Below are 57,249 nucleotides of genomic sequence, written 5' to 3' on the forward strand. Positions count from 1 at the left end.
GTTGCGCACCAGCGTGTCGCGCTTCAAGGTCGACGCGTGACGCGCGTCGAGTCGCACGGCGCCGCGCACGCGCTGTTCCTGATGTTCGAGCTCGACGGCGAGCGCTACGCGCTCGACGCGGCCGACATCGACGAGGTGTTGCCGCTCGCGACCGCCAAGGCCGTGCCCGGCGCGCCCGAATGGATCGCCGGGCTGCTGATGCGCGGCGGCCAGCCGGTGCCCGTGATCGACGTGCCGATGCTCGCGCTCGGACGGCGCGCGCATGCGTTGCGTTCGACGCGGCTGGTGATGGTCCGCTACCGCGCCGGGCAGCTCGACCGCGAGCGCGTGATCGGCCTGATCATCGAGCGCGCGACGCAGACGCTGCGGATCGACCGCACGGCGTTCCGCGCCAGCGGCGTATCGACCGCGCGCACGCGCTGGCTCGGGCGCGTCGCGAACACGCCCGACGGGATCGTGCAGCAGGTCTCGGTGTCCGACCTGATCGACGACGTTGCGCGCCTGTATCTGTTCGACGGCCTGCCGGGCCACGGAGGGGAATCCGCATGAAAGAGTCCGATTCGCGATTTCGCGGCTGGCTGCTGCGCGAGACCGGCATCGACCCCGATTCGCTCGGCAACGATTTTCTGAGCCGCGCGCTGACGGAGCGCGTGCAGGCGCTGCAGGGCGACGGCGAGCGGCTGCCGTCGGCGGCGCGGCCGCCCGTCACGCCGGAAGCGCTCGACGCGTACTGGCAGCACCTCAACGCGTCGGCCGACGAACGGCGCGCGCTGATCGATCTGTTCATCGTGCCGGAGACGTGGTTCTTCCGCGATCGCGAGGCGTTCGCAACGCTCGCGCGGCACGCGGCCGAGCGGCTCGCCGCGACGCCCGGGCGCGTGATCCGCGTGCTGAGCGCGCCGTGCTCGACCGGCGAGGAGCCGTATTCGGCGGCGATGGCGCTGCTCGACGCCGGGCTCGAGCCGGCCAGCTTCACGATCGACGCGCTCGACCTGAGCGCGCGCGCGATCGAACAGGCGCGGCTCGGCTGCTACGGGCGCAATGCGTTTCGCGGCACGGCGACCGAGTTCCGCGGCCGCTACTTCACGCCGGTCGCCGACGGCTGGCTGCTCGACGAGCGCGTGCGCGCGTGCGTGCAGTTTCGCCAGGCGAACCTGGTCGAACCCGGCACCGATACGGGCATCCGCTACGATTTCGTGTTCTGCCGCAACGTGCTGATCTATTTCGACCGCGACGCGCAGGACCGTGTGATCGGTTCGCTCGAAAGCGCGCTCGCCGACGACGGCATGTTGTTCGTCGGGCCGGCCGAAACGGGCGTCGCGATGCGGCACGGGATGCGTTCGGCCCGCGTGCCGCTCGCGTTCGCGTTTCATCGCGGGCGCGATGGCGCCGCGGCGGACGGGTACGCGGCCCGCCATGCGGCACCGCTGCCCGCGGTTGCGCCGTACCGGCGCGCCGAGCGTTTCGCCGTGGCGCCGCCGGCTGCGACGCGCCCGCTGCTGGCCGTCGTCCCGCCGGCGTGGAGCGATGCCGCGCCGTCGCGCGCTGCCTTTGAACCGGCCGGGCGACCGACGGCGTTCGGGCCGCGGGCCGACGCGCGCGTCGACCCGCTGGCCCATACGGCGAACGTGGCCGACACGCCCGCGCCGGCGCCGGCGGCCGCCGACGGCGCCGCGCCGACGCTCGAGGAAGCGCAGGCGCTGGCCAACGCGGGCGCATTCGACGAGGCCGAGCGCGTGCTCGCGCAGTTCTCCGCGCACGCCGGGCCGCACGCCGACGCGTTCTACCTGAACGGGCTGATCGCGGATGCGCGCGGGCGGGTCGCGGAAGCGGGCGATTTCTACCGGAAGGCGCTGTATCTGCGGCCGACGCACCACGAAGCGCTGACGCATCTCGCGACCTTGCTGGACGTCGGCGGCGACGGCGCCGGCGCGCAATGGCTGCTCGAGCGTGCGCGGCGCTCGGCCGGATAACGAGAATACGGGTTGGGAGCCGACATCGGGATGACCGAGGAACGAATGAACCGCGACGCCGTTGCCACTGACGACACGACGATCGGCGTCGACGATTGCTGGAACCGGATCGGCACGCACGGCGACCGCTCGTGCGAGCGGCTGGCCGATTGCCTGCGCTGCCTGAACTGCCCGGTCTACGCGTATCACGCGGCGAAACTGCTCGAACGCCCGCTCGGCGCCGCCGAGCTGGCCGACGCGACGCAGCGGATCAGCGCGTTCGACGCGACCCGCGCGCACGGCGACGACGATACGCATCAGGCGGCACTGGCGTTTCGCGTCGCCGACGAATGGCTCGCGCTGCCGATCGGCGTGCTGCGCGAGATCGCCGGCACGCGTCCGATCCATTCGCTGCCGCACCGTCGCCATTCGGCCGTGCGCGGCGTGGTCAACATTCGCGGCACGCTGCGCATCGCGATCTCGATCGGCGCGCTGCTCGGCCTCGACGCGGGCAAGGGCCGCGAGGGTGGCGCGGACGGCCGTTTCACGCGGCTGCTGGTCGCCGCGCACCAGGGCGAGCCGGTGGTGTTTCCGGTCGACGAAGTCGAGGGCGTGCTGCGCTTCGGCGCATCCGAATGGGTGCCCGTGCCGGCGACGGTCGGGCGCGCGAGCGCCGGCCTGTCGCGCGGCGTGCTGTCGTGGCGCGGCAAGTCGATCGGCTTGCTCGACGACGATCGGCTGTTCGACGCCGTGACACGGAGCATGCGATGAGCGGTGATGACGATCTGAGCCAACTGTCGCTGCTCGAGCTGTATCGCGAGGAGACGCGCACGCAGACCCAGGCGCTGTCCGAGCGCCTGCTCGCGCTCGAATCGGGCGAGCCCGACTCCGTCGCGCTCGAGGCGTGCATGCGCGCCGCACATTCGCTGAAGGGCGCCGCGCGCATCGTCGGCGTGCCGCTCGGCGTCGACATCGCGGGGCGCATGGAAGAATGCTTCGTCGCGGCGCAGGCCGGCACGATCGCGCTGACGGCCACGCATGTCGACGTGCTCCTGGCCGGCGTCGACCTGCTGGTGCGCGTCGCCGATCCGCAGGCGCAGCCCGTGTCGCCGGCGGAGATCGAGGCGTTCGCGCTGGCGCTGACGGGCGCCGACGGCGCGCACGCGATGCCGGCACCGGCTTTCGCGCCGCCGCCGGCGGCCGCGGCGCCGTCCGTCGTGCCGTCTCGCGAGCACGACGGCGCCGCGAACGAGCCCGTGGGGGCCGGCGCCGCGGTGCCGCCGCTCGCGCTGCCGGCGGCCATGCCCGATCCGGTCCAGGCCGGCCGCGCGGCCGGCGCGGGCGCGATGCGCCGCGTGCGGGCCGATACGTTGAACCGGCTGCTGAGCCTGTCCGGCGAGTCGCTCGTCGAATCGCGCTGGCTCAAGCCGTTCGCGGAGTCGATGCTGCGCGTGAAGCGCGCGCAGCGCGACGCGGCCCGTTCGCTCGATCTGTTGTACGAACAGTTTGCCGACGATCTCGACGCGGGCGTGCTCGCGTCGGTGAACGAAGTGCGGCACATGCTCAACGACCTGCAGCGTTCGCTCGCCGAGCGCATGGACGAATTCGACCGCTTCGAGCGGCGCAGCACGCATATCGCCGAACAGCTGTACGACGAGGCGCTGCAGTGCCGGATGCGGCCGTTCGGCGACGCGACGCGCGCGTATCCGCGGATCGTCCGCGATCTCGCGCGCTCGCTCGGCAAGCAGGTGCGCTTCTCGATCGTCGGCGAAGGCACGCAGGTCGACCGCGACATCCTCGACCTGCTCGACGCGCCGCTCGGCCACCTGCTGCGCAACGCGATCGACCACGGCGTCGAAGCGCCCGACGCGCGCCTCGCGCGCGGCAAGCCGGCCGAGGCGAGCGTGACGCTCGAAGCGCGGCATAGCGCCGGCTCGCTGCTCGTCAGCGTGATCGACGACGGGCCGGGCGTCGACATGGATGCGTTGCGCACTGCGGTCGTGCGCCAGCGCCTGACCGACGACGAGACGGCCGCGCGGCTGTCCGATCCCGAACTGCTCGAATTCCTGCTGCTGCCGGGCTTCTCGATGCGCGATGCGGTGACCGACGTGTCGGGGCGCGGCGTCGGCCTCGACGCGGTGCAGGAGATGGTGCGCGGCGTGCGCGGCGCGGTGCGCATCTTCAACGAGCCCGGCGCGGGCATGCGCTTCGTGCTGCAGTTGCCGCTCACGCTGTCGGTGATCCGCAGCCTGCTGGTCGAGGTCGGCGGCGAGCCGTACGCGTTCCCGCTCGCGCACGTGCGCCGCACGCTCGAACTGTCGCACGACGACATCGACGTGCTCGAAGGCCAGCCGCATTTTCCGTTCGACGGCCGGCGCGCGGGCCTCGTCGCCGCGCACCAGCTGCTCGATGCCGGCGAGCCCGGCGTCGCGCGCGCGAGCACGGCGGTCGTGGTCGTCGGCGGCGAGCCCGAGCTCTACGGTGTCGCCGTCGACCGCTTCCTCGGCGAACGGATGCTCGTCGTGCAGCCGCTCGACAGCCGCCTGCACAAGATCCAGAACATCGCCGCCGGCGCGTTGCTCGAGAACGGCGACCCGGTGCTGATCGTCGATGTCGAGGACCTGATCCGCTCCGTCGACAAGCTCGTGCGCGGCGGACAGCTCGCGAAACTCACGCGCGACCGGCAGCTCGCGCTCGCCGACCGGCGCCGCCGCGTGCTCGTCGTCGACGATTCGCTGACGGTGCGCGAGCTCGAGCGCAAGCTGCTGGAAAAGCGCGGCTACGACGTGACCATCGCGGTCGACGGGATGGACGGCTGGAATGCGGTGCGCAGCGACGCGTTCGACCTAGTCGTCACCGACGTCGACATGCCGCGCATGGACGGGATCGAACTCGTCACGCTGATCAAGGGCGATCCGACGCTCAAGCGCGTGCCGGTGATGATCGTGTCGTACAAGGATCGCGACGAGGATCGCCGGCGCGGGCTCGACGCCGGTGCCGACTACTACCTCGCGAAGAGCAGTTTCCACGACGAGGCGCTGCTCGACGCGGTGCACGACCTGATCGGGGACGCACGCGGATGAACATCGGCATCGTCAACGATCTGCCGCTTGCCGTCGAGGCGCTGCGCCGCGTGATCGCGCTGCGCACGGATCACCGCGTGCTGTGGGTGGCGACCGATGGCGACGAGGCAGTGGATTTCTGCGTCGCGCATCCGCCCGATCTCGTGCTGATGGATCTCGTGATGCCGAAGCTCGACGGCGTGGCCGCGACCCGGCAGATCATGGCGCGCGCGCCGTGCGCGATCCTGATCGTGACCGCGAGCGTCAGCGCGAACACGTCGTCGGTCTACGAGGCGATGGGGGCCGGCGCGCTCGACGCGGTCGACACGCCGACGCTCGCGCTCGGCCTGCCGTCGGATGCGGCGCCGCAGCCGCTGCTCGCGAAGATCGACCAGATCGGCCGGCTGCTCGAAAGCCGGACCACGACGCTCGTGCCGCCCGGGCCGGCACCCGCGCGCGGCCAGCCGACGCTGATCGCGATCGGCGCGTCGGCGGGCGGGCCGACCGCGCTCACCGCGCTGTTGCGCGCGCTGCCGGCCGATTTTCCGGCTGCGCTCGTGATCGTCCAGCACGTCGACCAGGCGTTCGCGGTCGGCATGGCGGAGTGGCTCGACGGCTATACGCGGCTGCCCGTGCGCGTCGCGCGGCAGGGCAGCGTGCCGCAGGCGGGCGAGGTGCTGCTCGCGGCGACCAACGATCACCTGTACATCTCGCCGCGCGGCGTGCTCGGCTATACGCGGCATCCGGCCGAGACGCCGTACCGGCCGTCGATCGACGTGTTCTTCAACAGCGTCGCCGACGGCTGGGAGGGCGACGCGCTCGGCGTGCTGCTGACCGGGATGGGGCGCGATGGCGCGCTCGGGCTGAAGGCGATGCGCGCGAAGGGGTGCTACACGATCGCGCAGGACGCGGCGACGAGCGCCGTCTACGGGATGCCGAAGGCGGCCGCGGCAATCGGCGCGGCGTCGGCGATCCTGCCGCTCGACCGGATCGCGCCGCAACTGATTTCACGCGTGACGCGCATGCCGCTCGACTGACGGCGCGCCGCGGCCCCGGCGGGGCCGCATTGCGTGCGCCGTGCGGCGTCGCGTACAATTGCCGCCTGCGGAGATGGCATGCCTCCCTGCGGTCGATCCCGGCGCGTCGCGCGCGGTTCGGCCCTCAACCGCCGGTTTGCCCGGCTGATGATGCCTGCGTGTTCCTGGGTCGTCAGGAGGTCGCAGGCCGTCCATGCGGTATTCTGCCGCCCAGGTTTTGATGTCCCGTCGAATCTGGAAATCATGTTTTTCTCGACTTCTGCCGATTTTTTCGCGACCGTGCGCTACGTGTGCCGCTGGCTCGCGCTCTCTGCGTTGCTCGGCGCGCTGGCCGGCACGGCTTCCGCGTTGTTCCTGATCGCGCTCGACTGGGCGACCGGCACGCGCGTCGCGCATCCCTGGCTGCTGTGGGGGCTGCCGGCCGCCGGTTTGGCGACCGGCTGGGTCTACCACCGGTTCGGCCAGTCGGTCGCGCGCGGCAACAACCTGCTGATCGACGAGATTCACGACCCGAAGGCGCTGGTGCCGAAGCGGATGGCGCCGCTCGTGCTCGTCGCGACCGTCGTCACGCACCTGTTCGGCGGGTCGGCCGGCCGCGAGGGCACGGCCGTGCAGATGGGCGGCGCGCTCGCCGATCGCGTCACGCACCTGTTCCGGCTCGATCGCGAGCATCGGCGCGTGCTGCTGATGGGCGGCATCGCGGCCGGGTTCGCGTCGGTGTTCGGTACGCCGCTCGCGGGCGCCGTGTTCGGGCTCGAGGTGCTCGCGATCGGGCGCGTACGGTACGACGCGCTGCTGACCTGCGTCGCGTCTGCGATCGTCGCGGATGTCGTGTGCCGCGCGTGGGGCGTGCATCACACCGCTTATGCGATTCCCTTCGTGCCGGCCGTGTCGGCGACGAGGCTGGCCGCGACGGTCGTCGCGGGTGTCGCGTTCGGCGTCGTCGGCCGGCTGTTCGCGTTCGCGACGCACGCGCTGACCGCGTGGTTTCGCCGCGTGATCCGCCATGCGCCGCTGCAGCCGGTGCTCGGCGGCCTGCTGGTCGCGGTGGCCGCCACCGTGCTGAACGTGCCGCAGTATCTCGGGCTCGGGATTCCGACGATCGAAGCCGCGTTTCACGGGCCGCTGCCGGCTTACGATTTCGCGGGCAAGTTCGCGTTCACCGTCGTCACGCTCGCGTCGGGGTTCAAGGGCGGCGAAGTGACGCCGCTGTTCTACATCGGCGCGACGCTGGGCAACGCGCTCGGACAGGTGCTGGCGCTGCCGGTGCCCGTGCTGGCGGGGCTCGGTTTCGTCGCGGTGTTCGCGGGCGCGGCCAACACGCCGATCGCGTCGACGATCATGGCGATCGAACTGTTCGGCGCGGATGTCGGCGTGTATGCGATCGTCGCCTGCGTGGTCGCCTATCTGTTTTCCGGACACGCGGGGATTTATCGCGCGCAGCGGGTGGCGGTGGGGAAGGGGGCGCAGGCGGAGGCGGAGTAAGGCGGCGTGCGGGGCGGCCGACCGGGCGCATCGCGACGGAAGCCGACGCCCGGTGATCCCGGGCATCAGCGGGAACGGCGGCGCTCTTCGCCGTTACGCCTTCGGCAGCTTCGCGACGTTCCGCGCGAGCAGTTCTTCGATATCGATGCCCTTCTCCGCGAGCAACGTCGTGACGACGCCGGTCAATTCCCCGAGGGTTTCCTTGACCGACTCGCGGATCGTATCCACGACGACCTGCGTGCTGCGCTCGATCTCGATATTGACCTTGTCGTCGACGCCCTTCGCATCGAAGGTGGTCGCGCGTCGCGTTTCGGGAATCAGCCAGACGTCGAACCAGCCTTCGTCGCGATTGACGTCCGACACGGTGAGGCTGCAGCCGTTGATCGCGATATAGCCTTTCGCAAACACGTAGCGCCTGAAATCGGCCGGCACGCCGATGCGGATCATCCGGTTGTGTTCGGACGACGCGATGTTCGCGATCGTTCCCATGAAGTCGACATGTCCGGACAGCGGATGTCCGCCGATTTCAGCGCCGTCCTTCGCGGCCCGCTCGACGTTGATCCGGGCGCCGGTCGTGAGGTCGGCGAGCGTGGTGATGCGCAGGCTCGGCAACATCACGTCGAAGTCGATCAGCTCGGGCGAGTGGATGGTCGTCACGGTCAGGCAGACGCCGTCGACCGAGACGCTCGCGCCGATCTCGATGTCGGTGGTGAACCGCTCGGGGAATTCGATGCTGAACATTCTCAGTTCGCCGTGATCCTTGATCGCCTTGATGACGCCAACACCCTGAACAATGCCTGTAAACATGATCCGCCTTTCGTCGCAAATTGCCTGGCCGGTATGATAAGTGATCCCGGCGGGCGGCGTCGGGGCCGGATGCGTCGGCGTCGCCTGACGGACGGCGGCGTATTATTCTCAAGCACCGGCTGGAATGCGGTACGAGGCTATGGAGCGCAGTTGCACGATGCGCCTGCATTTGCGGGTGTACGGGGAACGCGGTACGTGCGGACAACGTCCGGCTCGAGCCTCGGGGATCGACAGAAAAGAACGAGAAAAGGGGTATGTCGAAGAATATGCGGAAAATCTACGTGACCGCGTGGTGGGTGACCATCATGCTGATAATCGTCGACGTGATCTGGGCATACCGCGTCGATTTCCGGATTGCGAAGGGCAGTCTGGTCGAAAGCGCGCAAATGCTGTCCGTCGTTCTTGCCGTCACCGCAGCTTCCTGGCTCGCCTCGCGCCCATCGTACAAAGTGCCGGCCAGGAAGGCGTTCTACGAGAATGTCGCGCAATCGTTCCAGTGGATCGCGTTGTTGTCGGTGTTCACGCATGCAGGCGCGCTCCTTCAGTATCTGGCTGTGGCGACCGATCTGCCGCTCGTGAGCGATGCGTTGGTATCGATCGATGCCGCGCTCGGGTTTCACTGGCTGCAAGCGTATAGATGGGTGACCGCAAATCCCGGTTGGCATGCCGTGCTCGGATTCGCGTATGCGTCCGGCAGCGTCCAGCTCCTTGCGATCCCGATCATTCTCACGCTGACGTCGAATTCGAAAGACTACGCCGAGTTTGCGGTGCAATTTATCGTCGCAGTCTTCGTGTCGATTCTGATCGCGGCATGGCTGCCGGCCGAGAGTGCGTTTCTTCACTTCGACATTCGCGATCCAGGTACGATTTCCACCGTATCGGACTTTGCGCCGTTGCGAAGCGGAGTCGTCCGGGAGCTGGCTTTCGCTTCGTCCCAAGGGCTCATTTCCTTTCCGTCGCTGCACACCATCCTTGCACTGTGCTTCGCGTACTCGCTGCGGCATGTGCGTATCGTCTTCCCGGTCGGAATCGTGCTGAACGGCATGATGATCGTATCGACGCCTACGCAGGGAGGGCATTACCTGTGCGACGTATTGTCGGGGCTGGTCATCGGCGTATTGCTGATTTACCTCGTTCGCAAGGGGTTTGCCGGGCAGCGCACGGCGGCTCGCGTGGCGCCGTCGAATGGAATCGACGACGCACGCAACGGCCTCGTGAATTCCTGACGATCGCATCGACGTCCCCGCATGACGCAACCGGCCGCGGCGGCGGTGCGCCGCGCATCCGGTTGCGATCGGGGCGCCATCAGGCTTGCGCCGGCTCCCCAAGCGGCCCGGCATGACCGTCCGCCGTGCGCCGCGGCGGATCGATCAGGCCCTTCGCGAGTTCCAGCGCCTGCCGCTCGAACAGCCGGCGATACGTCCCGCCGTCGATGCGGATCAGCGCGTCGTGGCTGCCTTCCTCGATCACCTTGCCGCGCTCGAGCACGATCAGACGGTCGAGTGCGCGCACCGTCGACAGCCGGTGCGCGACGACGAGCGTCGTGCGCCCGACCATCAGCCGCTCCATCGCCTGCTGGATCAGCACCTCGCTTTCGCTGTCGAGGCTCGACGTCGCTTCGTCGAGGATCAGGATCGGCGCATCCGCGAGGAACGCACGCGCGATCGCGACACGCTGGCGTTCGCCGCCCGACAGCTTGATCCCGCGCTCGCCGACGAGCGTGTCATAGCCGTCCGGCAGCGCGACGATGAAGTCGTGCGCGCTGGCAAGACGCGCGGCGCGCTCGATCTCCGCACGGCTCGCGTCGGGGCGCGCATACGCGATGTTCTCCGCGAGCGTGCGGTGGAACAGCACGGGTTCCTGCTGGACGATCGCGATCTGGCTGCGCAGCGAATCCTGCCGCACCTGCGCGATGTCCTGGCCGTCGATCGTGATGCGGCCGCCCGACACGTCGTACAGGCGCTGGATCAGCTTGATGAATGTCGTCTTGCCCGACCCGGAATGGCCGACGAGGCCCACGCGTTCGCCGGGCGCGATGCGCATCGAGAAGTCGTCGTACAGCGGCACCGGATGGTTGCCGTAGCGGAACGTCACGTGCTCGAAGCGGATCTCGCCTTGCCCGATCCGGATCGCGGGCGCGCCGGGCCGATCGTCGATGCCGAGCGGCTGGCGCTCGAGCGCGACGAGCTCTTCCATGTCGTTGACCGAGCGCTGCAGGTTGCGAATGTGCATGCCGACGTCGCGCAGGTAGCCCTGCAGCATGAAGAACATCGTCAGCGAGAACGCGATGTCGCCGACGCTCGCTTCGTCGTTCGCCCACAGCCGCAGCGCGACGCCGATCATCGCGGCCTGCATCGCGACGAGCATCGCGCCCTGCAGCCCGCCGTTGAACGTGCCGCGCACCCACGTGCGGCGCGTGCGCTGGCGCCACTTGCCGATCACGCGATCGAGCCGCGCTTCCTCGCGCGTTTCCGCGCCGAACGCCTTGACGACCGCGTTGCAGCTCACGGCGTCGGCGAGCGCGCCGCCCATGCGCGTGTCCCACAGGTTGCCGAGTCGCGCGGCCGGCGCGACGATGCCGAGCGACACCGCGACCGTCACCGAGATGTACAGCAGCGAACCCGCACCGACGACGAGCCCCATCACCGGCCAGTGCGTGCCGAGCAGCACGGTCGCGCCGACGAGCATCGTGACCGACGGCAGCAGCGCGATCAGCACCGTGTCGTTCAGCAGGTCGAGTGCCCAGATCCCGCGCGTGATCTTGCGCACGGTCGACCCCGCGAAGCTGTTCGCGTGCCAGTCGGTCGAGAAACGCTGCACGCGATGGAACGACGCCGCGGCGATCTCGCTCATCATCTTCAGCGTGAGCGTGATGATGTTCAGGTAGACGCCCTGCCGCAGCAGCGTCGCGCCGATGCCGAGCGCGGCCAGCGTGCCGAACGCGGTGACGGCCGCATGCCACGCGGCGGCGCGGTCGGTCGGGCCGCTCGACAGCGCATCGACGAGGCGCCCGGCGAACAGCGGCGTGAGCACGTCGGCAAGCGCGCCGAGCAGCGCCAGCGTCGTGATCGTCGCGATGCGCACCGGCTGCTTGCGCCAGTAGCGGAACGTGAAGCCGAAGACGGCCTGGAATGCCTGGCCGCCCAGATGGGTGGTTTTTCTGGTCATGTATCGTTGCCCGGCGCATCGCGCGACGGGACTTTCCGGTTCGGAGAACGTCGAAAACGCGACAGCCGGACCGCGCGCACGACGCGGGCGAAACGAAACGGGCTGTCGGGAAATTGCGCGGGCGGGCGGGTTAGCGGAGCACCCGGAAGCCGGCGCGGACGACGGGCTGGATCAGCCGCGTCGTGGGACCACGTTCGGGAAGGTTGCTGGCATTCGGAACATCTGCACCTCCCTGAAGTGAACGGTTGAAAGGACGCCGAAAAAGACGTGAAGGAATTTTATCAGCAGAGCCGGACGCGCTGCAACGTCTGACGAATGCGGCGTTGCAGCAGCGATGCGGTTAGTATTCGGGGTTTTGGCCCTCTTTCGTGCGTGTTCCGCGGTGCGGTGCCGCACGGGGCGGCGGGCGGCATCGATTACACTCTGCCGTTGCGCGCCGGCCGCTGCGGCCCCGCGGATTCACCCCGATACACTCCTGAGGAAACGATGAGCGACGTTCAGCAAGGCATCCTGGCTCCGATCGACACGGCGGCCCGATACCTCACTTTCACGATTTCGAACAACGTCAATGTGGCCGCGGCGCTCGCGGCATTGCGCGAACTCGTCGACGGGCGCGACACGGTCGCAGGCTTCGGGCACGCGCTGGCCGCGCATCTCGGCCGCCCGGTTCCGGGGCTCACCGAATACCCGGCGTTCGCGGTGAACGACCGTACGCTGCCGATCACGCCGGCCGACGTCTGGGTCTGGCTGCGCGGCGACGATCGCGGCGCACTCGTGCTGCGCGCACGGGCGATCGAGCGGGCGCTCGCGCCGGCGTTCGTGCTGCAGGACGCGGTCGACGGGTTCCGCTATTCGAACGATCGCGACCTGTCGGGTTACGAGGACGGTACCGAGAACCCGACCGGCGACGACGCGCTGGCCGCGGCGGTCGTCACGGGGCAGGGCGCGGGGCTCGACGGTTCGAGCTTCGTCGCGGTTCAGCAATGGCTGCATGACTTCGACCAGATGGAGCGCATTGCGTCGGGCGACATGGATCACATCATCGGCCGCCGCCGCTCGGACAACGAGGAACTCGACGACGCGCCCGAGTTCGCGCACGTGAAGCGCACCGCGCAGGAGAGCTTCGAGCCGGAGGCGTTCATGCTGCGCCGTTCGTCGCCGTGGTCCGATGCGCGCCGCGCGGGGCTCTACTTCGTCGCGTTCGGCCGCTCGTTCCGCGCGTTCGACGTGCAGATGCGCCGGATGAGCGGCGCGGACGACGGCATCGTCGACGGCCTGTTCCGCTTCACGCGACCGCTGACGGGCGCGTATTTCTGGTGCCCGCCGGTGAAGGACGGCAAGCTGGACCTGTCCGCGCTCGGACTCTGAGCGCCGGACGACATCCGCAAACGGGCGGGCCGCGCATCGCGCGCGGCCCGCCCGTTTTGCTTATGACGCGGCGATCGCGTGCGGCGCGATACGCCGTCCGTCAGTTCAGCGTCGTTTCGATGCGCGTGCCGCGCTTGACGAACAGCGTCACCGGCGTCTTCTCGCAGATTTCCGCGAGCCGCTGGCGCTGCGCATCGTCGAGAGGGCCGTCGAGCGTCACGACGCGGCGCACGTATTGCTGCCCTTCACGATCGGCATGCAGTTCGGTGCGCACGTCGATGCGCGTGGCCGGCCACGTCTTGCGCTGCATGTACATGCGCAGCGTCGCGGCCGTGCATTGCGCGAGGCCGGCCAGCACGAACTCGAACGGCGCCGGCCCGAGGCCCTGTCCGCCTTCGCGCGGCGCTTCGTCGCCGGTCAGCGCGTGCGTGCCGGCCTGCAGCTGGACGACGTAGTCGGGCGCGTCGGCGGCGAGGGTGGCGGCAGCATGGATGAGCGGCATGGCAAGTCTCCGGTAAGCGGGAAAGAGGCGGCCGCGACGATGCGCGGCGTGCGAGCCGTCAGCATACCGTCTCGAGGAAAAACGCGGGCGCTACGCGCGTCGCCGGGGCTCGCCGGGATCAGCCGGCGACGCCGGCACTCCGGCGCACGAGCGTGGCGACGCGTTCGCGCACCCACTGGTGCGCGCGGTCGGTCTCGCGCGACTCGTGCCAGTACGCGAGCAGCGGAAACGGCTTGAGCCGCAGCGGCAGCGGCTGCACGGCGATCGGCAGCATCGCCGCCATGCGCAGCGCATACGTGCGCGGCAGCGTCAGCAGCAGGTCGCCTGCCGCGGCGATCTGGCAGGCGGCGAAGTAATGCTGGCAGACGAGCTGGATGTGACGGAAGCGCCCGTCGTTGCCGAGCAGCACGTCGAGCGATTGGGGTTCGCCGAGCGACGACACCGCGACATGCCGCGCGGAGAAATAGTCGCTGCGCCGCAGCGGACCGCCGGTCAACGGATGATCGTGCCGCATCGCGACGACGAGCGAATCGTCGAGCAGGTGCTCGGTGACGATGCGCGGGCCGGTCTGCACGCGTCGATCGACGGCCAGATCGAGATTGCCCGACGCGAGTTCGCGTTCGATGTCGTGCACCGCGACGCGGCGGCTCACGAATCGCAGGCCCGGCGCTGCGCCGGCGAACGCGGCGACGATCTGCGGCAGCGCGATCGATTCGAGCACGTCGCGAATGCCGACCGCGATGCTCAGGTCGAGCGTCGCCGGGTCGAATGCCGCCGGGTCGCGCGCGGCGCGCTGCAGGCCGGCGAGGTGAAGCTGCACGTCCGCGATGATCGCGCGCGTGCGCTCGGTCGGCACGACGCGGTTGCCCTGGCGCACGAACAGCGGGTCGTCGAAATGCGCGCGCAGCCGGTTGAGCGCATGCGTGACGGCCGGCTGCGTCAGGTGCAGCGCACGGGCGGCCGCGCCGATGCCGCCGTGCACGTAGACCGCATCGAGCACGCGGAACAGGTTCAGGTCGAGACGATGGTCGGCGGGCACGGACGAAGGCGGCGTGGTGGGCGGTGGGGCGATTCTAATGGATGCGCGAACAACGGAACGCGGGTGCGCGTTGTACAGGCGATCGATGCCGTCCGATGCATGCCGATGACGATCGTCCCGCTACGCGAGCGTGCGTGGAGCCGATGCGCGATGCGAGGCAGGCGTCACGATGCGAGTCCGCCCGTCGACACGCGCATTTCCGGGCGGCCAGATCATCGGTCGGCGATAGCCTGTAAAAATCCGCCATCATGCTGTCCCGGTCGGCCATTTCGTGACAAAGAGACGACCCGTTCGGCTAGTTCGGCTAAGATGCCGTCGCTTCATATTTCGAGATAGCCGTCCCTGTCGCACGTGTTCAAACCAAATATAAGCCTGACAGTTCGACGGCAATTAAAAGAAGTCGAAACAGTCCGGGGGCTTGGCCAGTGGAAGCAGCAGATCAGAGGTGGGTCGTAATCTATTTGAGTACGGGGTTTTCCTTGGCCGAGGCCGCGCGTCTGAGCGAGGCCTTCAACCTGGCGAATCGCCTGAACGCGTTCAATGCGGATTACCAGCTGAAGTACGTATCCGAAAACGGGGGCTTGCTGCAGTCGTCGTCCGGTGTGCAGATCGCGGCCGATCCGCTCGGTGACGAGCATGGCCATCGTGCACACGCGTTCTTTCATCTTCATGGTGAGCGCGCGTCGATCAACTGGAACGATGCGTTGCGGCGCCGCCTGAGCGACATCCGCCGCCATGCGCGCTGGATCGTCGATGCGATGGGCCTGTCGACGCTCGCCGCGTCGCAGCGGCAGACGGAAGTCGATCGCCCGCGAACCGATCGCACCCGCGGTGCGGCGGCCACGATCGAACTGCAGGCCGGCGAGGCCGACGTGTTCGCGACCGTGCTCGACATGTTCCGCGCCGATCTCGGCGACAGCGCCGCACAGGAGATCGCCAGCAACCTGATGCAGCCGGTCGAGCAGCGCTATGCGCAGTCGATGTGGGCGTTTCGCGAACTGAGCGCGAGCCCGTCGATCCGGATGTCGGTGCAGCGGCTGCGCGCGCAGAGCGCGAACCGCATTTCGGTTGCGGAAGTCGCGCAGACGGTCGCGATGAGCGAGCGCAATTTCCTGCGGCGCTTCAAGAAGGAAATCGGCGTGACGCCGACCGAGTTCGTGCAGCACGTGCGGCTCGAGCGCGCCTGCCACATGCTGGTCCACACGACGCTGCCGGCCGACAAGGTCGCGCGGCGCACGGGCTTCGGCAGCGGCGAGCGTCTGGCCAAGCTGTTTCGCCAGCGCCTGCTGGTGTCGCCGACCGAATTTCGCGTCGCCGAGCGCGAGCGGATCCTGACGAACGGTGCCGGGACGCCGCACCCGCAGGCCGATCGGCAGCCCGCGCCGCGGCTCGCGACTGCCGACGGCGAGCGGGCGAGCCGGGGTGTGCGCGGCGATGCGCGGGAGAAAGCGGGGCGGATGAACGTAAAATCACCGTGTCGCGATCACGATCCCCGGTTTCCATGCCCCTGCTTCCCACTACCGCCACAGCCCCCTTCTGCCCGTCGGAAGTAAAGGGCAGCATCACGATCGACGCCGGCGCGTCGCGCTGGATGAAGCTCAAGCGCTTCTTCGGCCCGGGCCTGCTGGTCGCGATCGGCTATATGGATCCCGGCAACTGGGCCACCGACATCCAGGCCGGCTCGCAATTCGGCTATTCGCTGCTGTGGGTCGTCGCGTTCTCGAGCCTCGCCGCGATCTTCCTGCAGATGCTCGCCGCGCGGCTCGGCCTCGTCGCGGGCAAGGATCTCGCGCAGGCCAGCTACGACCGCTATGGCACCTTCGGCCGCATCGTGCAGTGGGTGACCGCCGAGGTGTCGATCATCGCGTGCGACATCGCCGAAGTGCTCGGCTGCGCGCTCGCGTTCAAGCTGCTGCTCGGCGTGCCGCTCGCGTGGGGGATCGTGCTGACCGCGCTCGATACGGTGATCGTGCTCGGGTTGCAAGGCAAGGGCGTCCGGCAGATCGAGGCGATCGTGCTCGGATTGATCGCGACGATGGCGTTCTGCTTCGTCGCGCAGGTCGCGATCACGCCGCCCGACTGGCATGCGGTCGCGAAGGGGCTCGTGCCGGGCAATCCGGGCCATGACCGCAAGGACGCGATCGTGCTCGCGCTCGGCATCGTCGGCGCGACGATCATGCCGCACAACCTGTATCTGCATTCGTCGGTCGTGCAGACGCGCCATGTCGTCGGCGGCGCGCGCGGCCTGATCCGCGACACGCTCGCGCTGGTGCGCATCGACACCTGCGTGTCGCTGTTCGTCGCGATGCTCGTCAATGCGGCGATCCTGGTCGTCGCGGGCGCGGCGTTCCATGCGACCGGCCAGCACGACGTGACCGACATCGAACAGGCGTACCGGCTGATCACGCCGATCGCGGGCGGCGCGGCCGCGCTGCTGTTCGGCATCGCGCTGCTCGCGTCGGGGCAAAGCTCGACGCTGACCGGCACGATCGCCGGCCAGGTGATCATGGACGGCTTCCTGCATACGAAAATCCCGTGCTACCAGCGCCGGCTGATCACGCGCGGGCTCGCACTGGTGCCCGCGCTGATCGGCGTGCTGTGGCTCGGCGAAAACTCGGTCGGGCAATTGCTCGTCTGGAGCCAGGTGCTGCTGAGTCTGCAGCTGCCGTTCGCGATGTGGCCGCTGATCCGGTCGGTCAGCGATCGCAACACGATGGGCGAGCATGCGATCGGCCGCAGGATGCAGGCCGCCGCCTGGGTACTGTTTGCCGTCATCACCGGCACGAACCTGCTGCTGATCACGGGTGTCGCGGGCTGACACAGCTTGTCACAGGCTGAAACAGGCGCGTGGCACGCCTGCGTTAAACTGCGCCTTTTGCCAGCCGTTCGACGTCCGTCATGTGGAGTGAAATCAGCAACATCGGCGATGCCGCGCTGACCTTGCCGGTCGCGCTGACCTGCGCCGTCTGGCTCGCGCTGTCCAACTGGCGGCTCGCGGTGCGCTGGATCGTGCTGCTCGCGGCCGGCATGAGCCTGGTCGGGGCGACCAAGATTCTCTATGCAGGCTGCGGTGTCGAGATCCCGCAGCTCGATTTCCGTGTGATCAGCGGCCATACGATGCTGTCGACGTCCGTGTGGACCGTCGCGCTGTCGATGCTGTGGCAGGCATTCCGTCCGGGCAAGGAGCCGGGCGTGGCGGCCGGTCTCGTCGTCGGCGCGCTGACGGGCGTCGCGCGCGTGTTCGACCATTCGCACACGGTCCCGGAAGTCGTCGTCGGCTGGCTGCTCGGCGCGCTGGTCGCACTGGTGTTCCTGCGCGCCTACCGGCGGGCGCACAAGCGCGCGTTCTCGCCGCGCATCGCGGCCGTCTGCCTGCTCCTCGTGTCCGGCATCGCGTACGGGCATCGCGCACCGTTCCAGCAGATGATCGACACGCATTCCCCGCAGTTCTGCGCGTTCATGCGCACGTCCGGCGACGGGTTCTGAAGGCTGTTCGTTGCCGCGCGTCGGTGCGCCGGTGCCGGATGCGGTCGTCGCCGCGGCGGTGGCCCCCCGAGTCCCGTCCCATTCCTTCTTGGTTATTGTCAAAAGCCGTTTCCCGGTCGTTATCGAGCCGACATCGGCGATGATCGGCCGTGCCGTGCCGTGCCGTGCCGTGCCGTGCCCGCCCGTCCGCCCGTCCGCCCGTCCGCCCGTCCGCTCGTCCGTCCCGCCGCCCGCGGATCCGAAGGTCATGAGTGATGTCTATGACCGGGCATTACGAAGATTCATTTCATCGATTGGCGGCAATCGCGTACGCTGGCGTTCGTTCGAGCGGGGCCGGCAGCGGCCGGCCGCCGGATTCGTCCGGCGCGGTGCGGCCGGCTCGCTATACTCGCGCATACCGCGCGGCCGTCGGCCGGCGCACGGCAACCGCCGTCGCGGCACCGGTCCGCCGCGACGATTCACGACAGGAGCAGGTCCCATGACAATCGTTTCCCCGCGCCTCGCAGGCAAGTGCGCGTACATCACGGGCGCCGCCGGCGGCCTCGGCCGCGCGATCGCGCGCCGGATGGTCGAGCAGGGCGCGCGCGTGTTCCTGACCGACGTTGCCGACGCGGCGGTGCTCGATGCATTCGCCGACGAACTCAACGCGGGCCACGCGACGCCGGTCGCGTTTGCCGCGACGCAGGACGTCCGCGACGAAGCGCGCTGGCAAGCGCTGCTCGCGCAGGCGGTCGATGCGATGGGCGGGCTGTCGGTGCTCGTCAACAACGCGGGTGTCGGCTCGATCGGCTCGCCCGCGCAGATCGAACTGGACGAATGGCGGCGCGTGATGGCGGTCAACGTCGAGAGCATCGTGCTCGGCTGCAAGCATGCGCTGTCGTATCTGGCCGAGAGCCATCCCGCATCGATCATCAACATCTCGTCGGTGGCCGCGTTCAAGGTCGAGCCGGATTTCACCGCGTACAACGCGTCGAAGGCCGCGGTCGCGTCGCTGACGAAGTCGGTCGCGATCGACTGCGCGCGCCGCGAGCTCGACGTGCGCTGCAACTCGATTCACCCGGCGTTCATTCGCACGGGGATCGTCGAGCCGCTGTTCCAGTCGCTCGGCGAACGCGATGCGACGCGCAAGCTCGCACGCGGCATTCCGCTGCGCCGGCTCGGCGAACCGGACGACGTCGCGCATGCGGCCGTCTATCTGGCATCCGACGAAAGCCGCTTCGTGACGGCCGCCGAACTCGTGATCGACGGCGGCATGTGCGCGGTCTGACGCGCATCGATAAACACAACCGGAGGAGAACATCGTGTCGACACCCGTGAACCGCCAATTGCTGCTGAAGACACGCCCGGAAGGGCGGGTCGGCCGCGAACACTTTTCGTTCGTCGAAACGCCGGTGCCGGCGCTCGCCGACGGCGAAGTGCTCGTGCGCGTGCTGTATCTGTCGATGGATCCGACCAACCGCGTGTGGATGAGCGACGTGCCGCAATACCTGCCGCCCGTCGCGATCGGCGAAGTGATGCGCGCGCTCGGCATCGGGCGCGTGGTCGCGTCGCGCCACGCGGGGTTCGCGCAAGGCGATCTCGTGCAGGGGCTGCTCGGCTGGCAGGACTATGCGCGGGTGCCGGCCGACCAGGCCGCGCAACTCGTGAAGCTGCCCGCGCAGTCGGGCCTGCCGCTGCCGACGCTGCTCGGCGCGTGCGGGATGAGCGGCCTGACCGCGTACTACGGGCTGACCGACATCGCGCCGGTGCAGCCTGGCGAGACGCTTGTCGTGTCAGCGGCGGCCGGGTCGGTCGGCTCGATCGCCGGCCAGATCGGCAAGATCCACGGTGCGCGCGTGGTGGGCATCGCGGGTGGCGCGGACAAGTGCCGCTACCTGACCGAGACGCTCGGCTTCGACGCGGCCGTCGACTACAAGGCCGACGATTTCCGTGAGCAGCTGAAGGCGGCGACGCCGGACGGCGTGCACGTGAACTTCGAGAACGTCGGCGGCGAGGTGATGCGCGCGGTGCTGTCGCGGATGGTGATCGGCGGGCGCGTCGCGCTGTGCGGCGTGATCTCGAACTACAACAGCGGCCGCGCGGCGGACGACGTCGGCGTGCTGATCTCGAAGCGGATCACGATGCGCGGCTTCCTGATCCTCGACTACCGCAAGAGCCGCGAAGCGGTGCAGACGCTCGCGGGATGGCTGCGCGACGGCCGGCTCAAGGCCGAGGAAACCGTCGCCGACGGGCTCGAAAACGCCCCCGACGTGCTGAACCGCCTGTTCGACGGCGATCATCGCGGCAAGCTCGTGCTGCGCGTCGATCCGGATGCATGAGCCGTCGCGCTCGGGCGCATTGAGTCCGAATATTCCGGTATAAGTTTAGGACTTGTCTCATATATTGTTCCGGTCGCTCTCCCTAAAGTAATTGCCGGCAAGCGGCGGCGTGACCTGCGCGTCACGCCGCCGTTTTCATTTGCGTGGCGAGAAGCGGGAAGGGAGGCGGAACATGCAGATGAAGACAACATGGGCGGCACCGGCACCGACGGCGGCTCGCGATCGAACCAAGCGGCGCATCTTCGTCATCCGTGACGCGCGGCGTCATTCCCCCTGTTCGGCGCGCGCGTAGATGTCCCAGCTCGCCATGAACAGCGCAGCGACGAGCGGCCCGATCACGAAGCCGTTGATGCCGAACAGCGCCATCCCGCCGAGCGTCGAGATCAGCACGACCCAGTCGGGCATCTTCGTGTCCTTGCCGACGAGGATCGGGCGCAGCAGGTTGTCGACGAGGCCGATCACGCCGACGCAGAACGCGACGAGGATCACGCATTTCCAGATCGCGCCGATCGCGAGGAAGTAGAGCGCGGCGGGCACCCACACGAGGCTCGCGCCGATCGCCGGCAAGAGCGACAGGAACGCCATCAGCGCGCCCCACAGCACGACGCCCTCGATCCCGAGGATCCAGAAGATCAGGCCGCCGAGCGCGCCCTGCACGAGCGCGACCGCGATGTTGCCCTTCACGGTTGCGCGCACAACCGTCGTGAACTTCGCGAGCAGCAGGTTCTTGTGCTCTTCGTCGAGCGGCATCGCGCGGCGCACGCGGCGGCCGATCTCGCCGCCGTCGCGCAGCAGGAAGAACACCATGTACAGCATCACGCCGAAGCTGACGACGAACTGGAACGTGTTCTGGCCGATGCTGAGCGCCTGGGTCGCTGCGAACTGGCTGATCTGCGCGGCGCCGTCGGTCAGCTTCTTCTGGATGCCGGGGATGTTGGTCAGCCCGTATTTCTGCAGCAGGTTCTGGATCGACGTCGGCAGCGCGTGAATGATGTCATGGAAGTACTGCGAATAATTCGGCTGCGCGCTCTTCAGTTCCTGGTACACGTACGCGATTTCCTGCACGAGCGTCGCCATGACGAACACGAGCGGCAGGATCACGATCAGGATGATCAGCGACATCGTCACGAGCGCGGCCAGGTTGCGCCGCTTGCCGAAGCGCGCGGCGAGCCAGCGCTGCACCGGCTGGAACAGGATCGCGAGAATGGTGCCCCAGAAGACAGCGCCGGAGAACGGCGCGAGTATCCAGCACAGTCCGACGGTGACCGCGAACAGCAGGAAATAGAAGAATTTTTGGTGATCGTGTCCGCTATCCATGGATGGTTCGCGCAGATTGATGCCTGGTTTGATTGAATTTCGTTGCCTCGGGCGCGATCGGCTCGCGAACGTCACGGATGTCGCGGCGCAGCGCGGCAAGGCGGCCTGATCGGCAGTATGCCCGCAAAGGTGCCGCCATCATACCCGCCGCGCGCGGCGCACGAGAAAACGCCGCGGCCGGGGCCGCGGCGTTGCCGGGAAGCGAACCGGCCCGGGGGCCGTGCCGCATCGTCAGATGTGGAGCCGGGTGACCTTGGTGCCGCTGACCGACAGATCGCCCATCAGGCCCGCGTTGGTCAGCACCAGCACCTCGACCGGTGCGGTGGCCGTGTTGGAGTCGATCGCGCCGTTCGCGCCCATCTTCACGACCGCGACGGAGGCGTCGGCGCCGGCCGACCAGCCTTCGGACTTGCGGAACGAGTCGAGCGCATCCTGCGTCATGAACAGGAACACGATCGCCTTCGACTGCGCACCGGCCTGCAGGCCGACCGACAGCGACGACGTGTTGTAGTAGCCGACGGTGCTGCCGCCGACGCGCAGCGCGCCGTTGCCGGACTGGCCGCCGACGATGAGGCCGGCCTGCAGCACGTTCGGGAACACGAGCACGCCGCGCGATTTCGCGACGAGTTCACGCGAGCCCGGCACCGTCGAATAGAGGCGCGAGATCGTCGCGTTCACGCTCGCGTCGATCGACTCGCGTTTCGACGCGCTGGCCGATGCGTTGTCGGGTTTGTTGGGGGTGGTGGTGCAGCCGGCAAGTGCGAGACTGCCGAGCATGACGGCGGCGGCGGCTTTCAGGACGAGGGACTTCTGCATGGCGTTTCTCCTTCGTTGTCGGGGTGAGGACGGACGGGGTGGTCGCCCCGTTCAACGGCGGGAAAGGAGCAGGCCGGCGACGAACGCGAGGCCCGCGACGACACCTGCGGTCTGCCAGGGATTGTCGTGCACGGCTTGCGATACGCGTTCGGCCGAATCGCGCAGCCGCGCGACCGCGGTGCCCGACGCGTAGTCGAGCGTGCTGCGCGCTTCGTCGAGCCGTGCCTGCACGCGCTTGCGCAGCGCGGCGATATCGCCGTCGCCGTCGTTCTTCAGCAGGTCTTCCAGTTCATCGACCAGCCCGCGCAGATCGTCGGACACGTCCGCATGCAGGTCGCGAGCCGCCGAGCGCGTCGTGCGTCCCACGCGCCGGCCGGTGCGACGGATGTCGGACAGGCCGCGGTCCAGCTTGTGTTCGATCGAGTCGGTGAGCGCCATGGTGTTTATCCTCCTTCGATTTGATTTGCAGGCTAATTTGAAGATAAGACGAATCCCAGCAACCAATGTGATTCACATCAGCCAATTGAGTTTCGAGACAAATTTTCAATTCGCCGGCAAATTTCCCGGGAAGCCCCGCGCAACGGGGCGGGGCGGCGGTTGAAAAAATTTCGCGCTTCGGGGCGAAGCGACCAGCAAGCCGTTGGCGCGACGTGAAAGTCCGGTAAATATGGCGTCGCCCGATGCGCCAGGTAAATAGTGCCGTTGCACGCATCATGCTGATGCAATTGCACTAATCGCCCGTCTCTCGGTGGAGCAGGGTTTGTGCCCGCGATGGCTCAGGTGGTGCCTTCGTCCGGCGCGAGGTCGATGACGACGGGGTCGTGATCCGACGAGCGATAGGCATCGGGTGCGTAATAGGCCGCCCGTTGCGCCGCGGTTTTGTAATCGGGCACGGATTGCAGCGCGACCGGTTCGTCGGCATTGATGTGCCACGCATGCACGGCCTTCACGCGCGCGGCAAGCGGCGACGTGGCGAGTGCGTGATCGAGGTTGCCCGCTTCGCCGCGGTATACGTAGCTGTAGCCGGCGTTGCCGGCGAAGCGGGCGACGAGGTTCGTATAGCCGCGCGATTCGAGCGCGCGCAGCGGGTCTTCCTTCGCGTAGCTGTTCAGGTCGCCGATCAGCAGCACGCCGTCGGCCGGGGCGCCGGTCGGCGACGTGGCGAGCCACGCGGCGATGCGTTCGGCCGCACGCGTGCGCGTCGCGTTCCAGCAGCCCTGACCGTCCGACTGGTCGAGATCCGGGCCGCTCGCCCGTGGGCAGTTCTTCGATTTCAGGTGATTGACCGCGACCGTGAATGCGCGGGTGCCGCCGATGCGCCGGAACGTCTGCGCGAGCGGCGGGCGATTCCGGCCATCGAGCGCGACGGTCGCGGCGCGCCCGACGAGTTCGATCGTCCGGCTGTCGTACAGCAGCGCGACCGCGATCGCATCGCGGCCGAGTCGCGCCGTGCCGGGGTCGACCGCGCGCCAGCCGTCGCCGAGCCGCGCCGCGAGACGCTGCACGGCGCTCGCGGGGCCGTGGCCGTTGTTCGCGATTTCCATCAGGCCGATCACGTCGGCGCGCAATGCACGCAGTGCGGCGACGATCTTCGCTTCCTGGCGGGCGAAGACGGCGGGCGTCTTCGCGCCGCGATTGGCCGGATCGTCGAAGCCGCCGCCGCTTCCGTCGCCGTTGAAATAGTTGAAGACGTTGAACGACGCGACCCGCACGTCGGCCTGCGGATGCCGCGGCGGGGCATCGGTCCGCGGATTCGATGCGGCGTCGAAGACCGGCGCCGACGCCGGCACGGGCTGCACTCGCCACGTGCCGTAGCGCTGCTCAAGCACACCTTCGACGCCGCGCACCGTGTAGCCCGCGCGCAGCGTGTTGGCGGCGCCCAGCGCAGGCGGCGGATATCGGGCGGTCGCGGGGTTCACGCGGCTCGAACCGTCGTCGAGCACGACGCGGTTGCGGGCATTGGCCGCCGCCTGCGCGGCGGCGTCGGCCGGCGGCACCACGTGCGTCGGCATGTAGAGGCGACCGTGGCTGAGCACGATGCTGCCGTAGCGGCCGAGGTCGTAGGTATCGCTGACGGTCAGCGTTTGCGGAAAGCGCACGCGCATGCCTTCATGCGCGGCGAATACGGACTCGCTGTCGACCGGCAGCACGAGCGCGGCCGGCGTGACGGCCTGTCCGCGCGCGCAGACGGCCACGCGGCCCGACAGAGCCAGTTGCGTGCGGCCGTACTTCTGCTCGATCCTGCCGGTGACGTGCACGCGTTCGCCCGGGCGGACACGCGCGTGCGGCGCGTAGACGAACAGGCCTTCCGGGACGCCCGGCCGGTGGCGCCGCTGCGCATCCGCCTGCTGGACGAAGAATCCGCCGAAGCCGTCGGCGCCGCCGAATGCCGCGGTGACGATCGCTTCGATCGACGCGGTGCGCCCGGCCAGCGGCGACCGGCCGCCGGAATGCCGGAGGTCGGCGATCGCCGTCGTGGGGCCGCCGCAGCCCGCGCTGACCGGAGGCGCGGTGGCGGCGGCGGTGGCGGCCGGCGCTGAAAGGGCAAATGCGGCAAATGCGGCAAACGAGGCAAACGAGGCAAACGAGGCAAACGAGGCAAACGAGGCAAACGAGGCAAACGAGGCAAACGAGGCAAGCGGGGCGAGCGGGGCGAGCGGGGCGAGCGGGGCGAGCGGGGCGAGCGACGCGGCGAGCGCGAGCGGCGGCGGCAGGCGTGACATGGAGTGCTCCACAGGAAGAAAATTCGAAGGTTCGGGCAAGCATCTTGACGGCAAAATCGCGTGCTGCGTTCGAATTGGCCATCAGGCCAGTGTCGAACGGCCAACGATGACGGCCGGCCCGCCCGCGGCTGTTACGCTTCGCATCTGACGTGTCATTCCGGCCTGCGATCCGAACGCTTCTTGCGCACGGCCCCCCACTGGAGAGTTCCATGTCCTACATGCTGTTGATTGTCGAACCGACCGGCCAGCGCGCCGAACGCACGCTCGAGGAGGGGCAGGCGCTGTACGCGCGGATGGTCGATTTCGCGCAGACGCTGAAGGCGCGCGGCGTGCTGCGCGGCGTCGAGTCGCTCGAGCGCTCGGAGCGCGCGACGCGTGTGCAGGTGCGCGACGGCGAGACGCGCCTCGTCGACGGCCCGTTCGCCGAGGCGAAGGAAATGGTCGGCGGGTTCTTCATCGTCGACGTCGACACGCGCGAGGAAGCGATCGCGATCGCGCGCCAGTGCCCGGCCGCGCAATGGTGCACGGTCGAGGTGCGCGCGGTCGGCCCATGCTTCCTGTGACGGCCGCGGCTCGGTGTTAACCCTGATTCGTCGCGCCGTACGTCGATCCGGCAGTCTGCCGCCCGTCGTAGGGATAAGGCGCCGATGAACGGACGCCCCTTTCCACCGATGACAAGGAGTGAACGATGCGATTCATGATCATGATCCGGGCGAACGCCGTCAGCGAATCCGACGCATTGCCGGACAACCGGCTGGTCGAGGCGATGACGGTCTATCACGAGGAGCTGGCCAAGGCCGGCGTGCTGCTCGATGCGAACGGCCTGCGGCCGAGCGCGCGCGGCTGGCGCGTGCGCTACTCAGGCGGCAAGGGCACGGTGGTCGACGGCCCGTTCGCGGAGACGAAGGAACTGATTGCCGGCTATACGCTGATCCAGGTGCGCTCGCGCGACGAGGCGCTCGAATGGACGCGCCGGTTTCCCGCGCCGTTCGGTGCGGAGATGGACTGCGAGATCGAGGTGCGGCCGCTGTTCGAACTCGACGACCTGACGCCCAGCGAGGCGGTCGAGCGGTTCCGCGAACTCAATGTCGGGCACGGCCACGCCTGACTTCACCCGAAGCCAATCCTACCGGAGCACCCGTCATGCACAAGATGGTTTTCATCAACCTGCCCGTGGCCGACCTGCCGCGCTCGAAGACGTTCTACCAGGCACTCGGTTTCGAAGTCGTGCCGGCCTATACCAACGATCAGGCTGCCTGCATCAAGATCAGCGACACGATTTTCGCGATGCTGCTCGTGCGGCCGTTTTTCCAGACCTTCACCGGCAAGACCATCGTCGATCCGGCGACGCAGGTGCAGGCGCTGTCGTGCCTGTCGTGCGACAGCCGCGCCGAGGTCGACGCGATCGTCGCGAAGGCGCTCGCGGCCGGCGGGTCCGCGCCGCAAGCGCCGCGCGAGTATCCGAACATGTACGGCCACGGGTTCGACGATCCGGACGGCCACGCATGGGAGCTGATGGCCATGCCGCTGGATGCGTCCGCCCAGGGGCAAGCGTCGTGACGCGTGAGGCGACTCACCGTGCGATCGAAGCGGTCTGGCGGATCGAGGCGCCCAAGATCATCGCGCGCGCCGCGCGCGTGGTGCGCGACGTCGGCGTGGCCGAGGAACTGGCGCAGGACACGCTCGTCGCGGCGCTCGAGCACTGGCCCGTCGACGGCGTGCCCGACAATCCGGCCGCGTGGCTGATGACGGCCGTGAAGCGGCGCGCGCTCGACCGGGTGCGGCAGGAGTCGCTGCATGCGGCGAAGCGCGACCAGCTCGGCCATGAAATGGACGCGCTCGAGGCGCACGTCGTCCCCGACATCGCGGAGGCGCTCGCCGACGCGCGCGACGACGATATCGGCGACGACCTGCTGCGGCTGATCTTCACGTCGTGCCATCCGGTGCTGTCGACCGATGCGCGCGTCGCGCTGACGTTGCGGCTGCTCGGCGGGCTGACCACGAGCGAGATCGCGCGTGCGTTCCTGTCGCCCGAGCCGACGATCGCGCAGCGCATCGTGCGCGCGAAGCGCACGCTCGCGGCGGCGCGCGTGCCGTTCGAGGTGCCGGCCGCCGACGCGCGGCCCGCGCGGCTCGCGTCGGTGCTCGAAGTGATCTATCTCGTATTCAACGAAGGCCATGCGGCGACCGCCGGCGACGACTGGACGCGCCCGGCGCTGTGCGACGAGGCGCTGCGTCTCGGCCGCGTGCTCGCCGGGCTCGTGCCGGACGAAAGCGAAGTGCTCGGGCTCGTCGCGCTGATGGAACTGCAGGCGTCGCGCATGCATGCGCGGACCGATGCGCAGGGGCGCCCCGTGCTGCTGCTCGACCAGGACCGCAGCCGCTGGGATCCGCTGCTGATCCGGCGCGGCCTCGCGGCGCTCGAGCGGGCGACGAAACTCGGCGGCGTGCGCGGCCCGTATGCGCTGCAGGCCGCGCTGGCGGCGTGCCATGCACGCGCGCGGCACGCGTCGGACACGGACTGGGCGCAGATCGTCGCGCTGTACGACGCGCTCGCGGAAGTCGCGCCGTCGCCGGTCGTCGAGCTGAACCGTGCAGTGGCGGTGGGGATGGCGTTCGGGCCTGCCGCGGCGCTGGAAATCGTCGACGTGCTGCGCGACGATCCGGCGCTCGCGCGCTATCACTGGTTGCCGAGCGTGCGCGGCGACCTGCTCGCGAAGCTCGGCCGCGCCGACGAGGCGAAGGTCGAGTTCCGCCGCGCGGCGGAATTGACCCGCAACGAGCGCGAAAGGGAATTGCTGTTGAAGCGCGCGACGGATGCGTGACGCAGACGGGCGACGCCGGTGTGCGTACACCGCGCGTCGCATCGAACGCCAAAACGCCAAACGCCAAAACGCGGGCCGCCAAACGCCAGACGCCAGACGCCAGACGCCAGACGCCAGACGCCAGACGCCGAGCGCAGAACGCAGAACGCCGAACGCCGAACGCCGAACGCCGAACGCCGAACGAAACGCCCCCAGCCAGCGCCCCGCCTCCACCCGTCCCTCATTCCCGCTCCCCGCTATCGCACGGATTGAAAAAGCCTATTGGGGGATGCGAACGCCAGCGCCTAGATTAAAAGGCACGAAGCGTGCGTGTCCGGCGTCCGCATCGTTCCCCATATCCATCATCGGCCCGGCTTCGCACGCGGCCGCGCCGACTCGAACGGAGGCGCACATGGCTCAACTCAAGGGCAGCAAGACCGAAGAGAATCTGAAGGCCGCATTCGCGGGCGAATCGCAAGCGAACCGGCGTTATCTGTATTTCGCTTCGAAGGCCGACGTCGAAGGCCAGAACGACGTCGCCGCGCTGTTCCGCTCGACTGCCGAAGGCGAAACGGGCCATGCGCACGGTCACCTCGAATACCTCGAAGCAGTCGGCGATCCGGCGACGGGTCTGCCGTTCGGCTCGTCGCGGCTGAACCTCGAATCGGCGATCGCCGGCGAGACGCACGAGTACACCGACATGTATCCGGGCATGGCGAAGACGGCGCGCGAAGAAGGCTTCGACGAAATCGCGAACTGGTTCGAGACGCTCGCGAAGGCCGAACGCAGCCACGCGAACCGCTATACGAAAGCGCTGGACGCACTCGTCGACTGACGCGGGCGTCGCCCCGAGGCCGCACGGCCCGGCCGGGCAGGTCCCGCGGCCGGCCGTGCGTTGATCGCCGCCCGCGCCGCGCGGGCGGCGCGTTCGCGCGCATGCGCGCCACGCTGGAGCGCCTCATGCCCCACAAGGAAGGCAGTCTCGAAGCCCCGACCCGGCATCCACTCGACTGGCAGTCCGAAGCGTTCTACGACCAGGCCGCGATCGATGCGGAAATGACGCGCGTGTTCGACATCTGCGCCGGTTGCCGGCGCTGCGTGTCGCTGTGCGGCGCGTTTCCCGCGCTGTTCGATTTCGTCGACGACACGCCGACGGGCGACATCGAGGAAGTGCCGAAGGACGCGTTCGGCAAGGTCGTCGACCAGTGCTACCTGTGCGACCTCTGCTACATGACGAAATGCCCGTACGTGCCGCCGCATGCATGGAACGTCGACTTCCCGCACCTGATGCTGCGCGGCAAGGCCGCGCGCTACAAGCGCGGCGAGGCGCCGCTGCGCGACAAGGTGCTGTCGAACACCGACGCGCTCGGCCATTTCGCGGGCATTCCGATCGTCACGCAGACGGTGAACGCGGTCAATCGCACGCCGCCCGCGCGCCACGCGCTCGAAGCGGCGCTCGGCGTCGATCGCAACGCATGGCTGCCGGAGTTCGCGCCGCGCAAGTTCCGGCGCGCGGCGAAGCGCTCGGACGGCCCGCCGGTTCGCGACGGCGAACGCACGCCCGGCAAGGTCGCGATCTACGCGACGTGCTACGTGAACTTCAACGAGCCGGGCATCGGCCACGACCTGCTCGCGATCCTCGCGCACAACGAGATCCCGTACGAACTCGTCACGCGCGAAGCGTGCTGCGGGATGCCGCTGCTCGAGCAGGGCAATCTCGCGGGCGTCGCCGCGAAGAAGGCCGTGAACATGCCGGTGCTGGAGCGCTATGCGCGCGAAGGCTATGCGCTGATCGGCGCGATCCCGAGCTGCGTGCTGATGTACAAGAGCGAACTGCCGCTGATGTTCCCCGGCGACGAAGCCGTGCGCGCGGTGGCCGATGCATTCTGGGATCCGTTCGAGTACGTGATCGCGCGGCATCGCGACGGTTTGCTCAAGACCGATTTCAAGCAGGGCCTCGGCACCGTGTCGTATCACGTGCCGTGCCACGCGCGCGTGCAGAACATCGGCCGCAAGACGGCCGACACGCTGTCGCTCGTGCCCGATACGCGCGTGAACGTCGTCGAGCGCTGTTCCGGGCACGCGGGCACGTTCGGCGTGAAGAAGGCCTTCCATGCGGACGCGATGCGGATCGGCGCGCCGGTGTTCAAGGCGATGGCCGAGCCGAAGCCGGATTTCGTGTCGTCGGACTGCGCGCTCGCCGGCCATCACATCGTGCAGGGCATCGACGAGAAAGGGTTGCCGGCCGCGCCGCTCGCGCATCCGCTGACGCTGCTGCGCCGCGCGTACGGCATCTGAACCGGCCGTTTCACGACGACATCGACGCTATCCGAGGACATCCCATGACACTGACCCGCGACTCGCTGCTGACGCTCGAAGCGTACGCGAAGATCCGCAAGACCGAACACGCGCGGCTCGTCGCGCACAAGCGCCGCCGCGCGGTAGCGCTCGGCAACCATCTGCGCCTCCTGTTCGAGGACGAGACCACGATCCGCTACCAGATCCAGGAAATGCTGCACATCGAGAAGATATTCGACGAGGCCGGCATCGAAGGCGAACTGGAAGCCTATCTGCCGCTCGTGCCCGACGGCACCAACCTGAAGGCGACGCTGCAGATCGAATACGAGCACGAAGCCGAGCGGCGCGCGGCACTCGCGCGGCTGATCGGCGTCGAGGATCGCGTGTACCTGCGGGTCGACGGGCACCCTGACGTCTATGCGATCGCCGACGAGGATCTCGACCGCGACAACGCGGAGAAGACCTCGGCCGTGCATTTCGTGCGCTTCGAACTGAGCGGGCCGATGCGCGCGGCGCTCAAGGACGGCGCGACGCTGTCGATCGGCTGCGATCACCCGGCCTATACGGTGTCGCCGCAACGCATCGCGGCGGACGTGGCCGCGTCGCTGGCCGGCGATCTGCGCTGACGTGCGGCCGGGCGCCGCGCTCCATATCGCGCAGATCGCACGTCGTCCGGCCGCGAAACGCGGCGCCCGACCGTCGCGCCCGCCGCCGCCGCCTGCCCGTTACCGCCGAAGATGTAACAGACCCGTCCACGCTTGCATGCCGGGAAACAATGTGCATCGCCTGTCCGACCGCTTTCATTACTCGCCGAGAAACAATAAAAAGATTGTGCACGGAGAAATTTCGGCTCAACGGAATTTGAATGATTTACCGATCCGTGAATATCTTGTTACGAAATTTTCCCTGATTTACCGATTTTGGCCGGGCATTCGCGGGATTGTTGCGGGAAAGGGTCGGAACATGGTGAATCGCTTGCCGGGCAGCCTGCGGACACTCCCGCAGAGCCCCGCCAGACGGGGCTTCCCAGCGTTGCGCATAACGATCGCGTAAAAAAATTCAACGGTAAATGGATTGCGCATCCATGGCAGGTTGTTTCAGTGCGTAACATTAAGTCATTGTCATATTGAGATAAACCCTGAGGATGGTATGCTTCGTGCACAAAAATTCCCACATTGGAGTGAGACCGTGATTTGTGCGCCATTGCCGGGAATGGCGGCACCGTGAAAGTGCGGTGTCGCGCCGGCATGCACAACAAGCGGATAACCATAATGTGCAACCGGGCCGCCCCGTGACGCGATGCGTGACGGCGGCGCCGACAATCGCAGCCCCGGCCTGGCTGTGTGGAGAAACAACTATGTTCTTCGATGAGCTTAACGATGAAGAGTGGTTTCGTCTTTCAACGCTGATCGCCGACGAGCCGATTCGGCTGAACCGTCGAGGCCGTCCACGCGCGGAACCGCGCGTCGTCGCCAACGCGGTCCTCTGGATCCTGACGACCGGTGAAGCGTGGTCCAAACTGCCCGGGCGCTATCCGTCCGGGCCGACGTGCCGCCGCCGCTACGAGGAGTGGCTCGCGAACGGCACGCTGCTGCAAATGATCGACGTGCTGACCCAGTTCAGCGGGCGCACGTTCGCGTATGTGCCGCCGCCGCCGGCGCCGGTCGCGCCGGCATGCCGTGCGGAACCGGCGCCCGACAACGACCGTCTGCGCGGCGTGTTCTGGCAGAACCCCGAGTCGTGGCAACTGCCGGTCGCGCACGCAAACGTTTGGGATGGCGAGGGCGCGACGCTGTCCGCGATGCCGAACGACGCAGCGCACGCGTCGTCCGGAGCGTCGTTCGCGGTCCCGGGCGCGCAGCCCGCGGGGCTGCGCCACGGGCGTCCGTCCGCCGCGAGCTTTGCCGCGGCCGAGCCGCAAGTCGATGAATACCGCGGCTATACGATCTGCGGCAGTGCGCAGCCGGTGCAGAACCTGATGTATCGCGCGTGGGCCGAGATCATGCAGGACGATCGGCGCGTCGAGCGCTCGGGCCTGATCGGCCCGCGCTTCACCGATGCGGAGGAAGCCGAGCAGTACGCGCTCGACTGGGCGCGTCAGTGGATCGATCGCCACGGTGCGAGCGACGAACCGGCGCGTGCGCCGCAAAGCGAGGTGCTGGCCGGCCTGTCCGCGCTGGCGCGGGCCGAGTCGGACATCAAGCGCTTCATCGCCGAGCGTCGCGCGGGCGCGCTGTCCGAGAGCCGCAACGACTCGGTGCAGCCGGACCGCCGCGAATACGCGTACCGTGTAGGTTGATCGTCGTCCGCACGAAAAGAAAATGCGCGGGCCGTCGTGTGTCACGGCGCCCGCGCGTTGTTTTTTGTCGCTTCCATTGCCCGTGATGCCGGGTGCACCGTTGCGACGGTGCACCCGGCAGGCATTGCGTCACTGGCGTCCGTAGGTATCGTCGAAGCGGACGATGTCGTCCTCGCCGAGATACGCGCCCGACTGCACTTCGATCAGCTCGAGCGGCATCTTGCCCGGGTTCTCGAGACGGTGCGACACGCCGAGCGGGATGTACGTCGATTCGTTCTCGGACAGCAGGAAGGTTTCGTCGCCGCGCGTGATGCGCGCGGTGCCGCGCACGACGATCCAGTGCTCGGCGCGATGGTGGTGCATCTGCAGCGACAGTCGCGCGCCCGGCTTCACGACGATGCGTTTGACCTGGAAGCGCTCGCCCGTGTCGACCGAGTCGTAGTGCCCCCACGGGCGATGGACCTTGCGGTGATCGGTCGCTTCCGCGCCGCGTTCGGCCTTGATGCGCCCGACGATTTTCTTCACGTCCTGCACGCAGGACTTGTCGGCGACGAGCACGGCGTCGGGCGTTTCGACGACGACGAGATTCTGCGTGCCGACACATGCGACGAGCCGGCTTTCCGAATGCGCGAAGGTCGATTCGGCATTCTCGAACAGCACGTGGCCGCGGCCGACGTTCTCGGCATCGTCCTTCGGCAGGATCTGCCAGATTGCGTCCCACGAACCGACGTCCGACCAGCCTGCGTCGAGCGGCACGACGACGCTTTCGCACAGCTGCGGCAGGTTCACGAGCCGCTCCATCACCGCGTAGTCGATCGAGTTCGACGGCGAGGACGCGAACGCGTCGCGGTCGACGCGGAAGAAGTCGCCGTCGTCCTTGCCGCGTGCGACGGCCTGCTCGCAGGCCGCGAGGATCTCGGGTTCGAGCTGGCGGATCGCGTTCAGCCACACCGATGCGCGCACGATGAAGATCCCGCTGTTCCACCAGTATTCGCCGGAGGCGACGTACTGCTGCGCGAGTTCGAGATGCGGCTTTTCGACGAAGCGGTCGAGACGGCGCACGTCGAGGTTGCCGGTGCCGGCATCGCCGAGCGGCGCGCCGACGCGGATGTAGCCGTAGCCCGTTTCGGCGCGGCCCGGCACGATGCCCATCGTCGCGATCTTGCCCTGGGCCGCGCAGTGCACGCCGGCCGCGACGGCCGCATGAAAGCGCGGCTGGTCGGCCACCGCGTGGTCGGCCGGCATCACGGTCATCACGGCATCGCCGCCGCGGGCGACGATCCGCAGCGCGGCGAGCGTCAGCGCGGGCGCGGTGTCGCGGCCAAGCGGCTCGAGCATGATCGACGCACGCTTGCCGGTCAGGCGCAGTTGCTCGGCGGTCGTGAAGCGGTGATCCTCGCCGCACACGATCAGCACCTCGTCGTTCAGCGGATGACCGGTCGCGAGGCCGTCGAGCCGCAGCGCGGTGGATTGCAGCAGCGAATGATCGCCGAGCAGGCCGATCAGCTGCTTCGGATAGTGTTCGCGCGACATCGGCCACAGACGCGTGCCCGAACCGCCGGCAAGGATCACCGGCTGCACCGCGACGCGCGTGCTGGCGTCGCTGGCGGCGGAAGAAGAAGGGCGCGTATCGGCTGCCACGGCCGGAGCATTCATGATGACACTCTCCTCGATTGAAGTCAGTGCCTGTTTGTAGCATGAAGTAAATCGACAATAAAACCAGGCGCTTTGCAAGATATTCGTCGCGCACGTAGCCGGGAAAATTTTCCGCGATAGCATCCGATGCAAATAAAAAAATAAAAAATAATTCGGGTGAGCGCGCTGGAGCCCTTTCCCGTAAAGGGATGCCGGGAACCGTAAAGTTTCCTAAAAAATCCCGATTCGCGATCGATTCGGGAAAACGTGCCGAATTAATTCGCGAATGGCGCGGCAAGAATTTCCGATTATTTTTCGAAATACTTGTGCGCTTGAGAAGGGATTTTCTTACCGCTTCAATAGCGTCATGCAACGTTTGAATCGAAGGTGCGGCACGGGCTGCACGAGGAGCTGTTCGGCAAACGCCTGTTCAAAGAGGAAGCGGACATGTTGAGCGTGCTGGCGAGAGTCATCGATATCGCGATGGTCGTGTTGGGGGCGTTGATCGCCGCCGCGCTGCACGGCGGCAGCATCTGGCTCAACGACCTGCAGCGCACGACGGTGCTGTTCGACTGCCTGCTGGTGGTCGTGTTCTTTCCGGCCATCGGCATCTACCAGTCGTGGCGCGGCAAGCGTCTCGTCGGGCTGGTGGGGCGCGTGGCGTTCGCGTGGCTGGTGGTCGAGCTCGCGGGCATCCTGATGAGCTTCAGCTTTCACCAGTCGGGCGACCTGTCGCGGCTGTGGCTGGGTTACTGGGCGGTCGTGACGATGGCGCTGCTCGCCGGCTCGAAGACCTGCGTGCACGTCGTGCTGCGACAACTGCGCCGCGGCGGCTACAACCTGAAGGCGGTCGCGATCGTCGGCGGCACGCCGGCGGCGCGGCGGCTGATCGCGCAGATGCGCTCGCGTCCGGAAGCGGGCTTCAACCCGGTGTGCGTATACGACGAAAGCGAAGCGCCGGGCGAAGTCGCGCTCGACGACGTGCGCATCGAGCGGCAGTTCGAATCGCTGGTGTGGCTGGTGCGCAGCCGCGCGATCAGCGAGCTGTGGCTCACGCTGCCGATCACGGAGGAGCGCCGGATTCACCAGATCGTGACGGTGTTCCGCCACGACTTCGTGAATATCCGTTTCATCCCGGACGTGCGCACGCTGTCGTTCTTCAACCAGGAAGTGGTCGAGGTGCTCGGCGTGCCGGCGATCAACCTCGCGGCGTCGCCGATCACCGACGTGCGGATCCTGCCGAAGTTCGTGTTCGACCGGCTGTTCGCGCTGGCGGCGCTCACGGCGCTCGCGCCGGTGATGGTGCTGATCGCGTGCCTGATCAAGCTCACGTCGCGCGGGCCGGTGTTCTTCCGCCAGAAGCGCAAGGGCATCGACGGGCACGAGTTCGAGATCTACAAGTTCCGCTCGATGAAAGTGCATCACGAAGTCGCGGGACAGGTCACGCAGGCGACCAAGAACGACACGCGCGTGACGCCGGTCGGGCGGTTCCTGCGCCGCACGAGCCTCGACGAACTGCCGCAGTTCATCAACGTGCTGAAGGGCGAGATGTCGGTCGTCGGCCCGCGGCCCCATGCGCTCGCGCACGACGACATCTACAAGGATCTGGTGAAGGGCTACATGTTCCGCTACCGGATCAAGCCGGGCATCACCGGCTGGGCGCAGATCAACGGCTTTCGCGGCGAGACCGACCAGATCGAGAAGATGATGGGACGCGTGAAGCTCGATCTGTACTACATGCAGAACTGGTCGTTCTGGCTCGACATCAAGATCGTCGTGCTGACGCTCTGGAAAGGCTTCACCGGCAGCAACGCTTACTGACGCGCAACGCGCGCGGACACCCCGGTTTCACGAATTTCGAATCATTGGTCACGAGGTCCGACACATCATGAATCTGACTATCATCGGCAGCGGTTACGTAGGTCTTGTCACCGGCGCCTGTCTCGCCGACATCGGGCACGACGTGTTCTGTCTCGACGTCGATCAGGCGAAGATCGACGTCCTGAACAACGGCGGCGTGCCGATCCACGAGCCGGGCCTCAAGGAAGTCATCGCGCGCAATCGCTCGGCCGGCCGCCTGCGCTTCTCGACCGACATCGAGGCCGCGGTCGCGCACGGCGACGTGCAGTTCATCGCGGTCGGCACGCCGCCCGACGAGGACGGCTCGGCCGACCTGCAGTACGTGCTCGCGGCGGCGCGCAACATCGGCCGCTATATGAAAGGCTTCAAGGTGATTGTCGACAAGTCGACGGTGCCGGTCGGCACGGCCGAGCGCGTGCGTGCGGCGGTCGCCGAGGAACTCGCGAAGCGCGGCGGCGACGCGCCGATGTTCTCGGTCGTGTCGAATCCGGAATTCCTGAAGGAAGGCGCGGCGGTCGACGATTTCACGCGGCCGGACCGCATCGTGATCGGCTGCGACGACGACGTGCCGGGCGAGCGCGCGCGCGAGCTGATGAAGAAGCTCTACGCGCCGTTCAACCGCAATCACGAGCGCACGCTGTACATGGACGTGCGCTCGGCCGAATTCACGAAATACGCGGCCAACGCGATGCTCGCGACGCGCATCTCGTTCATGAACGAGCTCGCGAACCTGGCCGACCGCTTCGGTGCCGACATCGAGGCCGTGCGCCGCGGGATCGGCTCCGATCCGCGCATCGGCTATCACTTCCTGTATGCGGGCTGCGGCTATGGCGGCTCGTGCTTCCCGAAGGACGTCGAGGCACTGATCCGCACCGCCGACGAGCACGGCCAGGCGCTGCAGATCCTGAAGGCCGTGTCGTCGGTGAACGCGACGCAAAAGCGCGTGCTGGCCGACAAGATCGTCGCGCGCTTCGGCGAGGACCTGACCGGCCGCACGTTCGCGATCTGGGGTCTCGCGTTCAAGCCGAACACCGACGACATGCGCGAAGCGCCGAGCCGCGAGCTGATCGCCGAGCTGCTGTCGCGCGGCGCGCGCATCGCGGCGTACGACCCGGTCGCGCAGCAGGAAGCGCGCCGCGTGCTCGCGCTCGATCTCGCGGATCACCCGAGCTGGCTCGAGCGCCTCAGCTTCGTCGACGACGAGGCGCAGGCCGCGCGCGACGCCGATGCGCTCGTGATCGTCACCGAATGGAAGGCATTCAAGAGCCCGGATTTCGTCGCGCTCGGCCGCCTGTGGAAGTCGCCGGTGATCTTCGACGGCCGCAACCTGTACGAGCCGGAGACGATGAGCGAGCAGGGCATCGAATACCACCCGATCGGCCGCCCCGGCTCGCGCCAGGCGGTTGCCGCCCGCGTGCCGGGCGCCGCGCGCGAGCGTGCCTGACCCGCGCGTCGCCGCTACCCGTCACCCGAATCGAGACGCCATGTTCCGGAACATCCTGATCGTCTGTCACGCGAACGTCTGCCGCAGCCCGGCGGCGGAACTGCTGTTCAAGTCGCACGCGGCGTCGCGTGGCGGCCCGCGCGTGACGTTCCATTCCGCCGGCGTGCGTGCCAACGACGGCGACGGCATCGATCCGGTGATGCGCCAACTTCTCGCCGAGCGCGGCGTCGATGCGACGACGCACCGTTCGCGGCGGCTGTCGCGCCGGATCGTGCGCGACGCCGACCTGATTCTCGTCAGCGAGCGCGAACAGATCAAGGCCGTCGAGGCGGTCGATCCGTTCGCGCGCGGCAAGGTCCACCTGCTGGGCAAGTGGGAGGACGCCGAGATCGCGGATCCGCATGGCGGCCCCGAGGCCGACTATCGCGAGAGCTACTCATTGATCGAACGTCTGGTTCAAGGATGGCTGCAAAAACTATGCTGAAACGTCCCATGCGCCCGCTGGCGCTCGCCGTCGCGATGACGACATTCCTGTCGGCCTGCGCGAGCGCGCCCGGCAACTATCTCGACTCGTCGAACCTGAAGGACGAAGGCCGGCAAGGGCAGGCCGAAACCTATCCGGTTCATTACATCGACGCGAAGCTGGTGATGGATCAGCTGCAGAAGCAGCAGGTCGAGCATCCGCTGCCGCCGGGCCGATACACCGATCCGTCGGAGTACGTGTACCGCGTCGGTCCGCAGGACATCCTCGGCGTCACGGTGTGGGATCACCCCGAGTTGACGACGCCGCAGGGCCAGTCGTTCTCGAGCGGCGGCAACACGACGCAGTCGGTCGCGGGCGCGCTGCAGCAGCCGTATACGACCGCGCTGCCGGGCCAGGCCGATCCATACGGCCAGACGGTCGCCGCCGACGGCACGATCTTCTTCCCGTTCGTCGGCCGCATCCGCGTGGCGGGCAAGACGGTCGCGCAGATCCGCGAGCAGATGGCATCGACCCTCGCGCGCTACGTGAAGAATCCGCAGCTCGACGTGCGCGTGCTGTCGTTCCGCAGCCAGAAGGTGCAGGTGACGGGCGAAGTGAAGCAGCCGGGCCCGCTCGCGGTGAGCGACGTGCCGCTGACGCTCGTCGACGCGATCTCGCGCTCGGGCGGCTCGACCAACGAGGCCGACCTGCAGCGCGTGCGCCTGACGCGCGACGGCAAGCTCTACACGCTCGACGCGAACGGCGTGCTCGATCGCGGCGAAGTGAAGCAGAACGTGATGCTGCAGCCGGGCGACATCGTCAACGTGCCGGACCGCAGCGACAGCCGCGTGTTCATCATGGGCGAGGTCAAGACGCCGGTCACCGTGCCGATGCTCAAGGGCAAGCTGACCATCGCCGATGCGCTGACGGCCGGCGGCGGCATCCTCGACACCGATGCGAACCCGCGCAAGATCTACGTGATGCGCGGGATGCGCGACAACCCGACGAAGCCGGAAGTGTTCCGCCTCGACATGACGCAGCCGGATGCGCTGATGCTGTCGAGCCGCTTCCCGCTCCAGCCGCTCGACGTCGTCTACGTCAGCACGGCCGGCTCGGTGCAGTTCAACCGTGTGCTGCAGCAGGTGCTGCCGACGATCCAGACGATCTTCTACATGCGGCAAATCACGCGCTGATAGCCCGCCGGGGCGGCGCCTGCCCCCCGGCACCACTCAAGCGGGAACGAATGGTGAACACGCAAGCGAAACACTCCTACGCGGATCTGACCGCGAAAACCGAGGAAGAGGACGTCGTCCTCGGCCAGCTGCTCCAGGTGCTCATGGACGACATCTGGCTGCTGCTCGGCATCGCGGTGACCGTCATCGCGATGGCCGGCCTGTACTGCTACATCGCGAAGCCGGTCTATCAGGCCGACGTGCACGTGCGGGTCGAGGGCAACGACAACACGTCGCAGGCGCTCACCCAGACGCAGACGGGCGCGATGATCAACAGCGGTCCGCAGCAGGCGCCGACCGAAGCGGAAATCGAGATCATCAAGAGCCGCGGCGTCGTCGCGCCGGTCGTCGAGCAGTTCAAGCTGAACTTCTCGGTCGCGCCGAAGACGCTGCCGGTGCTCGGCAGCCTGGCGGCGCGCGTCGCGACGCCGGGCGAACCGGCGCGTGCGTGGTTCGGCCTGCGCTCGTACGCATGGGGCGGCGAAGTCGCCGACATCGACACGATCAACGTCGTGCCCGCGCTCGAAGGCAAGAAGCTGACGCTGACGGCCGGCCCGAACGGCACCTACACGCTGGTCGACCAGAACGGCAACCGTCTTCTGTCGGGCCGTGTCGGCGAATCGGAGCAGGCAGGCGGCGTGACGCTGCTCGTGCAGAAGCTCGTCGCGCGTCCGGGCACGCAATTCACGGTGGTCCGCTACAACGATCTCGATGCGATCACCGGCTTCCAGTCGGGCATCCAGGTGTCCGAGCAGGGCAAGCAGACGGGCGTCGTCCAGATCTCGCTCGAAGGCAAGGACCCGGACCAGACCGCCGCGATCGCGAACGCGCTCGCGCAGTCGTACCTGAACCAGCACGTGATCGCGAAGCAGGCCGAAGCGACCAAGATGCTCGACTTCCTGAAGGGCGAGGAACCGCGCCTGAAGTCCGACCTCGAGCGCGCGGAAGCCGCACTGACGCAGTACCAGCGCACGTCCGGCTCGATCAACGCGAGCGACGAGGCGAAGGTCTACCTCGAAGGCAGCGTGCAGTACGAGCAGCAGATCGCCGCGCAGCGCCTGCAGCTCGCGTCGCTCGCGCAGCGCTTCACCGATTCGCACCCGATGGTGATCGCCGCGAAGCAGCAGCTCGCGGAACTGCAGGGCGAGAAGGACAAGTTCAGCAACCGCTTCCGCAGCCTGCCGGCCACCGAAGTGAAGGCCGTCCAGCTCCAGCGTGACGCGAAAGTGGCCGAGGACATCTACGTGCTGCTGCTGAACCGCGTGCAGGAACTGTCGGTGCAGAAGGCCGGCACGGGCGGCAACATCCACCTCGTCGATTCGGCGCTGCGCCCGGGCGATCCGGTCAAGCCGAAGAAGGTGCTGATCCTGTCGGCGGCGGTGTTCCTCGGGCTGATCCTCGGCACCGGCATCGTGTTCCTGCGCCGCAACCTGTTCCAGGGCATCGAGGATCCGGACCGCGTCGAGCGCACGTTCAACCTGCCGCTGTACGGGCTGGTGCCGCAAAGCGCCGAGCAGGTGAAGCTCGACGCCATGGCCGAGAAGGGCGGCGGCCGCGCGCGGCCGATCCTCGCGAGCCTGCGTCCGAAGGACCTGAGCGTCGAAAGCATGCGCAGCCTGCGCACCGCGATGCAGTTCGCGATGATGGACGCGAAGAACCGCGTGGTCGTGCTGACCGGCCCGACGCCGGGCATCGGCAAGAGCTTCCTGACGGTCAACCTCGCGGTGCTGCTCGCGCATTCCGGCAAGCGTGTGCTGCTGGTCGACGCCGACATGCGGCGCGGCATGCTCGACCGCTACTTCGGCCTCACCGCGCAGCCTGGCCTGTCCGAGCTGCTGAGCGACCAGTCGTCGCTCGAGGACGCGATCCGCGAGACGCCGGTGCAGGGCCTGTCGTTCATCTCGGCCGGCACGCGCCCGCCGAACCCGTCGGAACTGCTGATGTCGGCCCGTCTGCCGCAATACCTCGAAGGGCTCGGCAAGCGCTACGACGTCGTGCTGATCGACTCGCCGCCGGTGCTGGCGGTGACCGACGCGACCATCATCGGCCGCATGGCCGGCGCGACCTTCCTGGTGCTGCGCTCGGGCATGCATACCGAAGGCGAGATCGCCGACGCGATCAAGCGCCTGCGCACCGCGGGCGTCGATCTGGAAGGCGGGATCTTCAACGGCGTGCCGCCGAAGGCACGCGGCTACGGCCGCGGTTATGCGGCCGTCCACGAATACCTGAGCGCCTGACCGCATTGCACGAAACCGGGCCGGCGCGAGCCGCATCGGCCCGGCCGACTGGAGAACCTTCGATGAAAATTTCCGTGCTCGTTCCGACCTACCGGCGTCCCGCCGACCTCGCGCGCTGCCTGCTGGCGCTGCAGCGCCAGGCGCGGCTGCCCGACGAGGTGATCGTCGTCGCGCGCCCGGAGGACGATGCCACGCACGAGCGCCTCGCCGATCCGTCGGTCGGCGGCGCGCTGCCGCTGCGGATCGTGCCGGTCGACGTGCCGGGGCAGGTCGCCGCGCTGAACAAGGGGCTCGACTCGGCGCACGGCGATATCGTCGCGATCACCGACGACGACGCGGCGCCGCACGCCGACTGGCTCGCGCGCATCGAGGCCGTGTTCCTCGCCGACCCGCGCGTCGGCGCGGTGGGCGGCCGCGACTGGGTGCACGAGAAGGGCCGCGTGCTCGACGAATCGCGCGAACTCGTCGGCCAGCTCACGCTGTCCGGCAAGATCGTCGGCAACCATCACCTGGGCGTCGGCGGCGCGCGCGAAGTCGACATGCTCAAGGGCGCGAACATGAGCTACCGCCGCGCCGCGATCGAGCGGCTGCGCTTCGACACGCGGCTGCGCGGCGCCGGTGCGCAGGTGCACAACGACATGGGTTTCAGCATGCACGTGCAGCGCGACGGCTGGAAGCTCGTCTACGACCCGGCGATCGCGGTCGACCATTTTCCGGCCGAGCGTTTCGACGACGACCGGCGCGACGCCGCGTCGCTGAATGCGATCAGCAACGGCGCGTACAACCTGCACCTGATCCTGCGCGAGCATCTGCCGCCGCTGCGGCGCGAGATCGCGTGGTGGTGGTGGACGCTGGTCGGCACGCGCGTCTACCCGGGTTTCGCGCACGTGCTGCTGTCGCTGCACACCGCGCGGCGCGACCGCGTGCGCGACCACTGGCGCGCGGTGCGCCGCGGCGCGCGCGAGGCGCGCCGCGCGAATCTTGCCCCCCACCGTGCGGCGATGCCGCCGGTGACGTCTTGATCGGGCCGCGCGCACGATGCACGGCCACCCGCGAAGGGCATGAAATGGTCCGACTCCCGCGCTCACTTGATTCGCTTGGAGGGGCGCAGCCCCTCCAGTTCCCTGAAGCTTGCCCGTCGGTGCATCCGACGGCCCGGCGGAGGCTGACATGACTTCGACGAAGGTTCACGTTCACCTGTTTTACGGTGCCGATCCGCGTACCTATCGGCAAGGCGAGAACATCGGCTGCCTGTACGGCTATCACCACGCGGAATCCGACGAATTCCGGCTGACCTATTCGCAGGACCGCCGCGAGAACCGCGTCGCGAGCCTCGCGCGCCGCGCGCTGAAGGCGGCGCTCGGCTTCGACGTCGTGCACGCGTGGCGCAATCGCGCCGCGCTGCTGAGCACGGACGTGATCTGGACGCACACCGAGCAGGAGCACCTCGCCGCCGCGCTGGTCCTGAAGCTCGCCGGCGCGCAGGGCAAGCGCCCGCTGCTGCTCGCGCAGAGCGTGTGGCTGTTCGACAAGTGGAACACGTTCGGCGGCCCGCGCCGCTGGCTGTACCGCAAGCTGCTCGCGCGCGCCGACGCGCTGACGACGCTCGCCCGCGACAACGCCGAGCTGTGCCGCCGCTATCTCGGGCGCGAAGCCGAGTTCGTCTACTACGGGCTGAACACGCAGGACTTCCCGCCGGCCGAACCGCAGCAATGGAAGCCGAACCGGCCGCTGCGGATCGCCGCGATCGGCAACGACCGCGACCGCGACTGGCGCACGTTCCTCGCCGCGTTCGGCGGCGACGAGCGCTACGACGTGCGGCTCGCGACGCGCCGCCGCGTGCCGCGCGAGTGGCATGCGCCGAACGTGAAGATCGGCTCGGCATCGGGCCTCGCGAAGCAGCACGAGCTGTACGCATGGGCCGACGTGATCGTCGTGCCGCTGCGGCCGAACTTCCATGCGTCGGGCATCACCGTGATGCTCGAGGCGGCGGCGGTCGGCAAGCCGATGATCGTGTCCGACGTGGGCGGCCTCAGCGACTACTTCCCGCACGACACGGCCGCCTACGTGCCGGCGTTCGACGCAGCGGCGATGCGCCAGGCCGCAGATCGCTTCGTGGCCGATCCGGCCGCCGCGCTCGAATGCGCGCGTGCCGCGGCCGCGTGCCTGCGCGAGCGCGACCTGACCACGCAGGCGTTCGCCGAGCAGCACGTGCGGATCACGCGCGACCTGCTGCGCCGGCGTCGCACGCCGGCGACCGCCGGTCTCGCGATGCCGCTCGCTGATTCGCGCCCGTCGTCGCGGTGAGAGCGGATCGATGAGTACGATTGCCGCCGAACGCGCACCGTCGCGCAACCGCAGCCGGTTACCCGAACCGAAGCACTGGGTCGGGCAGGCCGGGCTGTGGACGTTGACCGCCGCGCTGATCGCCATTCACCAGGGCAAGGTGCTGACGCTCGCGTTTCCGGTGCTGGCGATCGCGGTCGGCATCTGGCTGTATTTCAAGAGCCCGGCGCGCTACGTCGGCTTCATGTGGTGGGTGTGGTTCCTGAGCCCCGAAGTGCGGCGTCTCGCCGACTGGTCGAAGGGCGCGTTCACGCCGACGAGCCTGATCCAGGTCGCGCCGCTCGCGGTGACGATGATCGCTGGCTTGGGGCTGCTCAGGCATTACCGCGTGCTCGCCCAGCGGCGCGGGATTCCCGTGCTGCTGATGCTGTTCGGGCTGACGTACGCGTACCTCGTCGGGATCGTGTCGAGCGGCGTGATGGCCGCGACCTACGACCTCGCGAACTGGGTGTACCCGGTGCTGATCGGCTTTCACATCATGGTCAACGCGCGCGACTATCCCGAGTACCGCGACGTGCTGCTGTCCACGTTCATGTGGGGCATGCTCGTGATGGGCGTGTACGGGGTCGTGCAGTACTTCGTGATGCCGCAGTGGGACGTGCTCTGGATGATCGGCTCGGACATGGGTTCGCAGGGCGAGCCGGTGCCGTACGGCGTGCGGGTCTTCAGCACGATGAACTCGTCGGGGCCGTTCGCGTTCGCGATCATGGGCGCGCTGGTGTTCGTGTTCGCGGCGCCGCAGAAGGTCCGCTGGTTCGCGGGCGCCGCCGGCTTCGTGTCGTTCGCGCTGTGTCTCGTGCGCTCGACCTGGGGCGGCTGGGTGATCGCGCTGGCGATCCAGCTCGTGCAGTCGAGCAACCGCGTGCGGATGCGGATCCTGATCAGCGGGGTCGTGCTGGTCGGGCTGTGCGTGCCGCTCCTGACCGTCGGGCCGGTGGCCGACCGGCTCGGCGCGCGCTTGCAGTCGATCACGAACCTGAAGGACGACCGCAGCTACGACGACCGCAACAAGTTCTACGCAACCTTCGCGCAAACGGCGTTCACCGACGTCGCCGGCGAAGGGATGGGCGCGACCGGCGCGTCCACCAAGCTGTCGAGCGACAGCGGCGAGCTCGGCAAGTACGGCAGCTTCGACAGCGGCGTGATGAACGTGCCGTTCGTGCTCGGCTGGCCCGGCACGCTGCTGTACCTGTCGGGTGTCGTGATGCTGCTCGCCCGCACGCTGCGCGCGGCGTTCAAGCTGCGCAAGGACAAGTTCGTCGGCGCATGCCTTAGCCTGTGCCTGTCGGTGTTCGCGATGCTCGTGTTCACGAACTCGCTGATCGGCACGGGCGGCCTGCTGCTGTTCACGGCCATTTTTTCCATACTATCCGCGGCGCACTGGCAAAAGGCACAGCGCCTGCTGGCCGCCGCGCGTTCACGGGGAGGCGACCATTGAGAATCGCGATCGTCACGCACGTCGTGCGACATAACGACGGGCAGGGCCGCGTCAATTACGAAATCGCGCGCGCGGCGCTGGCAGAACACTACGAGGTCACGCTGGTCGCGTCGCACGTCGCGCCCGAACTGCTGGCCGATCCGCGCGTGCGCTGGGTGCCGGTCAAGGTCGGCGGCTTCTGGCCGTCGAATCTCGTCAAGCAGCAGGTGTTCGCGCTCAAGAGCGCGGCCTGGCTGCGCGCGCATCGCGGCGAATACGACGTGCTGCACGTGAACGGCTTCATCTCGTGGATCAAGGCCGACGTGAACACCGCGCACTTCGTGCACGGCGGCTGGTTCAAGAGTCCGTACTATCCGTTCGGCCCGACGAAGGGGCTGTGGTCGGCGTACCAGTACGTCTATACGCGCGTGAATACGGCGCTCGAGCGCTGGGCGTACCGGCGTTCGCGCGCGATCACGGCCGTGTCGCAGAAGGTGGCCGACGAGATCGCCGGGCTCGGCATCGACAGCCGCAAGATCAGCGTGATCTACAACGGCGTCGACGGCAGCGCGTTCGCGGGCGCGCAGGCCGATCGCGCGGCGTTCAAGCTGCCGGACGACGCGTTCATGCTGCTGTTCGTCGGCGACCTGCGCACGCCGCGCAAGAACCTCGGCACCGTGCTGAAGGCGCTGACGAAGCTGCCGGCGAACGTCCATCTCGCGGTGGCCGGCTATCTGCCCGGCAGCCCGTATCCGGACGAGGCGCGCGCGCTCGGCATCGCGTCGCGCGTGCATTTCCTCGGGCTCGTGAAGAACATGCCGACGCTGATGCGCTCGGTCGACGCGTATGTGTTTCCTTCGCGCTACGAAGCGATGAGCCTGTCGCTGCTGGAAGCGATGGCGGCCGGGCTGCCGGTCGTCACCGCGCGCACCGCCGGCGGCGCGGAGATCATCACGCGCGATTGCGGGATCGTGCTGGAAGACCCGGACGATCCGGCCGCGCTCGCGCAGGCGATCGGCGCGCTCGCGGCGTCGCGCGACACCTGTCGCGCGATGGGCGACGCGGCCCGCGAACTGATGACCCGTTTCGGCTGGGCCCACATGGGCGCCCAGTACGTCGCGCTTTACCGGCGCATCGGCCAACCCACGCAGCCGTCCGCCTTCGAGCGGGTCGAGCATGCAATCACGCAGGAGCAACCGTGACGTCTCAATCTTCCCGGCCGATCAAATCGTTGCAAATCGGCATGCACTGGTTCCCCGAACGTGCGGGCGGCCTCGACCGGATGTACTACTCGCTCGTCGGCGCGCTGCCGGGCGCGGGCGTCGCGGTGCGCGGGCTCGTCGCCGGCTCGCCGAAGGTCGCCGACGACACGGGCGGTGCGATCCAGGGCTTCGGACCTGCGTCGCAGCCGCTCGCGCGCCGCATGCTCGCCGCGCGCCGCGCGCTGCGCGACGAGATCCGCAGCGAGCGGCCGGACGTGATTTCGTCGCACTTCGCGCTGTACACGTTCCCGGGGCTCGACGTCACGCGCGGGATTCCGCAGGTGTCGCACTTCCAGGGGCCGTGGGCCGACGAAAGCCAGGTCGAGGGCGCCGCATCGCTCGGGCAGCGCGCGAAGCGCTATCTCGAACAGGCCGTCTATACGCGCTCGTCGCGCCTGATCGTGCTGTCGCAGGCATTCGGCCAGATCCTGACGAACCGCTACGGGATCGATCCGTCGCGCGTGCGCGTGATTCCCGGCTGCGTCGATACCGCGCAGTTCGACACGCCGCTCACGCCGGCCGAGGCGCGGCACAAGCTGCAACTGCCGCAGGACCGGCCGATCGTGCTGGCCGTGCGCCGGCTCGTGCGGCGCATGGGGCTGGAAGACCTGATCGACGCGATCGGCCTCGTCAAGCAACGTCACCCGGACGTGCTGCTGCTGATCGCCGGCAAGGGCAAGATCGGCGAGGAACTGCAGCAGCGCATCGACGAAGCCGGGCTGCAGGACAACGTGAAGCTGCTCGGTTTCGTGCCCGACAACCATCTCGCGGCGCTGTACCGCGCGGCGACGGTCAGCGTCGTGCCGACCGTCGCGCTCGAAGGCTTCGGGCTGATCACCGTCGAATCGCTCGCGTCCGGCACGCCGGTGCTGGTCACGCCGGTCGGCGGGCTGCCGGAGGCGGTCGCCGGGCTGTCCAACGATCTCGTGCTGCCGTCGACGGGCGCGGATGCGATCGCGGAAGGGCTCGGCGGCGCGCTGTCGGGCGCGATCGCGTTGCCGGACGAAGCGGCGTGCAAGCGCTACGCGCGCGACCATTTCGACAACGCGGTGATCGCGCGACGCGTCGCCGGCGTGTACGAAGAGGCGATCCAGGCGGCGGGGTAAGCGAACGCGACGCGTCGTCGCGACGGTCGAGCCGGCATACACGTCCGGTTCGCAGGCCGGCCGCCCGATCCGGGCGAGCCGGCTTTTGTCGTTCGAAGCCGGGCATGCGGCGGCTCGCGCTCCGGGCTCGACACGCGTCGTTCAGGCACGCCCGAGCGTCACGGCCCATACGCCGAACGCGGCCACGCTGACCGCCGCGCCAAGCCCGGGGGCGAGGCGAACCTGACGGGCGGGGTGATACGGGCGTGATGACCCCGGACGCCGTGCGACGCAAGGACCGTGCTTTACCGGTGCGCGGCGTCGCCTGTATATGCGTCACGATGACAACGCCTGTCGAAAACCATCCGGCCATGACGCATGGGCGCGATCGGCGCAATCGCGTTCGCTATTGCAGGAAAACGGGTGGCGTCTGGCCGCTCAGTGCCGTTCGCCGCGCCAGCGCCCCGGCGCGACGCCGAAGCGCTTCGTGAACGCGTGCGTGAAGGTGCTCTGGTCGGCGAAGCCGACCATGCCGGCGATGTCGACGAGCGGATGGCGGCCGTCGGCGAGCAGCACGACGGCGGCGTCGAGCCGCAGCCGCTGCAGGTAGCGATGCGGGGTTTCGCCGAACGCGTCGACGAACAGTTGGTGAAACCGGCGCATCCCGTAGCCGCAGTGCGCGGCGAGATCGGCGATGCGCAGCGGCTCCGCGAGCCGCGCGCGCAGCCAGCGGTCGATGCGCGCGAAATCCAGGCCTGCCGCGGGCGCGGCGAGGCTGGCGTCGCCGAGCAGCGCGTCGCACAGACGCGCGGCGGCCTGCCACTGGAAGCGATGCGCGTGCCGCGTGTCGCCGGCCGGGCCGTCGAGCTGCGCGGCCGCTGTCGCGACCTGCGCGACGAGCGACGTCAGCGCCGGGTCGATCGACACGGCACGCGCGCTGTCGAACAGCCGCTGCGGCACCGCGAGCGACGCGGCGGGCAGGTCGAGCACGAGCTGCCGATTGTCGCCGAGGCCCGCGTAATCGTGGCGCGAGCCGGCCGGAATCAGCCAGGCCGCGTGCCGGTCGATGCGCTGGCCGACGCCGTCCACCGCCATCACCATCGCGCCGTCGACGCCGAGCACGACCTGGTGAAAGTCGTGCACGTCGGACGCTTCGCACGTGTCGTAACGGCGCAGCGCGATGGCGGGAGACGGGATGCGTTCCATCGGAAGGACGTCGGCCGGCGTCGTCAGACGGCGAGCAGTTCGACTTCGAACACGAGCGTCGCGTTCGGCGGGATCACGCCGCCTGCACCGCGCGGGCCGTAGCCGAGTTGCGGCGGGATCGTCAGGCGACGCACGCCGCCGACCTTCATGCCTTGCACGCCTTCGTCCCAGCCCTTGATGACCATGCCGCCGCCGAGCACGAACGCGAACGGGTCGTTGCGGTCCTTGCTCGAGTCGAATTTCTGACCGTCGGTCAGCCAGCCCGTGTAGTGGACGCTGACGGTCTGGCCGGCTTGCGCTTCCGCGCCGGTGCCTTCGGTCAGCTCTTCGATTTTGAGGCCCGATGCGGTCGTGGTGACAGACATGACTTCTCCTGAAAGGGGTTGGGTGAAACCGCTATTGTAGGCGAGCGCGCAGGGGGCCGCCGCAGGCGGCGAGGGCACGGCCGCGTGCCTGTCGCGCGCCGGTCGCGGCGGCGCTCACGCATCTCGTGCGACACGCGAATGGAACGCATGTTTGAATCGTTCGCGGGCCGGCTCGAAGGAGTTGCACCATGCGAACGCCGCACGCGTATGAATCGGCGCTATCCGGCCGCTCGGCGTCGCGTTGATAAACCGCCGCGCGACGCCGCAAAACGCCCGTCGCGCGGGGCTTGCGCGCCGATTGTGATTCGCGCGCGCGTCGCCCGCCTGCCGGTTATGCGCGGTTGCGCGCGTTCGAATCGCGACCCGCCCGAATGCCGCCCGAACGCCGCTTTTGTCGCGTTGCCGACCGTGCCCTGTTTGGAAGCGCGCATCTACCGCGCGGCTTGCGCGCGGCGTTCGCCGGCGCCTATCTTTACAGCTATCGATGTCAAGATCCGGGCGTTGCGCGATGCGCTGCCCGGGCCCGCGCCGGTACGGTCGCAATGGCCGCAACGGCCGCAACGGCCGGCCGGGCCGCCCGGAAACAAGGAGAACGACGAACATGAAGTCAGCCGCTTCCGCCACCGCAGCCGAGGTGATGCCGGTGCGCCGCGACCTGCGCTTCGACCTGCCGGTCGAACGCGCGAAGGACTGGCACGGGCTCGGCCCGCACGTGACGCACTTCTTCAACGCGCTGTCGCTGCTGTTTCCCGCCGGCGAACGATTCTTCATGGATTCCGTGCGCCACTATCGCGACCGGATCGACGATCCGGTGCTGAAGCGGCAGGTGCTCGGCTTCATCGGGCAGGAGGCGATGCATACGCGCGAGCACGTCGAATACAACGAGCTGATGCAGGCGAACCGCCTGCCCGCGCGCAAGCTCGACAAGCGCATCTGGACCGTGCTCGGTTACATGAAGCGCAAGCTGCCGCATTCGGTGCAGCTCGCGCATACGGTCGCCGCCGAGCACTACACGGCCATGCTCGCCGACTGGCTGCTGCGCGATCCGACGCGCCTCGAAGGCTCGGTCGACGGCTACCGTCAGATGTGGGTGTGGCACGCGCTCGAGGAAACCGAGCACAAGGCCGTGTCGTTCGACGTCTGGAACGTCGCGATGAAGCCGGGCCCGCGCCGTTATCTGATCCGCCTCGGCGTCTACCTGCTGACGACGCTGACGTTCTGGCCGACCGTGTTCCTGCTGCACGTGACGCTGTTGTCGCGCGATCGCGACATCGAGCATCGCGTGCGCGGCATGCTGCGCATGCTCGCGTTCCTGTACGGGCCGCGTCGTGGGCTGTTTCCGCGGATCGCGGGCGAGTGGCTGAGCTTTTTCCGGCCCGGCTTCCACCCGTGGGACCGCGACAACCGCCATCACCTCGCGCGGGTCGACGCGCTCGTCGCCGCGTACGGCGAACACGACGGCGCGTCGGCCGGCCGTGGTCGCGCCAACGCGCTCGCGCCGCTCGCATCGGGACGCTGACCCGCTCGCCGCGCTGCGCGTGTTGCATTCCTGCATCATCCCCGTTTTATCCGACGATTGACCGGCATCAAGCGGAAACGGTTGCGGGTACCGGGCCGGTGCGGCCGACCGGACGTGCCGGCCCGTGACGCCGGTCCGATCCCGTGTGCCCGGCCTCGCGTGCCGTCCCCGCGCGCCAGCACCGGCGCGGCGTCGGGTGTTCGCGATTGGTCCGGCCTCGCTTCGCGCCCGCCGCGCCACCGGGATAACACCCATCTAGCCGCGCGTCGGCGGCGTCGATATACCGTTCATGAAAGGGTTCGCCCGGCACGCGATTATTCCCCGGGGGGATTTTATTCGGACGAAAATGCGGCCAATATGTCGGTTCGATCGACGTCCGTCGGACGCGGCGGCGAGCCAGCGCACGATACCAACGCCAAGCGGGGAACAACGATGGTTGCAAGGTCACCCGACGCAAGCGGGACGGCGGCGTCCGAGACGCCGCTCGTATCCGTCACCGCTCCCGAGGCCGGACGCAAGCTGTTCGTGATCATGCGTTCGCCGGACGAGCCGTTGCTGGCGCAACTGCGCGGGCTCGGCTGGGATATCTCGGTCGCGAAGACGGCCGGCGCCGCGCAGAACATGACGTCCGGCGTGAACGTCGCCGCCGGGCTCATCGATTTCTCGGGCTTCACGTCGCGCGACTATCCCGCGCTGAAGGCGTGCCTGAGCCAGCCGGCGATCGGCTGGATTTCCATCGCGCAGGCCGGCATCACGATCGGCGCTGCCGTGCGCGAACTGATCCGCAGCTATTGTTTCGATTACGTGACGCTGCCGCTGCCGTACGAATGGATTTCGCACGTGCTCGGCCACGCGCGCGGGATGGCCGCGCTCGATCGCGTCGACGGCGCGGCATACGCGGCATCGATCGGCGAGCACGGGATGATCGGCAACTGCGAAGCGATGCAGCAGCTGTTCAGCACGATCCGCAAGGTCGCGAAAACCGACGCGAGCGTGTTCATCTCCGGGGAGTCGGGCACCGGCAAGGAGCTGACGGCGCTCGCGATCCACGAGCGCTCGGCACGCGGCAAGGGGCCGTTCGTCGCGATCAACTGCGGCGCGATCCCGCATCACCTGCTGCAGTCGGAACTGTTCGGCTACGAGCGCGGCGCGTTCACCGGCGCGAACCAGCGGCGCGCGGGCCGGATCGAATCGGCGAACGGCGGCACGCTGTTTCTCGATGAAATCGGCGACATGCCGGTCGAAAGCCAGGCGAGCCTGCTGCGTTTCCTGCAGGAAGGGAAGATCGAGCGGCTCGGCGGCCAGGAATCGATTCCGGTCGACGTGCGGATCATCTCGGCGACGCACGTGGACCTCGACGGCGCGGTCGAAGCCGGCCGCTTCCGCGCGGACCTCTATCACCGGCTCTGCGTGCTGCGCATTCACGAGCCGCCGCTGCGCGCGCGGGGCAAGGACATCGACATCCTCGCGCATTACGTGCTGCAGAAATTCAAGGGCGACAGCGGGCGCAAGATCAGCGGCTTCACGTCGGCCGCGCTCGACGCGATGCGCCGCTACGAGTGGCCCGGCAACGTGCGCGAGCTGATCAACCGGGTGCGCCGCGCGATCGTGATGGCCGAGAGCCGGCTGCTGACGCCGCACGATCTCGGGCTCGAGGTTCCGGGTGAAACGGAGCCCGTGACCCTCGAGCAGGCGCGTTCGCTCGCCGAGCGCGTCGCGATCGAGAACGCGCTGCTGCGCAACGATCACCGGATCAACAAGGCCGCCGCCGAACTCGGCATCTCGCGCGTGACGCTGTACCGGATGATGATCGAGCACGGACTCAACGACCACGACAACTCCGGCGACAACGGCGGGAAGGACGGCTCGCCGCCCGACGACGCCGACCACCAGCGAGTCGGCTGAAGGCGGCCCGGAAGCGTCCGCGGCCGGTCCGTGCGCGGGCGTCCGGCGGCATGTAAAGGGCGTGAAACGTTTCCTGCCGACGGCTGTGTAAAAAGCCCCGGCAAACGCGGGCGGCGACGCGCGGCCCGCGCCGGGAAAATTTTCCGGCTCGTCCGTGCGCCTTGTCCGGCAAGGCGTTGCCGCCACGCGACCGGGGCCGCTCGCGCCCGGCATGTTTCAGTTTCGCAACGTCCGGCATGTCCCGCCCGTCCGGGCCGCACACTGGTCCGATGAAAGGCTTGTGCCGCCGGCCCCGAACGAAGCTGGCGCGCTCCTTGCACAGGTTGGTGTGCGAGAGTCGACGACGCGTCGTCCGGCCGGTTCGGCAGCGAACCATTCGAGAACCGGCCAGGACGCAGTCCGCGGGGATGACGGCCGGACGGGCAGCATGGCCCCGCTCCGGGCGGCATGGGCCGTCGTCGTCGGATCGTCGGAGCACCGGCGGTGTCCGGTTGCCGGCACAAGCAACGACTCGAATACGGGGTAGAAAAATGAACGATCTCAACACGCCGCGGCCGGCAGGCCGCGATCGCAGTGATTCGACCCATCGCCGGTCGACCGCGCACCTTGCTGCCGGCCGGCACGCGTCGACAGGCCACCTCTCCGCGCCCGGTGCGAGGCGGATCCGGCTGATACCCGGTCATCCGCGCCGGGCCGGTGCTTTCCCGCTCGCCAATCCGGTCCGCATGGGGATGTGCACGCGGGCGCCGATACCCCGGCGCCCGGTCTTCGCTTATTGACGACGTCGAGCGCCTGCGGTCGCCAGCGCAGGCGATCCGTTTGCCATGCGAATGACGTGCGGCATCCGGTTGCGCGATACGGACGATGAAACCGGTGCGACGGCGGACGTCAGGGAGGCGTCGCCGTCCGGCGAGCAGGGGAGGGGCGGTCGGGCCGCGCGCGACGGGCATCGCACCCGTGCGCGCGCGGTGCCGCTTCAGCCGCCGTAGATGTCGAAGTCGAAGTACTTCGACGCGAGCCGCTTGTAGGTGCCGTCCTTGACCATGTCGAGGATCGCGCGATCGATCTTCGCCTTCAGGTCGGCGTCTTCCTTGCGCAGCCCGATACCGGCGCCGATGCCGAGCACCTTCTCGTCGACGAGTTCGGGCCCGACGAACTGGTAGCCCGCGCCGCGCGGCGACTTCAGGAACCCGATCGCGGCCTGCACCTCGTCCTGCAGCGCGGCGTCGAGGCGGCCCGACGTCAGGTCCGCGTACACGCCGTCCTGGTTCTGGTACGACACGACGTTCGCACCCTGCTTCGCCCAGTACGCCTTCGCATACGCTTCCTGCGTCGTGCCCTGTTCGACGCCGATCGACTTGCCCTTCAGCGATTCGGCCGTCGGCAGCAGCGGCGAGCCCTTCTTCACGACGAGCCGCGTCGGCTGGTTGTAGATCTTCGTCGTGAAGCCGATCTGTTCCGCACGCTGCGGCGTGATCGACATCGACGACAGCACCGCGTCGAACTTCTTCGCCTTCAGCGCCGGGATCATCCCGTCGAAATCGTTCTCGAGCCACACGCATTTCGCCTTCAGCCGTGCGCAGATCTCGTTGCCTAGGTCGATGTCGAAGCCGACGAGCTTGCCGTCGGGCGCCTTCGATTCGAACGGCGCGTAGCTGGCGTCGGTGCCGAAGCGCAGCGTGGTCCAGTCCTTCGCGACGGCGGGGCCTGCCGATACCGCGAGCAGGGCGATCGAAACGGCGGCAATCAGTCTCTTCATGGTGGTTCCTTGGCGTGGTCTATCCGGTTCTGGGCGACACGGTTGCTGCTGGGACGCACCGCGTCCCGGTGCGCTGTCCGCACGGACATTAACGCAGAAAATAAAATCGCAGTCCAGAATGGACAAAAAATATCGATCCTTCGGGAGGAATGCGGGTACGTCGGGGGACGACCCTTGCAAAAATACGAAAATGGACTAATCTTGTTAGTAAATTCGTTTCGAGACTAACGATCATGTCACAGCCCGCCTTCGATCCGCATTCCGCCCCGCGGCAGGCTTCGGTCGCGCAGATGTCGGCGGCCGGCTTGCGCGCGTTCTTCAACATCGCGCGCGACTGGGAGCTGACGATCGACGAACAGATCGTCCTGCTCGGCTCGCCCGGCCGCTCGACGTTCTTCAAGTGGAAGGCCTCGCCCGAATCGGCGCGCCTGCCGCGCGATACGCTCGAGCGGCTATCGCTGCTGCTCGGCATCTACAAGGCGCTGCAGATCCTGCTGCCGCAGCCGGCCGCGGCCGACACCTGGGTCAAGCGGCCGAACGACGCCGCGCCGTTCGGCGGCAAGCGCGCGCTCGACCGGATGCTCGCCGGCAACGTCGGCGACCTGGTCGCCGTCCGTCAATATCTCGACGCGATGCGGGGTGGCTGGGCGTGACGATGCCGATCGAAGCAGTACAGCACTGGCCCATGACCGTCGTCGACTGGGCACCTGCCTATCGCGTGATTCCCACTCGTTTTCCAGCCATCAACCTGTTCGACCGCGTCGCGTCCGCCGAGGATTTCGATGCGCTCTATGCGCTCGAATCGCTGACCAACGATCGCATCCGCAACGAAGTCGGCACGCTCGAGCTCGTGCCGCCGGCGGAGCGTCGCTACGGCCCGGGCTGGGGGCCGATCATGGCCGCGTTCACGCATCTGAATCCGCAGGGCAGCCGCTTTTCGGACGGCAGCTACGGCGTGTTCTACTGCGGGCGGTCGCGCGATACGGCGATCGCCGAAACGCGCTATCACAGCGGGCTGTTCCTGGCCGCGACGAAGGAGGCGCCGATGCGTCAGCAGATGCGGCTCTACACGGTGTATGCGCAGGGCGACGTCGCCGACGTGCGCACGTGGCCGCAGCGCAGCCCGGCGCTGCTCGATCCGCTCGATTACGGCGCGGGGCAGGCACTCGGCCGCGCGGTGCGCGACGCGGGCGGCGCGGGGATCGTCTATCCGTCGGTGCGCGACCCGCGCGGCGAGTGCCTCGCGGCGTTTCGCACGACGCTGCTGCGCGATTGCCATCACGCTGCGTATCTCGAATACAACTGGAACGGATCCGCGATCGATGCGGTGTTCGAGCTGAACCAGGTGGGTTAGCGCAGTGCTCGCGCACGCAAACGCGCGCGTGAGCGTGAGTCCGCCGAGCGTTGCCGGCCCGCGGCCTGCGCAGGCCCGTTATCGGCGTGAACGTGGGCCTAAGGCAGCGGCAGGTCGCCCGCATGACGCGCGCGCGCGTCGGCCTGCGTCAGCGACCACGTGTCGCCCGTGCGCGGCTCGACGATCGTCAGGCGTCCCGACGGTGCGAACGCGCCGGTGTCGATGAACCATTGCGCGCCGATGCGCTGCGGCGCACGCACCGGCGTGTGGCCGGTGCAGGTCAGCGACAGGCCGGCCTGCCGGGCCGGGTCGACGAGCCCCTGGACCAGGTCGCGCCCCCAGATCAGCCGCTCGCGCACGTCGGGCGAATAGCTGCCCGCGTCGAGTTCGGCGTCCGGACCGAGGAATTCCGCATGCAGCACGTTGAAGCGCGCGGGGCCCTCGCCGATCACGCGTACGAGCGGCAGCGCGTCGACGCGCGCCGCGTGCGCGTGCAGCCGTTCCGGCGGGAGGTCGGCGCCCCAGTCGCCGCCGATCCCGCGCCACGCATCGTGCGACAGCTTGCCGCGCGCGACGAGGCTCAGCACTTCTTCGTGATTGCCGCGCACAACGTGGCACCACGGGCGGTCGAGCAGCTCGAGCGCGGTTTCGGACGCGGGGCCTCGGTCGACGAGATCGCCGACCGAGAACAGCCGGTCGCGAGCCGGATCGAAGCCGATGTCGTGCAGCAGCGCGCGCAGCACATCCACGCAGCCGTGCAGATCACCGACGACGAAGTCGCGGCCGGCCGCGTTCGCGGGATGGTGGCAGAGGACGGGAGTCATCCCGATATCTTAGGCGCTCACGCCAGTCGCAACGTCATGCAGGAATGGCGATAATCGGGGCGGTACCCGCCGGCGCTGCCCGGCGGGCCGTTCGCACGCGGGCCGAACCCTTTCCATCCGCTTTCGGAATCACACGATGACGCTTTATCCGCAGGTATTACGCAACCGGCCGCGCATGGTCGCCGCTTTCGCCGCGGGCGTGCTGTGCGCGCTGCTGCTGCCGTTGCAGTTGAGGCCGACCGCGCGTGCGCTGATCGGCTGGGATTGCACGGTCTGGCTGTATCTCGTGCTGATGTGGGGGCGCATGGTCACCGCACATCACCATCAGGTGCGCGAGATCGCGATCCGCGAGGACGAGAACGCGACGACCGTGCTGACGGTGATCTGCATCGCGACGGTCGCGAGCGTCGCCGCGATCGCGATCGAGCTCGCCACCGCGAAGAACGTCGGCTTTCGTGCCGGGCTCGGCCACTACGCGGTCACGGGCGCGACGCTGTTCGGCGCATGGTTCCTGATCCCGACGATCTTCACGCTGCACTATGCGCGGCTCTATTACGGCTCGCCGAGCAGCGATCGCGCGCTGCGGTTTCCCGACCGCAACCCCGAGCCCGACTACTGGGATTTCCTGTATTTCGCCTTTACGCTCGCGGTCGCGTCGCAGACGGCCGACGTGTCGCTCGCGAATCGCGCCGCGCGTCGCGCGGTGCTCGCGCAGTCGATCCTGTCGTTCTACTTCAACATGGCCGTGCTCGGGCTGTCGATCAACGTCGCGGCAGGGTTGCTGAGCTGACGCGGATGACTTGAGCCGTTCTTACCGATCGCCGCGCTCGAGCGCGGCGGTCGGCGGCCCGCGCG

General features: G+C 68.3%; 49 protein-coding genes and 1 riboswitch. Of the genes, 36 read left to right on the plus strand and 13 right to left on the minus strand.

Going from position 1 to position 57,249, the window contains the following annotated elements; translation table 11 throughout:
* Window positions 1-36 precede the first annotated feature (36 nt).
* The 6 genes from U4Z31_RS06180 (at window position 37) to U4Z31_RS06205 (ending at window position 7,536) form a co-directional block, all read left to right on the plus strand.
* A complete protein-coding gene (locus U4Z31_RS06180) occupies window positions 37-549 on the plus strand; it encodes a chemotaxis protein CheW (protein ID WP_124486486.1) in 513 nt (170 codons plus the stop codon).
* A complete protein-coding gene (locus U4Z31_RS06185) occupies window positions 546-1,973 on the plus strand; it encodes a CheR family methyltransferase (protein WP_321809751.1) in 1,428 nt (475 codons plus the stop codon). The genes U4Z31_RS06180 and U4Z31_RS06185 overlap by 4 nt, the downstream gene beginning before the upstream one ends.
* Before the next feature lie 45 nt (window positions 1,974-2,018).
* Window positions 2,019-2,723: a chemotaxis protein CheW gene (locus tag U4Z31_RS06190; RefSeq protein ID WP_044849304.1), complete on the plus strand. Its 705-nt coding sequence runs from the start codon at window positions 2,019-2,021 to the stop codon at window positions 2,721-2,723.
* On the plus strand, window positions 2,720-5,035 hold the full coding sequence (locus U4Z31_RS06195; RefSeq protein WP_321809752.1) for a hybrid sensor histidine kinase/response regulator: 2,316 nt from the start codon (window positions 2,720-2,722) through the stop codon (window positions 5,033-5,035). The genes U4Z31_RS06190 and U4Z31_RS06195 overlap by 4 nt, the downstream gene beginning before the upstream one ends.
* Entirely contained in the window at window positions 5,032-6,051 is a 1,020-nt protein-coding gene (locus tag U4Z31_RS06200; protein ID WP_044846626.1) for a chemotaxis response regulator protein-glutamate methylesterase, read from the plus strand. The genes U4Z31_RS06195 and U4Z31_RS06200 overlap by 4 nt, the downstream gene beginning before the upstream one ends.
* 60 nt (window positions 6,052-6,111) lie before the next feature.
* A riboswitch (Fluoride riboswitch) is annotated at window positions 6,112-6,215 on the plus strand.
* 79 nt (window positions 6,216-6,294) lie between these two features.
* A complete protein-coding gene (locus U4Z31_RS06205) occupies window positions 6,295-7,536 on the plus strand; it encodes a voltage-gated chloride channel family protein (protein ID WP_124486483.1) in 1,242 nt (413 codons plus the stop codon).
* 93 nt (window positions 7,537-7,629) lie between these two features.
* Here the strand turns inward: U4Z31_RS06205 and U4Z31_RS06210 are convergent, their stop codons facing one another.
* Entirely contained in the window at window positions 7,630-8,343 is a 714-nt protein-coding gene (locus U4Z31_RS06210) for a riboflavin synthase subunit alpha (RefSeq protein ID WP_321809753.1), read from the minus strand.
* Window positions 8,344-8,597: 254 nt separating this feature from the next.
* Between U4Z31_RS06210 and U4Z31_RS06215 the strand changes: the two genes are divergently transcribed.
* Window positions 8,598-9,569, plus strand: coding sequence for a phosphatase PAP2 family protein (locus U4Z31_RS06215; RefSeq protein WP_044846623.1), 972 nt, complete (start codon window positions 8,598-8,600; stop codon window positions 9,567-9,569).
* Window positions 9,570-9,648: 79 nt separating this feature from the next.
* Here U4Z31_RS06215 and U4Z31_RS06220 read toward each other — a convergent pair whose 3' ends face one another.
* A complete protein-coding gene (locus U4Z31_RS06220) occupies window positions 9,649-11,511 on the minus strand; it encodes an ABC transporter ATP-binding protein (protein ID WP_124646457.1) in 1,863 nt (620 codons plus the stop codon).
* 486 nt (window positions 11,512-11,997) lie between these two features.
* On the opposite strand from U4Z31_RS06220, the gene U4Z31_RS06225 reads away from it, so the two are divergent.
* Window positions 11,998-12,879: a Dyp-type peroxidase gene (locus tag U4Z31_RS06225; RefSeq protein WP_321809754.1), complete on the plus strand. Its 882-nt coding sequence runs from the start codon at window positions 11,998-12,000 to the stop codon at window positions 12,877-12,879.
* 100 nt (window positions 12,880-12,979) lie between these two features.
* Here the strand turns inward: U4Z31_RS06225 and U4Z31_RS06230 are convergent, their stop codons facing one another.
* Both U4Z31_RS06230 and U4Z31_RS06235 read right to left on the minus strand, forming a co-directional pair.
* Window positions 12,980-13,381 carry an OsmC family protein gene (locus U4Z31_RS06230; protein WP_321809755.1) on the minus strand — a complete coding sequence of 134 codons (402 nt, stop codon included), beginning with the start codon at window positions 13,379-13,381 and terminating at the stop codon, window positions 12,980-12,982.
* Window positions 13,382-13,499: 118 nt separating this feature from the next.
* Window positions 13,500-14,420: a LysR family transcriptional regulator gene (locus U4Z31_RS06235; RefSeq protein ID WP_321809756.1), complete on the minus strand. Its 921-nt coding sequence runs from the start codon at window positions 14,418-14,420 to the stop codon at window positions 13,500-13,502.
* Between the two features lie 479 nt (window positions 14,421-14,899).
* On the opposite strand from U4Z31_RS06235, the gene U4Z31_RS06240 reads away from it, so the two are divergent.
* The 5 genes from U4Z31_RS06240 (at window position 14,900) to U4Z31_RS06260 (ending at window position 20,224) form a co-directional block, all read left to right on the plus strand.
* Entirely contained in the window at window positions 14,900-15,973 is a 1,074-nt protein-coding gene (locus U4Z31_RS06240; RefSeq protein ID WP_321809757.1) for a helix-turn-helix domain-containing protein, read from the plus strand.
* Window positions 15,922-17,238, plus strand: coding sequence for an Nramp family divalent metal transporter (locus U4Z31_RS06245; RefSeq protein ID WP_044846617.1), 1,317 nt, complete (start codon window positions 15,922-15,924; stop codon window positions 17,236-17,238). The genes U4Z31_RS06240 and U4Z31_RS06245 overlap by 52 nt, the downstream gene beginning before the upstream one ends.
* An 80-nt stretch (window positions 17,239-17,318) precedes the next feature.
* Window positions 17,319-17,906 (plus strand): phosphatase PAP2 family protein, encoded by a 588-nt coding sequence (locus tag U4Z31_RS06250; RefSeq protein ID WP_321809758.1) that lies wholly within the window; start codon window positions 17,319-17,321, stop codon window positions 17,904-17,906.
* Between the two features lie 478 nt (window positions 17,907-18,384).
* Window positions 18,385-19,173 carry an SDR family oxidoreductase gene (locus U4Z31_RS06255; protein WP_321809759.1) on the plus strand — a complete coding sequence of 263 codons (789 nt, stop codon included), beginning with the start codon at window positions 18,385-18,387 and terminating at the stop codon, window positions 19,171-19,173.
* 34 nt (window positions 19,174-19,207) lie between these two features.
* Entirely contained in the window at window positions 19,208-20,224 is a 1,017-nt protein-coding gene (locus tag U4Z31_RS06260) for an NADP-dependent oxidoreductase (protein ID WP_321809760.1), read from the plus strand.
* A gap of 264 nt (window positions 20,225-20,488) precedes the next feature.
* On the opposite strand, the gene U4Z31_RS06265 is transcribed toward U4Z31_RS06260, so the two are convergent.
* The 4 genes from U4Z31_RS06265 to U4Z31_RS06280 form a co-directional block, all read right to left on the minus strand.
* A complete protein-coding gene (locus U4Z31_RS06265; RefSeq protein ID WP_044846613.1) occupies window positions 20,489-21,541 on the minus strand; it encodes an AI-2E family transporter in 1,053 nt (350 codons plus the stop codon).
* A gap of 231 nt (window positions 21,542-21,772) precedes the next feature.
* The gene (locus tag U4Z31_RS06270) at window positions 21,773-22,357 is read right to left on the minus strand and encodes a YSC84-related protein (RefSeq protein ID WP_044846612.1); all 585 of its coding nucleotides are present in this window, start codon (window positions 22,355-22,357) and stop codon (window positions 21,773-21,775) included.
* A 51-nt stretch (window positions 22,358-22,408) separates the two neighbouring features.
* Window positions 22,409-22,795 carry a DUF883 family protein gene (locus tag U4Z31_RS06275; protein ID WP_044846611.1) on the minus strand — a complete coding sequence of 129 codons (387 nt, stop codon included), beginning with the start codon at window positions 22,793-22,795 and terminating at the stop codon, window positions 22,409-22,411.
* A gap of 338 nt (window positions 22,796-23,133) precedes the next feature.
* Window positions 23,134-25,080: an ExeM/NucH family extracellular endonuclease gene (locus tag U4Z31_RS06280; protein WP_321809761.1), complete on the minus strand. Its 1,947-nt coding sequence runs from the start codon at window positions 25,078-25,080 to the stop codon at window positions 23,134-23,136.
* Between the two features lie 209 nt (window positions 25,081-25,289).
* On the opposite strand from U4Z31_RS06280, the gene U4Z31_RS06285 reads away from it, so the two are divergent.
* The 8 genes from U4Z31_RS06285 to U4Z31_RS06320 all read left to right on the plus strand — a co-directional run bounded on the left by U4Z31_RS06285 (window position 25,290) and on the right by U4Z31_RS06320 (window position 32,481).
* Window positions 25,290-25,643, plus strand: a complete 354-nt coding sequence (locus tag U4Z31_RS06285) for a YciI family protein (RefSeq protein ID WP_044846610.1) — start codon at window positions 25,290-25,292, stop codon at window positions 25,641-25,643.
* 125 nt (window positions 25,644-25,768) lie between these two features.
* Complete coding sequence (locus U4Z31_RS06290) at window positions 25,769-26,188, plus strand: YciI family protein (RefSeq protein WP_044846609.1); 420 nt, start codon at window positions 25,769-25,771, stop codon at window positions 26,186-26,188.
* Window positions 26,189-26,223: 35 nt separating this feature from the next.
* Window positions 26,224-26,640, plus strand: coding sequence for a VOC family protein (locus tag U4Z31_RS06295; RefSeq protein ID WP_044846608.1), 417 nt, complete (start codon window positions 26,224-26,226; stop codon window positions 26,638-26,640).
* A complete protein-coding gene (locus U4Z31_RS06300; RefSeq protein ID WP_124522626.1) occupies window positions 26,637-27,905 on the plus strand; it encodes an RNA polymerase sigma factor in 1,269 nt (422 codons plus the stop codon). Before U4Z31_RS06295 ends, U4Z31_RS06300 begins: the two co-directional genes overlap by 4 nt.
* Window positions 27,906-28,296: 391 nt before the next feature.
* On the plus strand, window positions 28,297-28,719 hold the full coding sequence (locus U4Z31_RS06305) for a rubrerythrin family protein (RefSeq protein WP_040140994.1): 423 nt from the start codon (window positions 28,297-28,299) through the stop codon (window positions 28,717-28,719).
* A gap of 125 nt (window positions 28,720-28,844) precedes the next feature.
* The gene (locus U4Z31_RS06310) at window positions 28,845-30,182 is read left to right on the plus strand and encodes a heterodisulfide reductase-related iron-sulfur binding cluster (protein WP_321809762.1); all 1,338 of its coding nucleotides are present in this window, start codon (window positions 28,845-28,847) and stop codon (window positions 30,180-30,182) included.
* Window positions 30,183-30,226: 44 nt separating this feature from the next.
* Complete coding sequence (locus U4Z31_RS06315; RefSeq protein ID WP_124486466.1) at window positions 30,227-30,808, plus strand: DUF3501 family protein; 582 nt, start codon at window positions 30,227-30,229, stop codon at window positions 30,806-30,808.
* 731 nt (window positions 30,809-31,539) lie between these two features.
* Complete coding sequence (locus U4Z31_RS06320; protein WP_321809763.1) at window positions 31,540-32,481, plus strand: transposase; 942 nt, start codon at window positions 31,540-31,542, stop codon at window positions 32,479-32,481.
* A gap of 129 nt (window positions 32,482-32,610) precedes the next feature.
* Here U4Z31_RS06320 and U4Z31_RS06325 read toward each other — a convergent pair whose 3' ends face one another.
* Window positions 32,611-34,137 (minus strand): mannose-1-phosphate guanylyltransferase/mannose-6-phosphate isomerase, encoded by a 1,527-nt coding sequence (locus tag U4Z31_RS06325; protein WP_044846604.1) that lies wholly within the window; start codon window positions 34,135-34,137, stop codon window positions 32,611-32,613.
* A 426-nt stretch (window positions 34,138-34,563) separates the two neighbouring features.
* On the opposite strand from U4Z31_RS06325, the gene U4Z31_RS06330 reads away from it, so the two are divergent.
* The 10 genes from U4Z31_RS06330 to U4Z31_RS06375 all read left to right on the plus strand — a co-directional run bounded on the left by U4Z31_RS06330 (window position 34,564) and on the right by U4Z31_RS06375 (window position 47,483).
* Window positions 34,564-35,937, plus strand: a complete 1,374-nt coding sequence (locus U4Z31_RS06330; RefSeq protein ID WP_124523262.1) for an undecaprenyl-phosphate glucose phosphotransferase — start codon at window positions 34,564-34,566, stop codon at window positions 35,935-35,937.
* A 67-nt stretch (window positions 35,938-36,004) separates the two neighbouring features.
* Complete coding sequence (locus U4Z31_RS06335; RefSeq protein WP_321809764.1) at window positions 36,005-37,420, plus strand: UDP-glucose/GDP-mannose dehydrogenase family protein; 1,416 nt, start codon at window positions 36,005-36,007, stop codon at window positions 37,418-37,420.
* Window positions 37,421-37,460: 40 nt separating this feature from the next.
* Window positions 37,461-37,904 (plus strand): low molecular weight protein-tyrosine-phosphatase, encoded by a 444-nt coding sequence (locus U4Z31_RS06340; RefSeq protein WP_124486461.1) that lies wholly within the window; start codon window positions 37,461-37,463, stop codon window positions 37,902-37,904.
* On the plus strand, window positions 37,898-39,076 hold the full coding sequence (locus U4Z31_RS06345) for a polysaccharide biosynthesis/export family protein (protein WP_044846601.1): 1,179 nt from the start codon (window positions 37,898-37,900) through the stop codon (window positions 39,074-39,076). Before U4Z31_RS06340 ends, U4Z31_RS06345 begins: the two co-directional genes overlap by 7 nt.
* A 50-nt stretch (window positions 39,077-39,126) precedes the next feature.
* On the plus strand, window positions 39,127-41,352 hold the full coding sequence (locus U4Z31_RS06350) for a polysaccharide biosynthesis tyrosine autokinase (protein ID WP_044846600.1): 2,226 nt from the start codon (window positions 39,127-39,129) through the stop codon (window positions 41,350-41,352).
* A 62-nt stretch (window positions 41,353-41,414) separates the two neighbouring features.
* Window positions 41,415-42,374, plus strand: a complete 960-nt coding sequence (locus U4Z31_RS06355) for a glycosyltransferase family 2 protein (RefSeq protein WP_044846599.1) — start codon at window positions 41,415-41,417, stop codon at window positions 42,372-42,374.
* 148 nt (window positions 42,375-42,522) lie between these two features.
* A complete protein-coding gene (locus U4Z31_RS06360; RefSeq protein ID WP_321809765.1) occupies window positions 42,523-43,659 on the plus strand; it encodes a glycosyltransferase family 4 protein in 1,137 nt (378 codons plus the stop codon).
* 10 nt (window positions 43,660-43,669) lie between these two features.
* Window positions 43,670-45,136: an O-antigen ligase family protein gene (locus U4Z31_RS06365; RefSeq protein ID WP_124892038.1), complete on the plus strand. Its 1,467-nt coding sequence runs from the start codon at window positions 43,670-43,672 to the stop codon at window positions 45,134-45,136.
* Window positions 45,133-46,317: a glycosyltransferase family 4 protein gene (locus U4Z31_RS06370; RefSeq protein ID WP_321809766.1), complete on the plus strand. Its 1,185-nt coding sequence runs from the start codon at window positions 45,133-45,135 to the stop codon at window positions 46,315-46,317. Before U4Z31_RS06365 ends, U4Z31_RS06370 begins: the two co-directional genes overlap by 4 nt.
* A 41-nt stretch (window positions 46,318-46,358) precedes the next feature.
* Window positions 46,359-47,483, plus strand: a complete 1,125-nt coding sequence (locus U4Z31_RS06375; RefSeq protein WP_044846595.1) for a glycosyltransferase family 4 protein — start codon at window positions 46,359-46,361, stop codon at window positions 47,481-47,483.
* Between the two features lie 417 nt (window positions 47,484-47,900).
* Here U4Z31_RS06375 and U4Z31_RS06380 read toward each other — a convergent pair whose 3' ends face one another.
* On the minus strand, window positions 47,901-48,668 hold the full coding sequence (locus U4Z31_RS06380; protein ID WP_124522640.1) for an AraC family transcriptional regulator: 768 nt from the start codon (window positions 48,666-48,668) through the stop codon (window positions 47,901-47,903).
* 23 nt (window positions 48,669-48,691) lie between these two features.
* Entirely contained in the window at window positions 48,692-49,033 is a 342-nt protein-coding gene (locus tag U4Z31_RS06385; RefSeq protein ID WP_044846591.1) for an FKBP-type peptidyl-prolyl cis-trans isomerase, read from the minus strand.
* 601 nt (window positions 49,034-49,634) lie between these two features.
* On the opposite strand from U4Z31_RS06385, the gene U4Z31_RS06390 reads away from it, so the two are divergent.
* Both U4Z31_RS06390 and U4Z31_RS06395 read left to right on the plus strand, forming a co-directional pair.
* Window positions 49,635-50,552 carry a metal-dependent hydrolase gene (locus U4Z31_RS06390; RefSeq protein WP_321809767.1) on the plus strand — a complete coding sequence of 306 codons (918 nt, stop codon included), beginning with the start codon at window positions 49,635-49,637 and terminating at the stop codon, window positions 50,550-50,552.
* Window positions 50,553-50,984: 432 nt separating this feature from the next.
* On the plus strand, window positions 50,985-52,457 hold the full coding sequence (locus U4Z31_RS06395) for a sigma-54 dependent transcriptional regulator (protein WP_044846589.1): 1,473 nt from the start codon (window positions 50,985-50,987) through the stop codon (window positions 52,455-52,457).
* Between the two features lie 976 nt (window positions 52,458-53,433).
* Here U4Z31_RS06395 and U4Z31_RS06400 read toward each other — a convergent pair.
* Window positions 53,434-54,216: an ABC transporter substrate-binding protein gene (locus U4Z31_RS06400; protein WP_044846588.1), complete on the minus strand. Its 783-nt coding sequence runs from the start codon at window positions 54,214-54,216 to the stop codon at window positions 53,434-53,436.
* 233 nt (window positions 54,217-54,449) lie between these two features.
* Between U4Z31_RS06400 and U4Z31_RS06405 the strand changes: the two genes are divergently transcribed.
* Window positions 54,450-54,869, plus strand: a complete 420-nt coding sequence (locus U4Z31_RS06405) for an MbcA/ParS/Xre antitoxin family protein (RefSeq protein ID WP_044846587.1) — start codon at window positions 54,450-54,452, stop codon at window positions 54,867-54,869.
* Between the two features lie 2 nt (window positions 54,870-54,871).
* A complete protein-coding gene (locus U4Z31_RS06410; protein ID WP_124646469.1) occupies window positions 54,872-55,570 on the plus strand; it encodes an RES family NAD+ phosphorylase in 699 nt (232 codons plus the stop codon).
* A 98-nt stretch (window positions 55,571-55,668) separates the two neighbouring features.
* Here the strand turns inward: U4Z31_RS06410 and U4Z31_RS06415 are convergent, their stop codons facing one another.
* Window positions 55,669-56,394, minus strand: coding sequence for a metallophosphoesterase (locus tag U4Z31_RS06415; RefSeq protein WP_321809768.1), 726 nt, complete (start codon window positions 56,392-56,394; stop codon window positions 55,669-55,671).
* 136 nt (window positions 56,395-56,530) lie between these two features.
* Between U4Z31_RS06415 and U4Z31_RS06420 the strand changes: the two genes are divergently transcribed.
* Window positions 56,531-57,184 (plus strand): DUF1345 domain-containing protein, encoded by a 654-nt coding sequence (locus U4Z31_RS06420; RefSeq protein ID WP_044846584.1) that lies wholly within the window; start codon window positions 56,531-56,533, stop codon window positions 57,182-57,184.
* Window positions 57,185-57,249 lie beyond the last annotated feature (65 nt).

The organism is Burkholderia sp. BCC1985, assembly GCF_905339915.1.
Classification (GTDB): Bacteria; Pseudomonadota; Gammaproteobacteria; order Burkholderiales; family Burkholderiaceae; genus Burkholderia.

Excerpts from the sequence above, each read along its gene's own strand:
- U4Z31_RS06275 (WP_044846611.1), bottom strand. The coding sequence starts at position 22,795 with ATGGCGCTCACCGACTCGATCGAACACAAGCTGGACCGCGGCCTGTCC.
- U4Z31_RS06250 (WP_321809758.1), top strand. The coding sequence starts at position 17,319 with ATGTGGAGTGAAATCAGCAACATCGGCGATGCCGCGCTGACCTTGCCG.
- U4Z31_RS06420 (WP_044846584.1), top strand. The coding sequence starts at position 56,531 with ATGACGCTTTATCCGCAGGTATTACGCAACCGGCCGCGCATGGTCGCC.
- U4Z31_RS06195 (WP_321809752.1), top strand. The coding sequence starts at position 2,720 with ATGAGCGGTGATGACGATCTGAGCCAACTGTCGCTGCTCGAGCTGTAT.
- U4Z31_RS06205 (WP_124486483.1), top strand. The coding sequence starts at position 6,295 with ATGTTTTTCTCGACTTCTGCCGATTTTTTCGCGACCGTGCGCTACGTG.
- U4Z31_RS06360 (WP_321809765.1), top strand. The coding sequence starts at position 42,523 with ATGACTTCGACGAAGGTTCACGTTCACCTGTTTTACGGTGCCGATCCG.
- U4Z31_RS06320 (WP_321809763.1), top strand. The coding sequence starts at position 31,540 with ATGTTCTTCGATGAGCTTAACGATGAAGAGTGGTTTCGTCTTTCAACG.
- U4Z31_RS06365 (WP_124892038.1), top strand. The coding sequence starts at position 43,670 with ATGAGTACGATTGCCGCCGAACGCGCACCGTCGCGCAACCGCAGCCGG.
- U4Z31_RS06315 (WP_124486466.1), top strand. The coding sequence starts at position 30,227 with ATGACACTGACCCGCGACTCGCTGCTGACGCTCGAAGCGTACGCGAAG.
- U4Z31_RS06285 (WP_044846610.1), top strand. The coding sequence starts at position 25,290 with ATGTCCTACATGCTGTTGATTGTCGAACCGACCGGCCAGCGCGCCGAA.
- U4Z31_RS06400 (WP_044846588.1), bottom strand. The coding sequence starts at position 54,216 with ATGAAGAGACTGATTGCCGCCGTTTCGATCGCCCTGCTCGCGGTATCG.
- U4Z31_RS06330 (WP_124523262.1), top strand. The coding sequence starts at position 34,564 with ATGTTGAGCGTGCTGGCGAGAGTCATCGATATCGCGATGGTCGTGTTG.
- U4Z31_RS06385 (WP_044846591.1), bottom strand. The coding sequence starts at position 49,033 with ATGTCTGTCACCACGACCGCATCGGGCCTCAAAATCGAAGAGCTGACC.
- U4Z31_RS06305 (WP_040140994.1), top strand. The coding sequence starts at position 28,297 with ATGGCTCAACTCAAGGGCAGCAAGACCGAAGAGAATCTGAAGGCCGCA.
- U4Z31_RS06380 (WP_124522640.1), bottom strand. The coding sequence starts at position 48,668 with ATGGAACGCATCCCGTCTCCCGCCATCGCGCTGCGCCGTTACGACACG.
- U4Z31_RS06405 (WP_044846587.1), top strand. The coding sequence starts at position 54,450 with ATGTCACAGCCCGCCTTCGATCCGCATTCCGCCCCGCGGCAGGCTTCG.
- U4Z31_RS06255 (WP_321809759.1), top strand. The coding sequence starts at position 18,385 with ATGACAATCGTTTCCCCGCGCCTCGCAGGCAAGTGCGCGTACATCACG.
- U4Z31_RS06350 (WP_044846600.1), top strand. The coding sequence starts at position 39,127 with ATGGTGAACACGCAAGCGAAACACTCCTACGCGGATCTGACCGCGAAA.
- U4Z31_RS06340 (WP_124486461.1), top strand. The coding sequence starts at position 37,461 with ATGTTCCGGAACATCCTGATCGTCTGTCACGCGAACGTCTGCCGCAGC.
- U4Z31_RS06325 (WP_044846604.1), bottom strand. The coding sequence starts at position 34,137 with ATGAATGCTCCGGCCGTGGCAGCCGATACGCGCCCTTCTTCTTCCGCC.
- U4Z31_RS06390 (WP_321809767.1), top strand. The coding sequence starts at position 49,635 with ATGAAGTCAGCCGCTTCCGCCACCGCAGCCGAGGTGATGCCGGTGCGC.
- U4Z31_RS06375 (WP_044846595.1), top strand. The coding sequence starts at position 46,359 with ATGCACTGGTTCCCCGAACGTGCGGGCGGCCTCGACCGGATGTACTAC.
- U4Z31_RS06345 (WP_044846601.1), top strand. The coding sequence starts at position 37,898 with ATGCTGAAACGTCCCATGCGCCCGCTGGCGCTCGCCGTCGCGATGACG.
- U4Z31_RS06225 (WP_321809754.1), top strand. The coding sequence starts at position 11,998 with ATGAGCGACGTTCAGCAAGGCATCCTGGCTCCGATCGACACGGCGGCC.
- U4Z31_RS06200 (WP_044846626.1), top strand. The coding sequence starts at position 5,032 with ATGAACATCGGCATCGTCAACGATCTGCCGCTTGCCGTCGAGGCGCTG.
- U4Z31_RS06230 (WP_321809755.1), bottom strand. The coding sequence starts at position 13,381 with ATGCCGCTCATCCATGCTGCCGCCACCCTCGCCGCCGACGCGCCCGAC.
- U4Z31_RS06355 (WP_044846599.1), top strand. The coding sequence starts at position 41,415 with ATGAAAATTTCCGTGCTCGTTCCGACCTACCGGCGTCCCGCCGACCTC.
- U4Z31_RS06295 (WP_044846608.1), top strand. The coding sequence starts at position 26,224 with ATGCACAAGATGGTTTTCATCAACCTGCCCGTGGCCGACCTGCCGCGC.
- U4Z31_RS06290 (WP_044846609.1), top strand. The coding sequence starts at position 25,769 with ATGCGATTCATGATCATGATCCGGGCGAACGCCGTCAGCGAATCCGAC.
- U4Z31_RS06335 (WP_321809764.1), top strand. The coding sequence starts at position 36,005 with ATGAATCTGACTATCATCGGCAGCGGTTACGTAGGTCTTGTCACCGGC.
- U4Z31_RS06220 (WP_124646457.1), bottom strand. The coding sequence starts at position 11,511 with ATGACCAGAAAAACCACCCATCTGGGCGGCCAGGCATTCCAGGCCGTC.
- U4Z31_RS06210 (WP_321809753.1), bottom strand. The coding sequence starts at position 8,343 with ATGTTTACAGGCATTGTTCAGGGTGTTGGCGTCATCAAGGCGATCAAG.
- U4Z31_RS06185 (WP_321809751.1), top strand. The coding sequence starts at position 546 with ATGAAAGAGTCCGATTCGCGATTTCGCGGCTGGCTGCTGCGCGAGACC.
- U4Z31_RS06415 (WP_321809768.1), bottom strand. The coding sequence starts at position 56,394 with ATGACTCCCGTCCTCTGCCACCATCCCGCGAACGCGGCCGGCCGCGAC.
- U4Z31_RS06310 (WP_321809762.1), top strand. The coding sequence starts at position 28,845 with ATGCCCCACAAGGAAGGCAGTCTCGAAGCCCCGACCCGGCATCCACTC.
- U4Z31_RS06215 (WP_044846623.1), top strand. The coding sequence starts at position 8,598 with ATGTCGAAGAATATGCGGAAAATCTACGTGACCGCGTGGTGGGTGACC.
- U4Z31_RS06410 (WP_124646469.1), top strand. The coding sequence starts at position 54,872 with ATGCCGATCGAAGCAGTACAGCACTGGCCCATGACCGTCGTCGACTGG.
- U4Z31_RS06190 (WP_044849304.1), top strand. The coding sequence starts at position 2,019 with ATGAACCGCGACGCCGTTGCCACTGACGACACGACGATCGGCGTCGAC.
- U4Z31_RS06280 (WP_321809761.1), bottom strand. The coding sequence starts at position 25,080 with ATGTCACGCCTGCCGCCGCCGCTCGCGCTCGCCGCGTCGCTCGCCCCG.
- U4Z31_RS06270 (WP_044846612.1), bottom strand. The coding sequence starts at position 22,357 with ATGCAGAAGTCCCTCGTCCTGAAAGCCGCCGCCGCCGTCATGCTCGGC.
- U4Z31_RS06265 (WP_044846613.1), bottom strand. The coding sequence starts at position 21,541 with ATGGATAGCGGACACGATCACCAAAAATTCTTCTATTTCCTGCTGTTC.
- U4Z31_RS06395 (WP_044846589.1), top strand. The coding sequence starts at position 50,985 with ATGGTTGCAAGGTCACCCGACGCAAGCGGGACGGCGGCGTCCGAGACG.
- U4Z31_RS06245 (WP_044846617.1), top strand. The coding sequence starts at position 15,922 with ATGCCCCTGCTTCCCACTACCGCCACAGCCCCCTTCTGCCCGTCGGAA.